Annotated in this window: 54 protein-coding genes, 1 tRNA gene and 2 pseudogenes (1 of these 57 only partly in view); 11 read left to right on the top strand and 46 right to left on the bottom strand. The window is 57.9% G+C overall.

The genetic code is table 11. The annotated features are described in order from the left end of the window. Positions 1-65: 65 nt before the first annotated feature. The 17 genes from BBKW_RS05250 to BBKW_RS11115 all read right to left on the bottom strand — a co-directional run bounded on the left by BBKW_RS05250 (position 66) and on the right by BBKW_RS11115 (position 21613). Complete coding sequence (locus BBKW_RS05250) at positions 66-1601, bottom strand: aminotransferase class I/II-fold pyridoxal phosphate-dependent enzyme (protein ID WP_081962301.1); 1536 nt, start codon at positions 1599-1601, stop codon at positions 66-68. 168 nt (positions 1602-1769) lie between these two features. Beyond that, positions 1770-2582: an HAD family hydrolase gene (locus BBKW_RS05245; RefSeq protein ID WP_048349513.1), complete on the bottom strand. Its 813-nt coding sequence runs from the start codon at positions 2580-2582 to the stop codon at positions 1770-1772. A gap of 133 nt (positions 2583-2715) precedes the next feature. Continuing rightward, on the bottom strand, positions 2716-2964 hold the full coding sequence (secG, locus tag BBKW_RS05240; protein WP_033501852.1) for a preprotein translocase subunit SecG: 249 nt from the start codon (positions 2962-2964) through the stop codon (positions 2716-2718). Between the two features lie 113 nt (positions 2965-3077). Continuing rightward, positions 3078-3872 carry a triose-phosphate isomerase gene (gene tpiA / locus BBKW_RS05235; protein ID WP_033501851.1) on the bottom strand — a complete coding sequence of 265 codons (795 nt, stop codon included), beginning with the start codon at positions 3870-3872 and terminating at the stop codon, positions 3078-3080. A gap of 125 nt (positions 3873-3997) precedes the next feature. After that, positions 3998-5203: a phosphoglycerate kinase gene (locus tag BBKW_RS05230; RefSeq protein ID WP_033501850.1), complete on the bottom strand. Its 1206-nt coding sequence runs from the start codon at positions 5201-5203 to the stop codon at positions 3998-4000. 130 nt (positions 5204-5333) lie between these two features. Then, positions 5334-6284: a DNA-binding protein WhiA gene (gene whiA / locus BBKW_RS05225; protein WP_033501849.1), complete on the bottom strand. Its 951-nt coding sequence runs from the start codon at positions 6282-6284 to the stop codon at positions 5334-5336. A 161-nt stretch (positions 6285-6445) separates the two neighbouring features. Further along, entirely contained in the window at positions 6446-7366 is a 921-nt protein-coding gene (gene rapZ, locus BBKW_RS05220; RefSeq protein WP_033501847.1) for an RNase adapter RapZ, read from the bottom strand. Further along, the gene (locus tag BBKW_RS05215) at positions 7366-8310 is read right to left on the bottom strand and encodes a shikimate dehydrogenase family protein (protein WP_033501846.1); all 945 of its coding nucleotides are present in this window, start codon (positions 8308-8310) and stop codon (positions 7366-7368) included. Before BBKW_RS05215 ends, rapZ begins: the two co-directional genes overlap by 1 nt. Positions 8311-8376: 66 nt before the next feature. Next, complete coding sequence (uvrC, locus tag BBKW_RS05210) at positions 8377-10704, bottom strand: excinuclease ABC subunit UvrC (RefSeq protein ID WP_033501845.1); 2328 nt, start codon at positions 10702-10704, stop codon at positions 8377-8379. Next, positions 10701-13688, bottom strand: coding sequence for an excinuclease ABC subunit UvrA (gene uvrA / locus BBKW_RS05205; protein WP_033501844.1), 2988 nt, complete (start codon positions 13686-13688; stop codon positions 10701-10703). The genes uvrC and uvrA overlap by 4 nt, the downstream gene beginning before the upstream one ends. Before the next feature lie 75 nt (positions 13689-13763). Beyond that, on the bottom strand, positions 13764-14342 hold the full coding sequence (locus BBKW_RS10935) for a DUF2220 domain-containing protein (RefSeq protein WP_231858447.1): 579 nt from the start codon (positions 14340-14342) through the stop codon (positions 13764-13766). A 30-nt stretch (positions 14343-14372) separates the two neighbouring features. Then, positions 14373-14999, bottom strand: a complete 627-nt coding sequence (locus BBKW_RS10930; RefSeq protein WP_231858446.1) for a DUF3322 domain-containing protein — start codon at positions 14997-14999, stop codon at positions 14373-14375. A 1-nt stretch (position 15000) separates the two neighbouring features. Further along, complete coding sequence (locus BBKW_RS05195) at positions 15001-18459, bottom strand: ATP-binding protein (protein WP_033501843.1); 3459 nt, start codon at positions 18457-18459, stop codon at positions 15001-15003. After that, positions 18459-19304 (bottom strand): DUF4194 domain-containing protein, encoded by an 846-nt coding sequence (locus BBKW_RS05190; protein ID WP_033501842.1) that lies wholly within the window; start codon positions 19302-19304, stop codon positions 18459-18461. Before BBKW_RS05190 ends, BBKW_RS05195 begins: the two co-directional genes overlap by 1 nt. Further along, the gene (locus BBKW_RS05185; protein WP_033501841.1) at positions 19301-20797 is read right to left on the bottom strand and encodes a DUF3375 domain-containing protein; all 1497 of its coding nucleotides are present in this window, start codon (positions 20795-20797) and stop codon (positions 19301-19303) included. Before BBKW_RS05185 ends, BBKW_RS05190 begins: the two co-directional genes overlap by 4 nt. 128 nt (positions 20798-20925) lie before the next feature. Then, positions 20926-21321, bottom strand: a complete 396-nt coding sequence (locus BBKW_RS05180; RefSeq protein WP_003834828.1) for a GtrA family protein — start codon at positions 21319-21321, stop codon at positions 20926-20928. Positions 21322-21487: 166 nt separating this feature from the next. Continuing rightward, positions 21488-21613, bottom strand: a complete 126-nt coding sequence (locus BBKW_RS11115) for a hypothetical protein (RefSeq protein WP_256134382.1) — start codon at positions 21611-21613, stop codon at positions 21488-21490. 205 nt (positions 21614-21818) lie between these two features. On the opposite strand from BBKW_RS11115, the gene BBKW_RS05175 reads away from it, so the two are divergent. Then, positions 21819-22187, top strand: a complete 369-nt coding sequence (locus BBKW_RS05175) for a cupin domain-containing protein (RefSeq protein WP_003834833.1) — start codon at positions 21819-21821, stop codon at positions 22185-22187. A 97-nt stretch (positions 22188-22284) separates the two neighbouring features. On the opposite strand, the gene BBKW_RS05170 is transcribed toward BBKW_RS05175, so the two are convergent. Both BBKW_RS05170 and BBKW_RS05165 read right to left on the bottom strand, forming a co-directional pair. Beyond that, positions 22285-22360 (bottom strand) — tRNA-Gly (locus tag BBKW_RS05170). Between the two features lie 115 nt (positions 22361-22475). Next, the gene (locus BBKW_RS05165; RefSeq protein ID WP_033501840.1) at positions 22476-23486 is read right to left on the bottom strand and encodes a VanZ family protein; all 1011 of its coding nucleotides are present in this window, start codon (positions 23484-23486) and stop codon (positions 22476-22478) included. A 181-nt stretch (positions 23487-23667) separates the two neighbouring features. Here BBKW_RS05165 and BBKW_RS11110 point away from each other — a divergent pair, with 181 nt between their 5' ends. After that, positions 23668-23802, top strand: a complete 135-nt coding sequence (locus BBKW_RS11110; protein ID WP_269446972.1) for a hypothetical protein — start codon at positions 23668-23670, stop codon at positions 23800-23802. 69 nt (positions 23803-23871) lie between these two features. Here BBKW_RS11110 and BBKW_RS05160 read toward each other — a convergent pair whose 3' ends face one another. Further along, a complete protein-coding gene (locus BBKW_RS05160; protein ID WP_033501839.1) occupies positions 23872-24126 on the bottom strand; it encodes a hypothetical protein in 255 nt (84 codons plus the stop codon). Between the two features lie 259 nt (positions 24127-24385). Here BBKW_RS05160 and BBKW_RS05155 point away from each other — a divergent pair, with 259 nt between their 5' ends. Further along, positions 24386-24874, top strand: coding sequence for a hypothetical protein (locus tag BBKW_RS05155; RefSeq protein WP_033501837.1), 489 nt, complete (start codon positions 24386-24388; stop codon positions 24872-24874). 149 nt (positions 24875-25023) lie between these two features. Here the strand turns inward: BBKW_RS05155 and BBKW_RS05150 are convergent, their stop codons facing one another. Together BBKW_RS05150 and BBKW_RS05145 are read right to left on the bottom strand one after the other, a co-directional pair. Continuing rightward, positions 25024-26574 (bottom strand): ATP-binding cassette domain-containing protein, encoded by a 1551-nt coding sequence (locus tag BBKW_RS05150; RefSeq protein WP_081962302.1) that lies wholly within the window; start codon positions 26572-26574, stop codon positions 25024-25026. A gap of 383 nt (positions 26575-26957) precedes the next feature. Next, positions 26958-27563, bottom strand: a complete 606-nt coding sequence (locus tag BBKW_RS05145; RefSeq protein WP_003834847.1) for an isochorismatase family protein — start codon at positions 27561-27563, stop codon at positions 26958-26960. A 233-nt stretch (positions 27564-27796) separates the two neighbouring features. Here BBKW_RS05145 and BBKW_RS05140 point away from each other — a divergent pair, with 233 nt between their 5' ends. Together BBKW_RS05140 and BBKW_RS05135 are read left to right on the top strand one after the other, a co-directional pair. Next, positions 27797-28513, top strand: coding sequence for an AAA family ATPase (locus tag BBKW_RS05140; protein WP_003834849.1), 717 nt, complete (start codon positions 27797-27799; stop codon positions 28511-28513). 82 nt (positions 28514-28595) lie between these two features. Further along, a complete protein-coding gene (locus tag BBKW_RS05135) occupies positions 28596-30197 on the top strand; it encodes an ABC-F family ATP-binding cassette domain-containing protein (RefSeq protein WP_033501835.1) in 1602 nt (533 codons plus the stop codon). Positions 30198-30437: 240 nt separating this feature from the next. On the opposite strand, the gene BBKW_RS11325 is transcribed toward BBKW_RS05135, so the two are convergent. From BBKW_RS11325 to BBKW_RS05120, 3 genes and pseudogenes are all read right to left on the bottom strand, one after another. Further along, positions 30438-30740 (bottom strand): C1 family peptidase, encoded by a 303-nt coding sequence (locus BBKW_RS11325; RefSeq protein ID WP_462675084.1) that lies wholly within the window; start codon positions 30738-30740, stop codon positions 30438-30440. 27 nt (positions 30741-30767) lie between these two features. Continuing rightward, positions 30768-30963: pseudogene (locus BBKW_RS11320) on the bottom strand (C1 family peptidase); the annotation flags it as partial. Positions 30964-31031: 68 nt separating this feature from the next. Beyond that, complete coding sequence (locus BBKW_RS05120) at positions 31032-31808, bottom strand: MazG nucleotide pyrophosphohydrolase domain-containing protein (RefSeq protein WP_128832343.1); 777 nt, start codon at positions 31806-31808, stop codon at positions 31032-31034. Positions 31809-32091: 283 nt separating this feature from the next. On the opposite strand from BBKW_RS05120, the gene BBKW_RS05115 reads away from it, so the two are divergent. Further along, complete coding sequence (locus BBKW_RS05115; protein ID WP_033501832.1) at positions 32092-33135, top strand: cation diffusion facilitator family transporter; 1044 nt, start codon at positions 32092-32094, stop codon at positions 33133-33135. A gap of 252 nt (positions 33136-33387) precedes the next feature. Here BBKW_RS05115 and BBKW_RS05110 read toward each other — a convergent pair whose 3' ends face one another. From BBKW_RS05110 to BBKW_RS05100, 3 genes are read right to left on the bottom strand one after another with little or no spacing between them, the layout of a single operon-like run. Beyond that, positions 33388-34155 carry a carboxymuconolactone decarboxylase family protein gene (locus BBKW_RS05110; RefSeq protein WP_033501831.1) on the bottom strand — a complete coding sequence of 256 codons (768 nt, stop codon included), beginning with the start codon at positions 34153-34155 and terminating at the stop codon, positions 33388-33390. A gap of 51 nt (positions 34156-34206) precedes the next feature. Further along, positions 34207-35253 (bottom strand): zinc-dependent alcohol dehydrogenase family protein, encoded by a 1047-nt coding sequence (locus tag BBKW_RS05105; protein ID WP_003834865.1) that lies wholly within the window; start codon positions 35251-35253, stop codon positions 34207-34209. 58 nt (positions 35254-35311) lie between these two features. After that, positions 35312-35776, bottom strand: coding sequence for a MerR family transcriptional regulator (locus BBKW_RS05100; RefSeq protein ID WP_081962299.1), 465 nt, complete (start codon positions 35774-35776; stop codon positions 35312-35314). 442 nt (positions 35777-36218) lie between these two features. Between BBKW_RS05100 and BBKW_RS05095 the strand changes: the two genes are divergently transcribed. Beyond that, positions 36219-36908 carry an ECF transporter S component gene (locus tag BBKW_RS05095; RefSeq protein ID WP_033501829.1) on the top strand — a complete coding sequence of 230 codons (690 nt, stop codon included), beginning with the start codon at positions 36219-36221 and terminating at the stop codon, positions 36906-36908. A gap of 175 nt (positions 36909-37083) precedes the next feature. Here BBKW_RS05095 and bsh read toward each other — a convergent pair whose 3' ends face one another. Together bsh and BBKW_RS10925 are read right to left on the bottom strand one after the other, a co-directional pair. After that, positions 37084-38034 carry a choloylglycine hydrolase gene (gene bsh / locus BBKW_RS05090; RefSeq protein WP_033501828.1) on the bottom strand — a complete coding sequence of 317 codons (951 nt, stop codon included), beginning with the start codon at positions 38032-38034 and terminating at the stop codon, positions 37084-37086. 318 nt (positions 38035-38352) lie between these two features. After that, positions 38353-39300: a YoaP domain-containing protein gene (locus BBKW_RS10925; protein WP_231858445.1), complete on the bottom strand. Its 948-nt coding sequence runs from the start codon at positions 39298-39300 to the stop codon at positions 38353-38355. A 130-nt stretch (positions 39301-39430) separates the two neighbouring features. On the opposite strand from BBKW_RS10925, the gene BBKW_RS05080 reads away from it, so the two are divergent. Further along, entirely contained in the window at positions 39431-40366 is a 936-nt protein-coding gene (locus BBKW_RS05080; protein ID WP_033501826.1) for a tyrosine-type recombinase/integrase, read from the top strand. A gap of 56 nt (positions 40367-40422) precedes the next feature. Here BBKW_RS05080 and BBKW_RS05075 read toward each other — a convergent pair whose 3' ends face one another. The 16 genes and pseudogenes from BBKW_RS05075 to BBKW_RS05010 form a co-directional block, all read right to left on the bottom strand. Continuing rightward, positions 40423-40749, bottom strand: a complete 327-nt coding sequence (locus BBKW_RS05075; RefSeq protein WP_033501825.1) for a hypothetical protein — start codon at positions 40747-40749, stop codon at positions 40423-40425. Between the two features lie 18 nt (positions 40750-40767). After that, positions 40768-41715 carry a nucleotidyl transferase AbiEii/AbiGii toxin family protein gene (locus BBKW_RS05070; RefSeq protein WP_007056046.1) on the bottom strand — a complete coding sequence of 316 codons (948 nt, stop codon included), beginning with the start codon at positions 41713-41715 and terminating at the stop codon, positions 40768-40770. Then, positions 41702-42253 carry a type IV toxin-antitoxin system AbiEi family antitoxin gene (abiEi, locus tag BBKW_RS05065; protein ID WP_007056124.1) on the bottom strand — a complete coding sequence of 184 codons (552 nt, stop codon included), beginning with the start codon at positions 42251-42253 and terminating at the stop codon, positions 41702-41704. Before abiEi ends, BBKW_RS05070 begins: the two co-directional genes overlap by 14 nt. A 73-nt stretch (positions 42254-42326) precedes the next feature. Beyond that, positions 42327-43232: a Fic family protein gene (locus tag BBKW_RS05060; RefSeq protein WP_007057623.1), complete on the bottom strand. Its 906-nt coding sequence runs from the start codon at positions 43230-43232 to the stop codon at positions 42327-42329. A 47-nt stretch (positions 43233-43279) separates the two neighbouring features. Further along, on the bottom strand, positions 43280-43954 hold the full coding sequence (locus BBKW_RS05055; RefSeq protein ID WP_033501823.1) for a hypothetical protein: 675 nt from the start codon (positions 43952-43954) through the stop codon (positions 43280-43282). Positions 43955-44020: 66 nt separating this feature from the next. Further along, positions 44021-45199, bottom strand: a complete 1179-nt coding sequence (locus BBKW_RS05050; RefSeq protein WP_005323424.1) for an IS256-like element IS1249 family transposase — start codon at positions 45197-45199, stop codon at positions 44021-44023. 309 nt (positions 45200-45508) lie between these two features. Then, a pseudogene (locus tag BBKW_RS10735) lies at positions 45509-45926 on the bottom strand (transposase family protein); the annotation flags it as partial. A 164-nt stretch (positions 45927-46090) separates the two neighbouring features. Next, positions 46091-46945, bottom strand: a complete 855-nt coding sequence (gene erm, locus BBKW_RS05045) for a 23S ribosomal RNA methyltransferase Erm (RefSeq protein ID WP_033502017.1) — start codon at positions 46943-46945, stop codon at positions 46091-46093. Positions 46946-47044: 99 nt separating this feature from the next. Then, the gene (locus BBKW_RS11260) at positions 47045-47092 is read right to left on the bottom strand and encodes an erythromycin resistance leader peptide (RefSeq protein ID WP_224743788.1); all 48 of its coding nucleotides are present in this window, start codon (positions 47090-47092) and stop codon (positions 47045-47047) included. Between the two features lie 68 nt (positions 47093-47160). Further along, complete coding sequence (locus BBKW_RS05040; protein ID WP_005323424.1) at positions 47161-48339, bottom strand: IS256-like element IS1249 family transposase; 1179 nt, start codon at positions 48337-48339, stop codon at positions 47161-47163. Between the two features lie 250 nt (positions 48340-48589). Beyond that, complete coding sequence (locus tag BBKW_RS05035) at positions 48590-50407, bottom strand: hypothetical protein (RefSeq protein ID WP_033502003.1); 1818 nt, start codon at positions 50405-50407, stop codon at positions 48590-48592. 15 nt (positions 50408-50422) lie between these two features. Further along, entirely contained in the window at positions 50423-51508 is a 1086-nt protein-coding gene (locus BBKW_RS05030; RefSeq protein ID WP_014485589.1) for an antirestriction protein ArdA, read from the bottom strand. A 25-nt stretch (positions 51509-51533) separates the two neighbouring features. Beyond that, positions 51534-52244, bottom strand: a complete 711-nt coding sequence (locus tag BBKW_RS05025) for a hypothetical protein (protein ID WP_033502002.1) — start codon at positions 52242-52244, stop codon at positions 51534-51536. Between the two features lie 157 nt (positions 52245-52401). After that, a complete protein-coding gene (locus BBKW_RS05020) occupies positions 52402-53487 on the bottom strand; it encodes an aggregation-promoting factor C-terminal-like domain-containing protein (protein WP_007054356.1) in 1086 nt (361 codons plus the stop codon). Next, positions 53484-54443 (bottom strand): hypothetical protein, encoded by a 960-nt coding sequence (locus tag BBKW_RS10730; protein ID WP_033502001.1) that lies wholly within the window; start codon positions 54441-54443, stop codon positions 53484-53486. The genes BBKW_RS05020 and BBKW_RS10730 overlap by 4 nt, the downstream gene beginning before the upstream one ends. Continuing rightward, complete coding sequence (locus BBKW_RS05010) at positions 54440-54838, bottom strand: hypothetical protein (RefSeq protein WP_007057146.1); 399 nt, start codon at positions 54836-54838, stop codon at positions 54440-54442. The genes BBKW_RS10730 and BBKW_RS05010 overlap by 4 nt, the downstream gene beginning before the upstream one ends. A gap of 184 nt (positions 54839-55022) precedes the next feature. On the opposite strand from BBKW_RS05010, the gene BBKW_RS10725 reads away from it, so the two are divergent. From BBKW_RS10725 to BBKW_RS04995, 3 genes are all read left to right on the top strand, one after another. After that, positions 55023-55316, top strand: coding sequence for a hypothetical protein (locus tag BBKW_RS10725; protein ID WP_007054354.1), 294 nt, complete (start codon positions 55023-55025; stop codon positions 55314-55316). A gap of 113 nt (positions 55317-55429) precedes the next feature. Continuing rightward, positions 55430-57589 (top strand): type IA DNA topoisomerase, encoded by a 2160-nt coding sequence (locus BBKW_RS05000; RefSeq protein WP_034255044.1) that lies wholly within the window; start codon positions 55430-55432, stop codon positions 57587-57589. A 75-nt stretch (positions 57590-57664) separates the two neighbouring features. Further along, positions 57665-57671, top strand: the beginning of a protein-coding gene (locus tag BBKW_RS04995; protein WP_034255043.1) for a ribbon-helix-helix domain-containing protein. Its footprint extends 425 nt past the window's final position; the window shows 7 of its 432 coding nt (coding positions 1-7); the start codon lies at positions 57665-57667; its stop codon lies beyond the right edge, outside the window.

Genomic DNA, 57671 nt, shown 5'->3' with positions numbered 1-57671 from the left:
GGGGTGGAGCGTCGCGATACTGCGCGCGCTTCACCCCATGAATGTCCTTCAAACAACCAAGGTCATCATGCCTGATGATATGTACTCAAGAAATCAGCGATCTCACCTATGGTTTCCTTCAACATCGTGATACGCGGCAGATATACCACCCTGAAATGATCTGGATTCTGCCAGTTGAACGCACCGCCATGACTGATTAGAATATGCTTGTCATGCAGCAGATCCAATGCGAACTGCTCGTCAGAGTGAATATTGAACTTTTTGATGTCTAGCTTCGGGAAGATATAGAACGCCGCCTTCGGCTTAACTGCGGTAACGCCGGGAATTTCATTGAGCATCCGATAGACCAGTTCGCGCTGCTCGTACACGCGGCCACCTGGCTTGATGTAGTCTTTGACACTCTGATGCCCACCCAAAGCGGTCTGCACCACCGACTGAGCAGGAACATTCGAACACATACGCATGTTCGCCAGCATGTTCAGGCCCTCGATGTAATCCTTTGCAATACGCTTGTTGCCGGAAAGTATCATCCATCCAATGCGGTATCCGGCAATCATATGCGACTTCGACAGACCGGAGAACGTCACGCAGAACAGGTCCGGGGCCAGCGATGCGATGGAAATATGCTCCAACCCATCCATGACTAGGCGATCATAAATCTCATCGGAGAAAATAATGAGCTGATGTTCTCGGGCAATATCGACAATCTGCTGCAACAGTTCTTTCGGATAAAGCGCTCCGGTCGGATTATTTGGATTGATGATGACAATTGCTTTGGTCTTATCCGTGATTTTAGAGCGAATATCGTCGATATCGGGATACCATTCGGATTCCTCATCACAGATATAATGTACGGCGGTGCCGCCAGCCAAATTCACACAGGCTGTCCACAGAGGATAGTCCGGCGAAGGCACCAGCACCTCGTCGCCGTTGTCCAGCAATGCGGACAGCGACAGATTGATGAGCTCGCTGACGCCATTGCCAGTAAAGATATCGTCGATGGAGACGTTCGGAATATTCTTGAGCTGTGCATACTGCATGATGGCCTTGCGCGCCGAGAACAGACCCTTGGACGGTGAATATCCTTCGGTCTCAGGAAGCTGCTGCGCCATATCATACACAACTTCATCCGGAGTCCGGAATCCGAATGGCGCAGGATTGCCGATATTAAGTTTCAGAATATGCGTTCCCGCTGCTTCCATGCGTGCCGCCTCGTCCGCCACCGGACCACGAACGTCGTAGAGCACATTGTCGAGCTTATGGGATTTCGTAAAGGTGCGCATGGTCTTTCCTTCTGTTGATTGCGCTGATGCAGAATTGCTATCAGGTTGGGTTTCATCAGACTCGATTGCAGGCAAGATGACGGCGTTCTGCTCCATGGGAACGTCCTTTCCCATCAGCCAGTCCTCATTGACCTGCAGAAAAGCCGCAAGGAAATGGGCGATATCGGCACGTGGCACGGTTTTACCGCTCACGTACTGACTCATATGACTTTTGCCAAGTTTGATATTGAACTTCTCAGCCGCATGCACAAAGTCAATTTGTTTGACATTGCGGAACGCCATCGCAACGTTCAACCGGCTGGAAAATGATTCCGTCATACCAGTCCTTTCAGTTCAATTTTCATCAAACACTAGTTCAAATCCTAGCACAAACTACCTATTGAAATCGCGGAAGTTCAATATCAAATGTAACCATTTCGCGTCCGTTTGCAACAAAAGTTCAATTCATGAAGTTCAACTCATGTCATTCTTGAACATCATGAGACATCACAGCAGATTATCTTCAATCCACTGTGCCACACCGTCATCATTGTTGGATGGGCAGATTTCATCTGCGATGTTCAACACATCCGGGTTAGCGTTCGCCACCGCCACTCCCCTTCCGGATTTACATAGCATGGCAATGTCGACCAAATCATCACCGAATGAGACGGTTTTGCTCATTGGTGTTCCAAAATGTTCTGCCAGCAGATCCAATGCATGTTCTTTGTTGGCTTGAGGATTCATCAACATCCACAGCGATCCTTCAGAGATGTGAACGTCAAAGTCGCTGGGCACAAGAGAACCGACCTGATTCCACTGCTCATCGTTAGGGAAGATAATGAGCTTATCGGCGATACCTTCAGGAACATCGTCGAAGTCAGTGTATCGCCAAGTCTGCGTCTTCCAGTATTTGGAGACATCGAAATTGGTGTACCGCACGTCATCCATGACGATGCCGACTTCCATGCCGGGTAGCTCAGCTAATAGATTTTTGCAGACCTCGCAGGCACGTTTCGATGAAAAACCGATTTTCTTGAGATGGCCGTCTTCCGGCAACGTCGGCGAAGTAAGCATTTCATAATTCGATGATGCCGGATTGAAATCTATCAACGCACCGTTGAGATAAGCGACGGCGTCGACAGGCAGTTTTTCCACGAACGAAAAGCCTGTGCTGACCGGACGCGCCGTTTCCACAGCGAAAACGATGCCATTGTCGTGCATGCGATTGATCACATCGATGGAATATCGCGTCAGGAAACGTTCCTCGAACGTTTCGCCGTCGTGCAGCAGCGTGCCATCCAAATCTGCGACGACCATCGTGGTTTCTTGGGTTTTCTCGATTTTTAAAGATGTCAAATCAATCCTTCGCTCATATGTTGCAGCCAATACTACGATAAAAACACTTCGGCCCATGACCGTATCCAGTCATGGGCCGAAGTGACAAAGTCAATTAGATGAGGCTGAACTTCGTCATCAAACCGAGGGCGATGATGATGGCCACCCATAGCAGTGCGATGATGACGGTCCAACGGTTCAGATTCTTTTCGGCGACGCCAGAGGAACCCGCATTCTGGGTGAGGCCGCCTCCGAACATATCGGACAGGCCGCCGCCCTTGCCCTTGTGCATCAGAATCAGCAGGGTGAGCAAGAGGCTGAAAATAACGAGAACAATCTGCAGCACAAGCTTAACGATGGCCATAGCGGACACGAGTGAACCTCCAGTTCGTAAACACTGTTGTTAACGATAGCGCAAGGTATTGAGAAAATTGAGTATTGACCACACCTTGAAATATCTGCTTTAAAAACATGACGTCACAAAGTCGCTTTTATGGTGAGCTGGCAGATTCTGGTGAGCTCATCTACATTCAGCGCGGCACCGCCGATAAGGAATCCGTCTACATCAGGCTCGCCGATCAGTTCCACGGCATTTTTCGAAGAAACGGAGCCTCCATACAGAATACGCACGGTCTCGCCTACATGCGAGCCAAAAGTTGCAAACAAATCGTCTCGAATTGCTTTGGCAGCATCCTGCGCGGATTGCGGAGTCGCTACCATTCCGGTGCCGATGGCCCAGACCGGCTCATATGCCACAATCAGACGTGACGCTTCCTCGTCAGAAAGATCGCGTGTGACGTCGTGCACCTGTCCCACGGCGAAATCGAGTTCGATGCCCTTGCGTCGTTCCTCATAGCTTTCACCGACGCAAAGAATCGGTTGCATGCCTGCAGCCAAAACCGCACGTACCTGGTCCACGATGTTTGCATCGTCTTCCGGATGGTACTTGCGGCGTTCAGAATGGCCGACAATCACATATGAGCAGCCGAGATGGGCGATCATGTCTGCGGATACATCGCCAGTGAACGCACCCTGCGACGTTACGGAAACAGCCTGTGCGCCATAGCGAATCTTCAAATTGTCGGATTCGACCAACACCTGAACGCTACGTAATGAGGTGAAGGAGGGCATCAACGCGATTTCGCAATGACGGTAGTCGAAATGAATGTCACGGAGCTTCCATGCAAGCTGCTGAACGAAATAGGTGGCTTCAAGATGGTCGAAGTTCATCTTCCAATTGCCGGCGACTAGTGGGATTCGTTGTGATACCATATGTTTGCTTGCCTCCGTTCTTGTTTCCGTTCAGTGTGTATGTGTCGCGTTTCGCGCTGTTGACAACAAGAGGTGCTCCCCACCTTTGTCGATAAGGGAGCACCTCCAGATTATGCGTCAAATAATCAGTCGAGCACCTTCAGGCCTGGCAGTTCCTTGCCCTCGAGGAACTCGAGGGAAGCGCCGCCACCGGTGGAGATGTGCGAGAAGCCATTCTCCGGGAAGCCGAGGTTGCGCACTGCGGAGGCGGAGTCACCGCCACCGACGATGGTGAACGCGCCAGCCGCGGTGGCGTCGACCAAGCCCTGGGCCACGGCTTCGGTGCCGGCTGCGAATGCCGGAACCTCGAACACGCCCATCGGGCCGTTCCACACGACGGTCTTGGAATCCACAATCTTGTCGTGGAAGAGCTTCTGGGAATCCGGACCGATGTCCAGACCCATCTTGTCAGCCGGAATGGCATCAGCTGCCACGACTTCCGGAGCGATGTCCTCGTCGGACTTCGGGAAGACCGGGTTCACCACGATGTCGGTCGGCAGCACGAGCTCAACGCCGTTCTGTTCAGCGCGCTCGATGTAGCCCTTGACGGTTTCGACCTGATCCTCTTCCAGCAGGGAGGTGCCGACCTCGAGGCCCTTGGCCTTGAGGAAGGTGTAGACCATGCCGCCGCCGATGACCAGACGGTTGGCCTTGTCAAGCAGATTCTCGATCACGCCGAGTTTGTCGGAAACCTTGGAACCGCCAAGCACGACGGTCAGCGGGCGCTCCGGCTCAACGGTGGCGCGGGACAGAGCCTTGACTTCCTTCTCGACTAGCAGGCCGGCGGCTGCCGGCAGATCAGCTGCAACGTCGTAGTTGGAGCCCTGCGCACGGTGCACGACGCCGAAACCGTCGGACACGAACGCTTCACCGAGAGCTGCGATCTTCTTGGCGTAAGCGGAACGCTCCTCCGGATCCTTGCTGGTTTCTTCCGGGTTGTAGCGCACGTTCTGCAGAAGCACGACATCGCCATCGTTCATTGCGGCGACCTTGGCCTGAGCATCTTCGCCGTAGGTGTCTTCAGCTAGCGGAACCTCGATGCCGAGCAGTTCGCCAAGACGAGCGGCGACCGGAGCGAGAGACAGTTCCGGAACGACCTTGCCCTTCGGGCGGCCGAGGTGGGCCATCAGAATGACCTTTGCGCCTTCTTCGCGCAGGGCTTTGATGGTCGGCAGGGCGGCCTTGATACGACCGTCATCGGTAATAGTGGTGCCGTCCAGCGGAACGTTGAAATCAGCGCGAACGAGAACGCGCTTGCCCTTGAGATCTCCAAGATCCTTGAGTGTCTTCATGTATATCCTTTCCTAGCCGCTTGTAAGCGTGGAATGGCCATATTGCCATTTACGAATAATACAAGCTCAAACGAACAAAAACACCATGCTGTTCGAAAACAGGCATGGTGTTTCGTGTAAAAAAACTCAATCAGACCGACTGTCGGCGAGCCTTCTCGGTTTTTTCGGCGAGCTGCAACAGTCGACGAATACGACCGGCGATGGCATCCTTGGTAATCGGAGGATCGGCCAAACGTCCCAGCTGTTCCAGCGACGCATCCGCATGATCGAGACGGAGCTGGCCCGCGGACTTGAGGTTATCGGGAACATCGTCGCCGAGGATTTCAAATGCCTGACGTACCTTATCGCATGCTTCCGCGGCCGCCTTGGCGCTGCGGCGCATGTTGGCGTCGTCGAAGTTGGCCAAACGGTTCGCTTTGCCTCGTGCTTCGCCGTCGGAACGCTTTCCAGTCCATTCGCGCGCTGAACGCGGGGCGCCCATAAGGATGAGCATGCGTTCGATGGCATCAGGGTCACGCAGAGTCACGCGCTCGGAGCTGCGCAGCTTACGTGGCTTGGCGGTGATGCCCAAGCGGCGTGCGGTGGAAACCAGTGCCAGAGCGGCCTCATGGTTCGGGCATACGATCTCGAGATAGCTGGCCTTGCCCGGGTCTGACAGACGGCCGTTCGCAAGGAACGCACCACGCCATGCGGCTTTGATCTGCGCGATCTTGCCGTTGATGATATCGCTCGGCAGACCAAGCACCATGTTCTTCGTGTAGCGGCTGTATAGACCGGTCTGCAACACGAGTGCCGCGCTGCCTTTCGGCACACGAATCACATAACGCTGCACCGTACCGGTCGGCGTCTGCCTAGAGACAGGAGTGAGCGTGGCTTCGTGACCATACAGGTTCTTGATGGTGTCTTGCAGCCAAGTGGCCGCATCTTGGGAGTCGAGCTGCACCTGCACAAGAATGTGGTGATCCACCGAGTGCAAACCATTGCCGAACCGAATCATTGCCGTAGCCTGCGCCTTTTTGGCGATTGGCAATTCATTGTCGATTGCGGACAGCTCGCTTTTGACGTCATCCAGAAGAGCCAAGAGCCAACCTCCTACCTTGCTGTTCTTCCCTAAATTTCAGGCGAGTCGCGGAATCATTCCGCACTGCCACGGCTTACTGTGATACCGAATATCTTGGACAATCACAGCCTGATTTCTTTATATATGGACACTATATTTTCACAATACGGTCATTTTTCCGCTTACCGCTTATCAAGCTCACGTGCGGAAACAGAAACCGATAGCCCTCTCGCGCGCAAGCGTTTGGCCAAGGCCTCGCTCATCGCAACGGAACGATGCTGTCCTCCGGTGCAGCCGATTGCAATCGTCACATAATGTTTATCTTCCTGCGCGTACCCTTCGATCGCAATCGCAATCGCTTTTTCGTATGCGTCAAGGAAATCGGCGGCACCTTCGCTGGAAAGCACATAATCGCTGACTGCCTTGTCTCGTCCAGTGAGCGAACGCAACTCCGGCACCCAGAATGGGTTCGGCAGAAATCTCACGTCGGCGACAAAATCGGCGTCGATGGGAATACCATATTTGAAACCGAAACTGAAGATGTGCACAGAAACCGTGGTCGGCCCAGATCCAAGCATTGCCTCATATAGTTTCGTAGACAGCTGGTGGATGCTCAATGACGACGTGTCAATGACGATGTCTGCACGCTCCTTGAGATTCTCAAGAAGGTCACGTTCCTCGAGGATGCCGTCGATCAGCCGGTTGCCCTGTTGCAGCGGATGCGGCCTGCGCACTGATTCGTATCGTTTGATCAGCACTTCGTTGCTGGCATCAAGGAACAGGATGCGTGTTTTCACACCAAGATCATCCAAATGGCTGAGCACTGCGGACAGATCGTCGAAATAATCACGGGAACGAACATCCACGACTGCCGCAAGCTTATGGATGTTGGATCCGGTGGTCATCATGTCGACCAGCGGCACCAACAGTTTGGGAGGCATGTTATCGACCACATACCAGCCCATATCCTCAATACTGTTGGCCGCATGCGATCGCCCCGCACCGCTCATGCCGGTGATCAGCAATACTTCAAAACCTTCGGCAGGTGAAGGAGCGCTGGCATGCGTGCCATTCGCTTGTGCATTGATATCTTCCTGTGCCATTACAGAGCCTCCTCAAGTGCGATGCGCATGGCTTGTTCCAACCGCGCGGTGCAGTCCTGATCAATCATGCCACTCGGCGGATCATTATTCCAGATTCCCGTCATCAGCCAAACCTGCACCATGGCCTGGTACAACAGCATTTCTTCGCCGCCGATGGCGGTTCCTTCCCTTTGGCGCCAAGCCTGCATCAGTTTGGTAGGACGTGGATCGTACACGACGTCAAGCAATGTTCCGCCCATGTTCGCGTTTGACGTTTCCAAAGCTTCGGCGATACTGTCCGCAGCCAAGCCAGGGATGGTGTTTACCGCCATATCTGCATGGCGTAACGCCTCAATAGCATGATCCATTCCGACAATGGTTATCGGTCGCTCCGACGGCAAATATCGTTCGGCAAGAGGCTTGAGAGCGGTGTTCTTTTCGGGATGGCGAGCTACGACGATGACGTGTCCGATTGCGGGGGATTCCACGCACGCGGCCAACGCTGACGTCGCCGTGTTGCCGTTGCCGATGATCACAGCCGTTCCCGAACGGTCCGTCTTCGGCTCCATCTCGCGCGTCTGATACGAGTGTTCGAAAGCGAGCTCGATGCCTTGCACATCCGTGTTGTACAGCTTGATGGCGGGAAGATCCGGATTACCGTTGACGCAGGTCTCGTTCCAATCGAACACCGCGGTGTTGGCTATCATAAGCTCCTTCGCCCACATATTGCAGGGCGTACCGTACGGTTGGATTGTTTTCTTCAATGGCATGGTCAGACTGAGGCCAGACCAAGTCGGGTCAAGCGATTCGAGAAAACCTTCAAGATCGGGTTCTCCTACCTCATGCTTGTCGTACGACCAATCATCAAGGCCTAACGCCTGATAAGCGGCATTGTGCAGCACCGGAGACAACGAATGCGCGATAGGCTTGCCCAAAACCGCGCACCGATGATTGACTTCAGCCATATTCCCTCCCTTAATACCCACCGTCATCATGCTAGCAATCCGATTGTCTTTTTTCGCTACTCAATCCTAATCCATTCCATCCTTCGGACTATTCGGCGAAACTGCATCTTCCGTCGGTCGCTGCCCGTCGCGGGCGTGCAACGCCTGATAAATGGCTTCGGCTTTGGCTTTTCCGACGCCTTTGACCTGCTCGAAATCCTCGGCATTCGCCTCCCGCATGGCACGAACCGAACCAAAATGGTTCAGCAGACGCTTCTGATACGCCTCTCCAACGCCGGGAATATCGTCCAATGCGGAACGCAACGCACCTTTCCTTCGTGTCTGGCGATGGTAGGTGATGGCGAAACGATGCGACTCGTCACGAACACGTTGCAGCAAATACATGCCTTCGGACTGACGTTTGAGAATGATCGGATAATCGTCGTCCGGAACCCATACCTCTTCCAAGCGTTTCGCCAATCCGCAGACGGCCACATCGTCCACGCCGCAATCCTCCAGTGCTTTCGCTGCCGCCATGACCTGCGGTTTGCCGCCGTCAACCACCACGAGATTCGGCTTATAGGCGAAATGGTGGCGGTCGACGTTCTGCTGCACCGACGGCTTCTCGACCTGTTCGCCCTGTTCAGATGCCCGCCGCTCGTTGTCCATGCTTTCGCCGGAATCGCCTGCGATATTGCCATGCCGGAATCGACGCGTCAGCGTCTCATACAATGCGCTCAAATCATCAAGCGCGCCTTGCCCGTCCGCTCCGCGAATGGCGAAACGACGATATTCCGACTTCTTGGCGATCGCATCCTCGAACACCACCATGGAAGCGACCTGGAACGCACCACCAACGGTATTGGAAATGTCATAGCATTCGATGCGTAACGGCGCCTGTTCAAGCCCAAGCGCCTTGGCGACATCATTCATGGCCGTAGTGCGGGCGCCCATATCACTGATACGGCTCATTTTGCTGCGCTGCATCGCCTGCCTGGCATTGTCGTTGGCACGGTCCAGGAGTTGCTTTTTGCCTCCCCTGCTGGCCGTGCGAATGTTCACAGCACCGCCACGCAGTCCGCTGAGCCACGATTCCAACTCCTCACGCCGGGCTGGCTCGATGGGAACGATCACCTCACGCGGCACCGGAGAGATGGGAGCGAGCAAATCCGCACGACCAGTCTGCCCCTGACGTTCATTGCGTTCTCGCGTTGCCTGCGCACGCGCCAAAGCATCGGTCGCAGTCACGGTTTGCGTTGATCCGATGGCATTACGTTGTTCGGTGACGACGGTTGACTGGGAGACATTGGACGTATCCCCCGCGGTTTCCGAATACACTTGTACGATGAGGTCGGCGATCAGCTCCTCGTCTGTCACATCTTCAACCCGTTCCACGCTCCAATTGCGTTCCCCGCGAATGGAACCGGCACGTACGTAAAATGCATGCACGGATGCTTCCAGCTCATCCGATTCGACGCCGAAAAAGTCGGCATCGACATCGGAATCGAACACTACGGCATTCTGCTCGACCACCGTGGACAGCATTTGGATTTGATCACGCAATCGTGCTGCCTTTTCAAACTCAAGTTCAGCACTTGCTTCTTTCATTTCGCGAGTGAGCTGCGCGATATACGATTTGCCGATGCGACCGGTCAGCACGCCGACGAGCTGTTCGCACATTTTCCGGTGTTCCGCTGCACTGATGCGCCCGACGCAAGGTGCCGAACATTTGCCGATCGAAGCCAACAGGCATGGGCGCCGGGTAACTTCCGCCTTGTGATAGATGTTTTGCGAACATGTGCGCACAGGGAAGGTTTTCAGCAGCCGATCAAGACTATGCCGCAAATCCCACACCTTGGCGTAGGGGCCGAAATATCTGGTATCTCGACGTTTGCGACTTCTGGTCACCCACACCCGTGGCACGCGCTCTGCGGATGAGATCGCCAAATACGGGTAGGTTTTGTCGTCTCGGAACACGACGTTGAATCGTGGATCAAACTCTTTGATCCACGTGTATTCCAACGTCAATGACTCAAGTTCGGTACCTACGACCGTCCATTCCAAGCTGCGTGCCGTAAGCACCATGGTCTGGGTGCGTGGATGCAGCTGATACAAAGGCTGGAAGTAGTTGGTCAAACGGTTACGCAGGTTTTTAGCCTTGCCCACATAAATGACTCTGCCTTCACCGTCTCGCCACTTATAGACGCCCGGCTGTGCCGGAATATCAGATGTTTTCGGACGAAACAGGTCACGTGAATCCCCCAGCAGAGGTGCGCCATTCTTGTTCACTCCTCCGCAGGAAGGAGTATTTCCGTCAGAAAGGGCACTCCTTACGGTATCGCTGCCGTCAACGCTTATCTGCTCGGCGGTTTTGCGCCAAACTTCCGGACTGTGACGTTCAATGGGTGTGCTCACAGCATGCCCCTAAGGAATTTGCCGGTCCAGGATCGTTCGCACTGCGCCACCTGTTCCGGCGTGCCTTCAGTAACGATGGTGCCGCCTCCATCTCCGCCCTCTGGGCCAAGATCAATAAGCCAGTCAGCCGATTTGACTACATCGAGGTTGTGTTCGATAACGATGACGGTATTGCCTTTGTCTACCAATCCCTGCAGAACAAGCAGTAGTTTGCGCACATCCTCAAAATGTAAGCCTGTGGTCGGTTCGTCAAGAATATATACGGTTTTACCTGTGGACCTTCGCTGCAATTCCGTGGCAAGTTTCACTCGCTGCGATTCGCCGCCGGAAAGCGTTGGAGCTGGCTGTCCAAGTCGGATATATCCAAGTCCCACCTGAACGAGTGTGTCGAGATAGCGAGAAATGGAAGGATAGGCTTTGAAGAACTGGGCAGCCTCTTCGATTGGCATGTCAAGCACATCGGCAACGGATTTGCCGTTATATTTCACTTCCAGCGTTTCGCGGTTGTAACGTTTGCCATGGCATTCCTCGCAGTCCACGTACACGTCCGGCAGGAAGTTCATTTCGATTTTCAGCGTGCCGTCGCCGTGGCAGGCTTCGCACCGTCCGCCCTTGACATTGAACGAAAAACGTCCTGGACCATATCCGCGTACCTGAGCTTCGGGAGTCTTAGCAAACAACGTGCGGATTTTGTCCCATACTCCGGTATAGGTGGCCGGATTGGAACGAGGGGTACGCCCAATCGGGTTCTGATCGACGTGGATCACTTTGTCACATTGGTCCACACCTTCCACCCGGGTATGTTTGCCGGGAACAATGCGTGCGCCGTTAAGGTTGTCGGCAAGTACTGGATACAGAATCTGATTGATCAAAGTGGATTTGCCGGAACCGGAAACACCCGTCACGCAGGTGAAGACTCCCAGTGGGAAATTAACCGTCAGACCCTTCAGATTGTTTTCACGGGCTCCGACCACGCGCAGTTGTTTGGTTTTGCGTACTTTGCGTCGGGACTGTGGCGCTTCGATCTTTCTGCGACCAGCGATATAGTCTCCTGTAACCGAGCGTGGAGCGTCGATGAGCTTTTTTGCAGGGCCAGAATAGATGACCTCGCCACCATGCTCGCCAGCTCCCGGTCCGATGTCGATGACCCAGTCGGCGTTCTTGATGGTATCCTCATCATGCTCCACAACAATCAGCGTATTGCCGAGATCGCGTAGGTGATGCAACGTGGTGATCAGGCGTTCGTTGTCTCGCTGATGCAGGCCAATGGACGGTTCGTCAAGCACATACATCACGCCCACCAGTCCGGAACCGATCTGAGTCGCTAAACGGATACGCTGTGCCTCGCCGCCAGACAAGGTCTTGGCCGCACGGGACAACGTCAGGTAGTTGAGTCCGACGTCGTTGAGGAATCCAAGACGGGCACGAATCTCCTTCAGCACTTCACCTGCAATCTGGGCGGCAGACCCTTCAAGCTGCAAGCCATTCACCCATGCGAGGCTTTTCTCGGCGGACATGTCACACACGTCGGCGATGGACTCGCCGCCAACGGTCACCGCCAATACCTCGGGGCGAAGTCTACGCCCTTGGCATGCCTGGCATGGCACTTCGCGCATGTACGATTCGTAGTACTGTTTCATCTGGTCGGAATCGGTCTCGTCATGCCTGCGCATCAGTGTGCGCACTACACCTTCAAAACCGGTGGAGTATTCGCGCATACGACCCCAACGATTACGATATGAGACTTGAACCTTGAAATCACGCCCATACATGATGGCCTGACGAGCCTCCTCCGGAAGATCCTTCCAAGGAGTGTCAAGATCGAATCCCATCTCATCGCCGAGCCCCTCAAGCACATGACGGTAATATTCGCCAGTGCCTTTGGTCATGCCCCACGGTTCGATGGCATTCTCATTCAGGGTTTTGCTGGGATCGGGAATCACCAGTTCCGGATCAATCTCCAGCTTGTATCCGATGCCGGTGCATACGGGGCAGGCGCCGTACGGCGCATTGAATGAGAATGTACGAGGCTCGATCTCGTCAAGCTCAAGCTGATGACCGTTCGGACATGCTCGTTTCTCAGAAAATGGTTTGCGGCGGTCGGGATCCTTCTCATCCAAATCCACAAAATCGGCTACAACGATACCTTTAGCGAGCTTCAACGCGGTTTCAATGGAATCGGTTAGACGCTGACGAACACCGTCCTTGACCACCAGTCGGTCCACCACCACTTCGATGGTGTGCTTCTTCTGCTTGGTGAGTTTGATGTCGTCAGACAGCTGCTTCATTTCGCCATCAATCAACGCTCGCGCATAGCCATCACCGCGTAATAGTTCGAGTAAGTCCTCGAACTCTCCTTTACGCCCACGAACGACCGGCGCAAGAATCTGGAATCGTGTACGTTCCGGATACTGCAGCAACGCATCCACCATTTGCTGTGGCGTCTGCGCACTTACCAATGCGCCGCATTCCGGGCAATGCGGAACACCCGTACGTGCGAACAACAGTCGCAGGTAATCGTAAATCTCCGTAATCGTGCCGACCGTCGAACGCGGATTGCGATTCGTGGTCTTCTGATCAATCGACACGGCCGGGCTCAAGCCTTCGATGAAATCGACGTCCGGCTTGTCCATCTGCCCCAGGAACTGCCTCGCGTACGCCGATAGCGATTCCACATACCTGCGTTGGCCTTCGGCGAACAGCGTGTCGAACGCAAGTGAGGATTTGCCGGAGCCCGACAACCCTGTGAATACCACCATGCGATTGCGTGGAAACTCAAGATCCACGTTCTTCAGATTATGCTCGCGGGCGCCTTGGATGACGATTTTGAGGTCGTTGGGTAGGTGTTTGAGGTCTGCTATGAGTGAGTCGCCTGTTGTTTTCATGGGGGCTTTTTTGATTTCGCGTGTGCGGAATGCGTCGCTGGTGAGTACGCGTTCGACCACGACTTCGTTGTGTGTCGTATTGTTGCGTTTGGTTGTCATAGTGTTCTTCCGCTTGGTGTTGCCTGTTCTGTTGTATAGGATAGCGTATTTTTGTTGTGGTTTCGAACAGGTGTTCTATTTGGTGTTGTTGTTTGGTATGTCGTTGCCGGGTATGTCGATTGGCCAGTGGTGTTGGTCGTGCAGGATGGTTGTGGCGTCGCGTATGGGGATGCGTTCCTGTTCGATGCGTAGGTATTGGATGTCTGTTCCTGTGCAGAGTGTTTCGTAGAGTTTGCGTTCTTCGGTGGTGAGTCCGGGTGTGGGTTGTGGGGTTTGTGTGGTGAGGGGTTTGTTTTTGGCGTCGAATTGGGTGCCGTATTGTTCGTATGTCCGGTATGCGGTGGTGTCCATCAGTATGGATGTGCATGGGATGCCGGTGGCGCGTAGTTTGGAGAGGATGTCGAGTCCGTTGGCGTCCATGTCGCCCCAGTAGATGATGTTGGGGATGGTGGTGAGCCATGGCAGGAGTGTTGTGATGTGTGATGTTGCGGCGTATCCGTTGCCGAGGATGCAGATGGCGTGTTCGACGGTGGGCATGGCCTGGTAGGTGTCTTTGTTTTCGATGATGATGGCGTGTTCGATGTCGGTTGGCTGGCTGCGGACCCATGGTTGGGTGACGATGAGGTCGGGTTGGTCGTGGTGTTCGGCGTCCATGAGGCGTAGTCGGAGTTCGTTCGGGCGTTCCTAGAAGGTGAGGTTGTCTTGTCCGGTGAGCTGGCATATCGCTTTGCGGCGTTGAGAGTTGGGTGCGCCGAGCCATTTGGCGCTGAATCCTGGGATGGGCGCCATGCGTGGGGTCATGGTGTGGCAGTCGTGGTTTGCGAAGTAGTGAGCGGCTTGGATGACGAGGTGGAAGTCGGTGTCGTCATGGTCTTTGAGGGTTTTGGCGACGTTCATGGCGTTCTCCGGTTCGAGGCCGAATTCTTTGGCGAGCGCGCTCATGCGGTCGTGTTCGCGTAGGTAGCGTTCGCGGGTTTGTTTGGTGGCGATGCGGAGGGCGGTGTCGAGGTCGGGTATGGTCACGGAGTCGATGAGCGGGCTTTTTTGTTGGATGAGTCCGCTGGAGACGATTTTGGTTTTTTCGCTGGTTTCGCAGTGGTGTTGCCGCGCCCAGTCGCGGATGGTTTCGTTTTGGGCGCGGATTTGGTTGTAGTGCTGCTCTAGTTCGGCTTGTTTGGGCAGTCGGATGGTTTTGCGCAGCGGCCAGGATTCGTCGGTGTCGTACATGTGCCTGGTGAGGTGGGCGTCGACGTATTCGTCGAGTTTCCGGCGGATGTCCGTTTCGCCTGTGGTGTTTCTGGCCGCTGCCATATTATGCCTCCGTCGCGGGTTGCGTCTGCTCGACGGTGGCGTCTTGTGTTTCGGCTTGCGTTGCCGGCTCGCGGTCGAGCTCCTGCAGGTACGAGTTGCCGGTTGCGGGATCCTTGTATGCCACGTACGCCTTGTCTGCGATGCTGAGGATTTCGGCGGTTTTGCTTTCCGGCGCGGATACGATGATCTGGAAGCCGAGGCGCGGCAGCACGGTCAGCGCGCGTTTCGTGTAGCGTCCGTCGGCTTTGATGAGGGCTTCGTCCAGGAACAGCGTGGTGTAGGTGGGCTTGCCGGTCAGGTCGCCGCCGAGCAGGTAGATCAGGGCCGCGCCGTAGACGAACGAGGTGAGTTCCTGCAACGCGCCGCCGGACTTGCCGCCGGTGGAGCTGATGCGCTCGTCGGGCAGATCGTTATGGTGCACGATCGCGTAGAACGAGCTGCGCACGCGCGGATCGAGGTTGCGCGCACCGTATTCCTTGATGCCGTTCGTGTCGCGGATCTGGCCGAGTTCCGCCTGGAGCCTGCCGATGAACGTTTCGCAGCCTGCGAACGCCTTGCGCGTCTCCATGGGATTGCTGCGCGCGTTGCGTGTCCAATCGTCGAGCTTCGACATGATGCGGCCCAACGAGGATTTGAACTGCCGGTCGATCGGGTGGAAGTCCACGTGGAGCGAGAGCCTGCCGCCGCGGGGGCCGAACTGTTGGCCTTTGAGCATGCCGTTGATGCGGTCGAGCTGCTCCCTGACGTTCTCCTCGTCGGTGTTGAACGCGCGGTTGAGCTGTTGGAAGCTCATATACAGCTTTTCGACGCTGTTCGCATACTCCTCGTCGGTCGCGGCGCGGGTGACGAGCATGTTGAGGTTCTTGAGCTCGTCAAGGAAATACGGATAGTCCTCCACGCTCGCCATGACGGTGTCGCCCTCCGTGGAATGGTGCTTCAGATAGTCGCCCATGGCGCGTTCCGTGTCGGCGCGCAATTGGACGGCACGCTCGTCGATCTGCTGGAGTCTCGCACGCACGGTGTTGCCGATTCTGCGCAGCACGCGCACGTCGAACGGCGCCGTCCCCTCACGGTCGAAACCGCCGGCGATGCGCTGCGGCCGTTCCTGCGGACGCGACGTGTCGAAACAGGTCTCATACGTGTCGGCCAGCAGATTCGACACCATGTCGGACAATGCGGCATCGTCGAAATCGGAGTCGCCATGCATGTCGAGCCATGCCTGTTCGGCCTGGACGGCATGCTGCGCGTTTTCCAATTCCGCTTCGGCACGGTACCTGGTCTTGCCCTCGTCGTCCTTCTGCCGTAGCAGCTGTTTCAACTCGTCCTGCAATTGTGCCAGTTCCGGATCGCTTTCGATCCGTTCGATCTGCAGACGGATCCGTTCCGCCTTCGTCTCGAGCCCGTCCACGTCGATCTTGCCCCATGGCAGATCCGCGACGGTCAATGCGAGCTCATGCTCGTCCTGCAGCAGAGTCATGGCGTTGGCCATCTGCCTGCCGCGGCGGTCGGCGTCCTCCAACGCCCGTTCCGCCCCGTCAAGCTGGCGTTCCAATTCGGCCAGATACCGTTCGTTCACGAAGCCGATGACCTGACGCAGGCCTTTGACGCCATAGAATCCACGGTCGCCGGATTTGATCTGCCCGTCGACCTGCACCTGCCGTTCGGCCCGGTCCATGTCGTCGATCGCCTCCACGCAACGCGCGTCGAACCGTTGCGACGCGGTCTGCTCCTTCAACCATCCGACGAACGGCGAATCCTCCTTGTACCGCAGCTTCGACGATATCCACCCCTCGTTGCAGGCCGAATCGTATTGCGCGTCGGTATCGACGAAACGCCAGGCACGCCGCGTCATACGAGTCGGATCGATCGCGCTGACCTTCGCGGCGAACCCCTGCTCATGCCGCTTGTCCACGAGAATGGTCTGCGCGATGGGCGCGTACGTGACGTCCATCGCCAGACGCCATTGCTCGTCCCCCTCGTCCACGTCCATCAGTTCGGCCACGTACGGCAGTTCCGTCTCGTCCAAGCCCGTCGCCCGTGCGATGAGCGTGCGCGCATGGTCCATGTCGTCGCTGATGCGCGTCCTGTGTTCGATCTTGCGCCGGTAATCCTGCCTCAACAGGTCGCGTTCGCCCTGCCGGGCGTGACGTTCCACCACCATCCGCTGGTATTCGGATCGCGCGTCTTCCAAACGCTTGTCGTACGTGTCGAGCGACAAGGCGAGCGCGGCGCGTTTGGCGTTCCATGTCTGCTCGTCGGCGGGGAGTCTGCCTTCGACGCGTTCGAACCGTTCGGCGATGGCGTGCCGTTGTCTGCGCGCCTCGTCGGCGTCCTGGCGTGCGCGTTCGAAGTCCTTGCCGAGTTGCTGCAGGCTGCCGCCGTCGATGCCGTTCATGCGTTCTTTGACGGCTTCGATTTGCGTGTCGAGTTCGTCGATGCGCTGCTGAGACCGGTCGATGGCGTCCTGGGATTCCTTGGCTTTGCGTTGCGCCGATGGCAGTCCGGCGCGTACTTCGCTGGCCATGCGCGACCATGTCCATGCGGCGAGCGTCGTCTCGCCTTGCTCGCGGTCGGGGTCGATGGGCGTGTATTCTCGGCGTTCGCTGGCTTGTTTGGCGTATTCGCCGTAGCGGGCTTGTATGTCCTGCAGGATGGCGACGCGTTCCATTTTGTCTTCCATGCTGTGGAAGTTCTCGCTGAACCGGTTGTAGTCGTCGACGGTTTCGCGGGCGAGCCGGATGGATTCGGGCACGTCGAGCACGCCCTGTTTGAAGATGTCGTCGAGTTTGGAGGGCGCGTCGGCGGATTGGATCTTGTGCAGGAGCCTGCATGCTTCGGCGCTTAGGCCCATGTCCTGCCAGATGGAGGCGTGGAACGCCTGCGCGTTGACGTGCGTCGTGCATCCTGGGTAGGTCTGTTCCATCAGTCCTCGCGTGAATGACGTGTCGCGGTGCCGGTCCATGAGGCGCGGGTCGATGGTCTGGTTCCAGGTGACGTATTGGCGGCGCAGTCCGTCCGGCCCGTCGCCTGCGGTCAGGTAGAGGAATTTTGCGCAGGACAACAGTCCGCCGTCGCTGCGGTTCGTGTATGTGTCGACGATCGCGCCCCAGATGTTCTGCGGGGTGCCGTCCGCGTCCCTGCCGCGCAGGAAGATCGGGGTCTCACCGTTTTCGCCGTCGCTGATGCCGATCATGCCGCGCAGGTACGTGTAGTCGTTGCGTTCCGAACGTCCCGAATTCGACGCCTTATTGTAGGGGGTGCCGGATGGGTAGAACAGCGAGATCTGCGCGTCGACGAGCGTGGATTTGCCCGATTCGCTCGCGCCGGCGAGCAGGGTCACCGGCATCGCATCGTCCATGGACGGGCGGAACACGTGGTAGCCGCCGTAGGAGCCCCAGTTGACGATCTGCCGGCTTTGCAGCGTCCAACGGTCGGAAACGATTTTCATGCCGTCTTCCATCAGTGTTCCCCTCCATCAAAAGCGTCATCGGCCGAATCGAAATCGAACGCGTCCTGCTCGACGCCGGACGAAACCGTCCCGGTCGAATCGGAAGTATCGCCACCATCCGCGCCGATGGACGAATCGTCATAACCATCGCCATCCGCGTCTTTCATACCATCGCCATCCGTATCATCGGAGCCGAGCCACCGGTCGGCGAGCTTCTGGTCGAGCACCATCGGCACCAATGGCGTGAGCACGTACATGTTCTCGTCCCCCGTTTCCGCGAGATACCCGTAGGTGCGCATGCGCGAGATGACGGACGTGATCTTCTTCGCCGTGCCCTCCTCGTCGTTGCTGGCCGTGAGGAAGCCCGCTCCCGTGGCGAGCAGCGCGCGGATGTCGTCGAAGCTGATGAGCCAGTCGCCCGGCTTCGTCTTCTGGTTCTCGTACTCCAGCACCTTGATGCGCAGGGCCGCGAGCGTGGCGGCCTCCTCGCGGGTGAGGCTCACACGCGTCTTCAACGAGCGGATGTTCGTCTCCGCGTCCGTGACCGGCGACGCGTACATGATCCGGTATTTCGTGTTGTCGACCAGTCTGAGCATGTCGTTGTTCAACGACCGTTCCACGGCCTCACGGTACTGGCACGCCCTGTCGTACAGGCTACCGTCGATGTAGCGTTCGCGTTTCAGCGCGATCGCGGCCATACGCGCCTCAAGAGGCATGTCTCCCGTATCCCCGTCGAACAATGCCGGCCTGTCCCTCGTCATAGCCGGCCCTTCGGACGGCATGCCGGATTCCGGGCCTGTCTCCTCTTCGATGCCGATGCCAGTGTCGAATCCGTCGGTGTTGTCCGTCACGCTCATCCCTCCTCGATGATCTCGTCAAGCGCCGCCTCGGTGGTGAAGATCGGCCTGGTGCGCCACACGCGCTCGCCTCCGTCGATGGATACACAATGCCATGCCACGGTTGCCGGTCCGTCCTGCGTGCGTAGGGCGCTTAGGAAGCCGATCAGCTCGCTTTCGCGCCGTTCCTCCCGGGGCAGCCGGTTGAAGCTCGCCGCGAAATCCACGAACCTGCCGTCCGCCGTTTTGACCGGATCGCGCCTGATGAGTCCGATCATGTGCGTCAGCCGCGGGCCGCACATCTCGACCATGGCCTTCAGGTCCGGCGCGTCGACGTTCGTCGAAGGCGCGTCGTCCAATCCGGCCGTGGCCGCGCGCGCCATCGATTTCGCGGGCCTGGACGGCAATGCCTGGAATTGCGCCGTGCCGGTGTCCGTACGGTATGGGCGTTCGTCCGAGCCGGGGTACGTCTTCGCGTCGTCGCTGGCCCGCACGAACAGTCTGTGGAGCTTGTCGAGCATGGTGCGGTAATGCGTGTCGGTCTGCTGGCGCACCAGACGGCTCACCGCCTCGTCGGATATGCGGATCTGCCGGCGCACGTCCTCGATGCCCTCGTAAATGCGTTTGAGTTCGGCGCGTACCTGGGCGAGCAGGATGCCGGGCTCGCCCTCGAGATACGGGTTCTGGGCGATGTCTCGCACCGCCTCGTCGATTTCGCGGCGTCCCTCGTCGGTGACGATCACCTGGAACGCGTCCTCGAAACGCCGGCCGCTGTCGGATTCGTGGAACGACCTGTGGTATTCGTCATGGTAGGTGCCGAGCGCCTGCTCCACGCTGATGGAGCCCGACTGCATGCTTCGGCGCAGATTGTCGCCGTTGTCGCGTTCCTCGAGCGCCAGTTCGCGCAGGTCGATCGGCACGCCGCGCAGCGTGTTGTGGATGACGCCGATGATGTCGCCCACCTGTTGGGAGGTGAGCTTGTCCAACGTGTCGCTGTGCTTCAATTCGTCGATCTGCTTTTGCCGCTCCTCGATGTCGCGTTCGAGCAGGCGGATGCGTTCGCGGGGGTCGGCGGTCAGCTGCATGCGCGCATGCTCGATCTCCATGATGATGCTGTTGGCCTGCGCGCCGGACAGCGCTTTCGTGGTGTCCTCGAGCCGGTCGAGCGCCTCGATCGCACGGTGGGCGCGCGCCGTGAGACGGTACAGGTAGCGGTGGGCTGCGACGTCGAGCGAATTGGCGAGCCAAGCGTAGTCGCCTTCGCCTTCCTTCGTCAGCTGCTGCAGGATCGTGTGCGCGGCTTCCGCGGACGTCTGCCCTTCCTTGGGCGTGTAATCGCCCGTTTCCGCAAGTCGGGTCAGACTGCGGGAGAACCGTTCCTCGACGATCTCGCGTGGCAGCTCGCCGGTGAGCGGGTCGAACGTGGAGCGCAGCAGCGCGACGTACAGCATGGAATTGCCGCGCAGCAGCAATCGCAGCACCCCGGTCTCATACACGGGCCGGAGCCGTTCCATTTCCCGTCTTACATCCGCCAACGGCGTCCCGTCCTTCCCTTAGCCACAAGTTTCCCGATGCGCATCCATTGTAAGATAGCATGTCCGTTTTCCCGTGATCGCGGCGGGAAAACCGTCCGGCGCGAACGTCATTTGAAGATGACGTAGCGGCACAACAGGAAGCCCCAGACCGCCTGCATGCCCATGGTGACGATCTTGACCGCCATGGTGGGCCAGCCGAGCAGTCCGGGGATCCAGGCCATCATCAGGTTGGAGAACAGCAGGTTCCAGCAGTACATGGCCACGAACATGGCTATCGAACGCGCGTAGTTCGACGAGGATTTGAATGTGACGTTGCGGTTCATGACGTAGTTGAATGAGCCGGAGCAGAAGACGGCCACGGCATTCGCCAGACGGAACGGCAGGCCGGCCAGCTGAAGCACGGCGAACACGCCGAATTCCACGAAGGTTTGCATGGCCGAAACGCCGCCATAGCTGAACAATTGTCTGACGATGCCGTTTTTCGGTTTTCCGTCCGTCGGCATGCGGTCTCCTCCCGGTCGTCTCAAACGCTACGGCTGGAAAGCATAGTCACACATGTGGCTACGGACGCGCCGGAGGCGTTTCGACCCGGCGTAATGAAAAAACGGAAGGACGCCCCTTCCGGAGTTTCCGGAAGGGGCGTCCCCCACGTTTTCGGATCGTGTCCGCTCAGATGCTCATCGCCATGAGCTGGGCCGCATACTCCTCCACAAGCTCGCTGTCGCGCTCCGTCCAGGAATGGCTGGCGGAATCGTCCGGCACGAAAGTGGTGTCGATGTCGATGTTCTCGTTCATTTCCTTAATACCTCCGTTCGTCCCATTTGCCCCCGGCGACATTGCCGACTTTCATGGAACAGGCAAAAGTCTGGACCATAAACGCGTTCGATGCAAGAGCGTGTTCACATCGTGGTCAAACGTTTTTCCTCCACGCGTACATGCCGTGTCTCCGGCGTGAAGACGATACGATGAAGGCATCCCTGCCGCCAACCAAAGGAGGACGATGATGAGCGACGAACGCAATGAGGCCGAACCGATCGAACTGGGATACATCGAGGACCTCGGGGACATGATTTCCTTTCAGGAGGGGTCCACCGTGTCCCGCACCGTCATGCAGAAGGCCGGAGGCAACGTGGTGCTGTTCTCCTTCGACACGGGCGAGGAGCTCAGCGAGCATACGGCCGCGATGCCGGTGTTCGTGCAGACGCTGAAGGGACGGCTTAAGGTGACGGGCAACGGCAGGACCGTGGAGCTTGTTCCGGGAGGCCTGGCCTACTTTCCCACCCGTATCCCGCACGCGATATACGCCGAGGAGCCGTCCGTCATGATGCTGACGATGGTCACGCCGGCACGCGACAACATCGGCGACTGAAAAAACAAGACCGCCGGCATCGGATTCTATTGGATTCGCCGGTGCCGGCGACTGCTGGAAATACAAGAAAAGCTCCCTCCCGGGAGCTCTCATTTTGTGGAGCGGACAACGGGACTCGGACCCGCGGTCTCAACCTTGGCAAGGTTGCGCTTTACCAACTAAGCTATGTCCGCATGTTTTCCACCTTGGTGGTCAACGAGTTGAAAATATACAGGAGCGTCCGCCATCGCGCAAGTCCGGCGTGTCGCGTTTTTGCGGCGCCGGACTCGCGGCAGCTCCGCACGACGGTCAGACATAGTCGTACGGCATGCGCTTTTTAACGCGCCAGAACACGATAAGCGCGATGCCGAGCAGCAGCGCGTAGAAGCCACGGTCCGTCCACAATCCGTAGACCGCGCAATACAACACCAACGCGCGTAACGTATAGAACACGATCCTGCGCATGCCGGAACGCTCCCTGGCCTCCACCGTCATGCGCGTGAAACCGCCGCCCAACGTGCGGCCGGCGCGCCTCCACGGAATGATTCCTTCGAACAGGACGAACATGACGATGGTGGCCACGGCGGAGACGGCCGCATTGACGTTGTTCGCGCGGTTCACATCGAACAGCACGCCAACCAGATAGATAAGCGCCGTGACGGACAGCGACGCCGTTTCGACAAGGAACAGGTCGATCGCGAGCGCCACGCAGCGGCGCACGAAGCCTGGCTCGGTGGTGATGGCGTCTTCGTCGATGCGCTGTTGGGGCAGGAAGTGGGTGACAATGCTTCCCATGGCGTAGCCGAGTATGCCGCCGAGGGTGTTGGTGATGAGGTCGTCGACGTCGAATAGGCGGTAGGCGCATGGATAGATGCCCCAGATGCCGGTCAGCTGGGTGGTTTCGATGAGCAGCGAGGTGAGGAACATGGCCGGCAACGCCGTGGCGAATTTCCAGCGGAAGACGCGTTTCATGAAGTAGCCGAGCGGTAGGAAGAACACGACGTTCATGGCCAGTTGCATGACGCCTGTGATGCCGTCGGTTCGGATGTCGTGGATGAATTCGAATGGGTTGAGTTGTGGCCTGAAATGGTGGGCGGCGCAGTAGGTGGCCGGGTTTTCTGGCATTGGGTACATGGTGAAGCATGCGAGCGCGATGAGGTAGAGCACCACGAGATATGCGGTCAGTGCGGAGGTGAAGCGTAGCCGGTTGTCGCGGTGGTAGAGCAGTGCGAGCACGGGCAGGGTGAGTAGGAGTGAGAGGAATGGCCAGATTGCGATGGCGAGCGCGAATGGCTTGCTGAAGTAGAGGACGTATGACATGGCCGGTTTCCTTTGCTGGGCGTGTGGGATGCGCGTGGTGTGTGCGTGGGTTTCGTTTCCGTTGTTGGTTCAACGGTAGTACGGCTGGTCGTGTCCGTGGCATCGTCCGTCGTATTCATTCCTTGGCGTAAATGTTGGGGTGACTCATCCTCTGGTATGAGATGGCCCGGCGTGTTTCTTCGTGTCTTTTTCCTCTTGCTTTTTCCGTTGGATTGCTTGGCGTCTGATCCGCGCGGAACCGATTTCGGACATCGTCTTCGCCGTCATCGCGGGAATCCTGTTCATGGCGTTCACGCCGAAACTGCTCAGCGAATAACGGAAGCTCCCGCCTTCCACGCGGAAGGCGTGAAAGGCGGGAGCTCTTATGGGAAGACTAAGGCGGATTTTAAATCCGAGGAATAGTCACCTTTTTGGCACCGGTCATGTAATGCCAGAGATCTTCCGTCCCCGGAATAAGGTCATGCAGAACGCCTGATGTTTTTTCGACCGCTGCGCTCGGTGTGCCCGGCACCGGATGGTCATCTGTTGAAGACGTGAAATCGAGTCCGATGATCCACGCATCGGCACTCTCCGCGGCACCAATCGCCTTCATTCCAGGATATTCGGCGAGAACGAGATTGATGGCATCGGCCAATATCATCTGACCCTCCTTGCAGCATTCCAGTACTGATTCGTCGGATTCGGCTTTATACGCTTTATACGCGTCAAAACGTCACCGTCCATATTCAAATACCATGAGTCGTTTGCCGATCTCGTTTGCGGAGCGGGGGAATCATTCCGCCTGTTTGACGCGTTCCATCGTAGTATCCGTTGAAGGGCGTTCTTGTTGGTCTTGGTATCCATTCCTCTTATCACGTTTCCGCTGTATGCTTTAGGGAAAGCTGTTATGTGGGAGGATCATGCGAACCACGAAAAGCAAGAAACCCATCACCGTCGTATCGGTATGCGTCGCCGCCGTGGCATGCGCTGTCGGCGCGTATCGGTTCGTCTACCTGCCACTCCGGCCTGCCGATGTCAGTCATGCTTGGATCAGCATCAACGCGACGGGCAAGTTCGACGAATCCCAGATCGACGGCGCGGTGAAGGCGGACCTTGCCAGGCTGAAATCCTGGAACGGTTGCCGCGTGGATGCCGTCCGATATGACGCAAAGCGTTCGGCCGCGCTGCTTGCAGCCGAACACGACGTCACGGCTTCCGGTGGCAGTTCTTCGATTTCCACGGCCATTGACGAATACGGGATGGACAATGTGATTTACCTCTCCAATTACATCTCTTGCCATGCCGGCTCGCAGAACTCGTCCCAAGATGGCTGGGGAAGCTGGTACGCGTGGAATCCCGGTTCCGCGCGGGCGGAACACGGATGGATCTTCATCGACGAGGGATATTAAAAAGTTCAACGGAATACCGTGCACCATGCCATAATGTCGAAACCATATGATGACGATTGGCTTTAGTACAGCATTGATAAAAAGCGGGCCTACGCGTCCTGATCACGCGGAACGCAAACCAGCTTTCGATGGCATAGGCATCGCTTGGCTTATCTGACTACTTGGTCAAGGAACCACTCATCATGACTGGCCACCACCAATGCTCCCGGATAGTCGGCAAGACATCTTGCCAGAGCCACCTTGGACTCTAAGTCAAGATAGTTCGTCGGCTCGTCCATGACAATCAACTGAGGCCGGTCAAGAATGCCCAAGCACAACATGAGCTTGCGCAGTTCGCCCGGAGACGGCGCTTCGTTAGAAAGCAGCTTATCCGGATCGGCGTTGAGCTGGGCGAAGGCGGCCAGCACCTGCGAGCGTTCCTTACCCTGCAATGCGGCGAGTCGTCTCATGGTTTGAGAAAGCGCGGCTTCTCCCGTTTGCTGCTGGACGATCAGATGCGGCAAGTCTTCCGGCATGCTGTCCAGCAATGCGTTCATCACGGTTGTTTTGCCGAGTCCGTTGGCACCGGTCAGTCCGATATGGTCTTGCTGTCCGATGCTGAGTTTTGGTATGGCGACACCTGGCATCCGTGGTTTTTCACCACTCATCCCTGGATTATGCGCGACTTTCCATTGATGTCCGTCGGCATGCAGTATGGATTGTGTTGGCGTTCTCGCGGCATCGTTCGAGCTGGTCATCCTGCCGCTGCCGAATATGATAATACCTTCCGTGAGATGCAGGAGCTCCTTTCTGTTGCTTGGCCGTATGTCGATCCAGATGTCGCCGTCGTAGCGTTTGGCCGCTACGGTTAGTGAATCTAGTGTGCGCTGTGCTCGTTCAAGACGCTTGTTCATTTGTCGGTATGCGGCGCCCGAAGCGGTATCGGTCTGTTTTTCGATCCATTTGTGGTGATCGAGGGCGCTGTGATCTTTGCGGTCGATTTTCCACCCGTTGCGTTTGCGAGCATATGCGCTTTGCATGGCTTGATGTCGCTGTGCTTGTGCGGACCGCAGTCGTGTGACTTCCTGCCGTGCCGCACGGATTGACTCCTCGTCTCCACGCAGTCTGGACGTCATCAGCTCATGCGCTTGCGTATATCCGCCATCATATGTGCTGATGGCGGTGATGTTACGCCCACTGATGTGCCGTCGTTCGAATATGACGCATCGTGCGCATGTAGCGTCAACCAGTGCGACATCGTGGGATATTACGATGCCTATGCCCTGGTATTGGCGCATGACTTCGACTATGGCTTTCCGTGTTTCACCATCAACGTGGTTGGTGGGTTCGTCAAGCACGAGCACATCGGGACGCGCTGTGATTGCGCAAGCGACCTGCAATCGTTTCGTTTCGCCTCCGGAAAGCGTTTCATAACGGTAGGGCCAGTCATCGCCGATGTGTAACGCGTTGCGTACACGCATGGTTCCGGGCGACCAATCCGTGGCGAAGTCGTCGAGGTTCTTAGGCCTCACCATGTTGTCTTGCGGGCAGGTAGCGATAGTGAGTCCATGCGGGTCCGGGTTGATGCTGCCGGTATCGGCGGGCAACATTCCGATGGCGATGTTCAGTAGAGTCGTTTTGCCGAGTCCGTTGTCGCCGAGCACGGCGGTCCATCCTTGTTGGAAAGATGCGGACACGTGTTCGAACAGTGGTTCAGACATGGATGGGTATGTGTAAGAGATGCCAGTAAGCGTGAGCATTGTTGTCCGGGCCATGTATGGGGCTTCTTTCTCATACAGGCGCACTGCGAGGTCTTGATTGTGAAAAAAACGAACGGATACGGAACCGTGAAATGTGCATACGAGCAAGCTACGCGGCAGTGCGCTTCAACGCGCACGGTTCTGCCGACGGTATCCGCCGCCCGTTAGATACGCAATGTCCGTTTCTCTTTCCCGAAAACCCTCTTGGCATATGGGAGGATTTAAATACACTCAACATATTCCATCATAGCATATGATCATTCGACCCCAAGCATTATGAACAATGCCATGGCCGTCGGCGCCATTCGGATTGATATCTGCTGATTGGGGCCGATCAGTCGAGATCAGTCAAGGATGATGCCGGCTTCGCTCATCTGCCGACGGGCTGCGATACCGAGTTCCTCACTGACCGGTTCGGTCAGGTTCTCGATGACGTGCACTTCGAATCCCAGCTTTTTTGCGTCGAGAGCGGTCTCCTTGACGCAGTGCGATTCGGCCAGTCCGACCACATCGACCCGTGTGATGCCTGCGGTCTTCAACCCGTTGGCGAGTGTCCTGCCCGCGGCCATGGCGGTGGAGACTTCTTCGCGGGTGGGAATGCGGTCGGTGTTGTCCTCAAAGCCTTCGAAGCCGGAATATGAGGGCGAATACTGACCCTTTTCGAAATGATGCTCGATGTTCAATGCGGCGATGGCGGGATGCAGCTCGGCATTGGCGGTTCCGGCCTTGCCATGCACCGGCCAGGTGTCCACGAAATCAGGATGCTCGGACCAGTGGGTCCCCGGCTCGATATGCCAATCCTGCGTGGTTGCGATATATGCGTATTCGCTCCGGTGCTCGTTCACATAATCCGCGATACGTTCGGCGACCGCATTGCCTCCCTGCACGCCAAGTTCGCCTCCTTCACAGAACGTCGGCTGTACATCCACCACAATCAAAGCCCTTGCCATGCTTCTTCCCTCCTGAATGGTTCTGACACCACTGTAGCGAATCAATCACGAGAGTGGATAATTCGTTTCATCCGATGCGTCGGCGTAGCATATATGCATCCTTCCCACCGCCCGTCCTATAATCTGAAGTGGCATATGGCACGCAGGACAATGTGAGACTGGTGGAGCCGTTGCGTACATCGAGCCATGCCACTGGTCTGTGGGTTGGCTCTGGCCGGATATGGAAGTGAAGTATGGATGATCTGATCGTGTCGGGACTGCGCATCGACTGGAATATGCTGACCGATTCGTACGTCAGTCGAATTCCCTCATTGCGTTCGATTGACGAACTTAGATTCCACAAGAATGTCACCTTTCTGGTAGGCGAGAACGGTAGCGGCAAATCAACCTTGCTGGAAGGCGTCGCCGTCGCCTGCGGCTTCAACGCGGAAGGCGGCACGCGCAACTACCGTTTCAGCACATACGATGACACGTCGGATCTCGCCAAGGCGATGACGATATACCGGCAGTATGCGATCGGCCCATCGAGCTTCTTCCTGCGTGCGGAAAGTTTTTTCACGCTGGCGACACAGGCTCGTGAATACAGTCGCGGATATGGCGACATGTCCCGTTTGCACGAGATGTCGCATGGCGAAGGTTTTCTGGAGATTCTCCTGTCCCACACGGGAAAGGGTCTCTATCTTATGGACGAACCCGAATCCGCGCTCTCGACACAGCGGCAATTGACTCTGCTGGAGCACATGTACCGAATGGCAAACGACGGATCACAATTCATCATCGCAACCCATTCGCCGATTCTGCTCGGTCTGCCGGATGCGGAAATCCTGTCATTCGACGAAAACGGCGTCCATCCCTGCGATTATGAGGATACGGACAGCTATCAAATCACCAGGGTCTTCATCAACCACCGCGAATCACTGCTCCGGCATCTGCTTGGAAATGAAACGTGAGATGAGGTGAAACGGTTGTGGGTGTTCGCTATGATGTTCGATTGGCGTTTGAAGGAACACGAAAGACTAGAGGTATCACGGCATGGCGATTGAGGCGCAGGGACTTGAGATTCAGATCGGCGCGCGCACGTTGCTGCATCCCACGAATTTCCATGTCGCTAAGGGAGACAAGATCGGCCTGGTCGGCCGTAACGGTGCCGGTAAGACCACGCTTACCCGCGTGATCACCGGCGACATGCTGCCCACCGCCGGCAAAGTGCGTGTATCGGGCAAGCTCGGCTATCTGCCGCAGGACACGCATGCCGCCGATCCGGAACAGACCGCGCTCGACCGCATGATGAGCGCGCGAGACATCGCATCGATCATCATGCGTATCCGCAAGGCTGAAAAGGAGATGACCGATCCGGATCCGGACGTCATGACCCGCGCGATGAACCGTTACGACAAGGCCATGCAGGATTTTGAAAAGGCCGGCGGCTATGCGGCTCAGTCCGAAGCGACCGCCATGTCGGCAAGTCTCGGTCTGCCGCAGGAGGTCATGGGCCAGCAATTGGGCACGCTTTCCGGCGGCCAGCGTCGTCGTATCGAATTGGCCCGCATCCTGTTCTCCGATGCGGACACACTGATCCTCGACGAACCGACCAACCATTTGGACGCCGACTCCATCGAATGGTTGCGCGGATACCTGAAGAAATACGAGGGTGGATTCCTGGTCATCTCCCACTCCACCGAACTGTTGGACGAAGTGGTGAACAAGGTGTGGCATCTGGATGCGCAGCTTGGCCAGATTGACATGTATTCCCTCGGCTGGAAGGCCTACCTGCACCAGCGCGTGGTTGACGAGGAACGTCGCCGCCGCGAACGCGAGGTCGCCGAAAAGAAGGCGGAACGCCTCATGCAGCAAGGTATTCGCCTGCACGCGAAGGCCACCAAGGCCGTGGCCGCACAGAACATGATGCGCCGCGCGGAGAAACTCCTCGAGAACACGTCCGAGGCGCAAAAGCAGGAGAAAGTGGCGGATATTCGTTTCCCGGAACCAGCTCCGTGCGGTCGTACGCCAATCATGGCAAAGGATGTTTCGAAAGCCTACGGTTCGAACATTGTGTTCGCCGGCGTGAACTTGGCTATTGACAAAGGTTCGCGTGTGGTGATTCTGGGATACAACGGTGCCGGTAAGACCACTACTCTGCGGCTGCTTGCGCATTTGGAGGAGCCGGACACCGGTTCCGTAGATTACGGTCATGGTTGCAAAATCGGCTATTTCGCACAGGAACACGACACGTTGGATCTGGACGCCACCGTATTGCAGAACCTGATTCATGTCGCTCCGGAACTGGACGACACGCAGGCGCGTTCGATTCTTGGTTCGTTCCTGTTTTCAGGTGACGACGCGTTGAAGCCGGCCCGTGTGCTTTCCGGCGGTGAGAAGACGCGACTGGCGTTGGCGACATTGGTGACGAGCCGTGCGAACGTGCTGCTGCTCGACGAACCGACCAACAACCTTGACCCCGCGTCCCGCGACGAGATTCTGAAGGCCATAGCCAAATACGAGGGAGCGATCGTGCTGGTCACCCACGACGAGGGCGCAGTACAGGCTCTGAATCCTGAGCGTGTACTGCTTATGCCTGACGGCGACGAAGACCTGTGGAATGATTCCTATCTGGAGCTGGTGGCCGAAGAGTAAGCCGAGTAATTCCAGTTTATTGGGGGATTGTACTTATGCCGGACGTGAGAAATGTCCGGCTCTTTCTTTTCGCATGTGCTTCACAAGTATTTTGGATTTCGATATGCACCCTCTAGTCCTCCTCCGCACTCCTCTTGCGAAGGCAACGCGCGAAACAGGCCAGAGGGGCCGATGCGTTAACACATCGAATGCAAGCAAAAGAAAATTCCATGTCACGTAACGGCAAGGAAGGCATTCTCTTTAGTTTTCATCATGTCCGCAATCATGATTTATGTGATGGCGGCACTCAATTACGGCGTACGCACCGGTGACGTCGGTACGGCATGGAACTACGTGTTGGTCGACTGGCCGTTGTTCTATGTGATCGGCATGATCTGCGACCTGTGCACAAGCCTTCACCACCTTCCAACGATTCGGGCGACCATCCTCATCCAAATTCACGCCAGTCAACGTCATGGCATGATTGTTTGGGCAATCGCCATGCTCCAACCCCTTGGCCTTGTCGAACGTGAATTCCGTACCGAAAAGCTGGTCAACGCGCACAGTATCGCAATCAAAAAAGCCATCGCCACGCAACTCATCCAACGACGTTCCAGCCGTATGACGGTCGCGCAAATCGGACGCGAATTCACGTAGCTTCGTATTCAAATACTGCTTGAACGCATCCCGAATTCCTCGAATTAGCCGACTCCGGATAAGCACTCTTCGGCACCAAACCATACTTGTTCACCAAATTGGCAAACATCTGCCACCAACCACCATCATCATTGGCACGGTCGGCGTTGAAGTCCGCGGAATGCTGTTTTGAGCAGTGCTGGGTCGAGTGCTTTAACGTCACTCATGGTTCATGGTCTTTTCGATGTGTTCGATTTCGGATTCTATGTCGCGCAGGCGGCAACGCAGGTCGGATTCCACGTCTACGCCGTCACGTTGCGCTTTGCGGATGATGGTGATGATTTCGTCTGCATAAGGATGACTGACATCATGCTGTTTGTCTGTCTGTTCTGCACTTGAATTGAATGCGGTTTCGAGCTGGTCACGATACTGCGATTTGTGTACTCTCGATACGATTTTTGTAGCACGCGGCAATGCGCCTTGCGCATGGGAGATGCCTTCGAGCACGGACTTGCGATGCTTCTCTTTCTGCTTCATCGCTTCCCACAGTTTCAGCGTATCTTGCGCGTTTTCCGGTGCGGGCGCGGACTCGTCAGTGGCCTCATTTGTCTGGAAGACGTGCGGATGGCGGGTGATGAGCTTATCTACGAGACGGTTGCACACTTCGTCGATGTTGAACGGATCCTGCGTATCAACGGCGCACACTTGCGCTTGGAAAACGGATTGCAGCAGCATGTCGCCGAGTTCTTCACGCATGTTGTCGCGATCGTTCGTTTCCACAGCGTCGATGTATTCGTAGGTTTCTTCCAACAGTGGTTTAAGCAGGCTTGTATTGGTCTGCTCGCCGTCCCAAGGGCATCCGCCTGGTTCGTGCAGAATGCGTACGACTTGCTTGACGCGGTCCAACGCGCTAGGAGCATCTCGTACAGGGTCAAGTTTCGAACAGTGCTCGAATTCTTCGGGCAACTGATAATCGTCATGCGCAGCTTCAGTCATACTGCCGATTCTTCTCGCATGTGCCGACCATGCAGCTGCGGCCTTGGCATCCGTAAGCGTCTCGTCTCTCGAGATAAACAAACCAACCGCATCCGAACCATAACCGCCCAATCATCCCTCCTCGTTGCAGAAAAGCAGATTTTTACAAATCTACCGGTATTGGGGAGCCACCCATGTCTTACACGCATTTTTGGCATTTCACCTCCGGAATACGACGGGAATACCACACCCTTATATATGATTAAACGTGTCTGTATTAACTCCAGAAAGAAACGGAAAGGCAATGAACGAATCGCAAGATTCCAACGACAGTAGTACGAACGACAGTAACGCGAATACGGCAAACAATATTCGCCAACAGGAAACGGAACACCAGGGTGCGGCCGTCAAAGCGGCGCTCGGAGCCAATATCGGTGTGGCCATCGCCAAGCTCGCGGCAGCGTTCTTCACCGGATCGTCCGCAATGCTTTCCGAATCGGTGCACTCCATCGCCGACTGTTCCAATGAGATCGTGCTCATGGTAGGCGGCCGCTTCTCCAAACATAAGACGGACGGCGATCATCCGTTCGGGTTGTATCGGGCCAAGTATCTCGCCTCGTTCGTGGTGGCGACGCTGCTGTTCTTCGTCGGAGGTTTCTTCTCCACTTCGGAAGCGGTAAAGAAGCTGTTCTCCATTGTCGAAAATCCCGCGTTGCGTGATGCCAACCAGATGGAACTGCTGGTGGCGTTCATTGTGGTGGTCATCAGCGCCTGTCTGGAAGGTTACGGGCTGCATCAAAGCATCAAGGAAGCGAATGAGCGCATGGAACGTACGGGCGTACCCCACATGGGTGTGTTCCGTTTCTGGAAGCGCACCAAGTCGGCGGAGCTTGCGTCCGTCATCATGGAAGACACGCTTGCCTTGATTGGTCTGGCATTTGCAGGAGCTGGCATCGGTCTGGCGATTCTGTTCGACAATGAGATATTCGACGCACTTGGCGGCCTGATGGTTGGTCTTGTGCTGATCTCGGGATCGTTGCTGCTGATGTTCAAGTCGGGTTCACTACTGATCGGTGAGGCAGTTGACGCTGATACCCGAAAGAAGATTGAGCAGGCCGTTATTTCGACGCCAGGCGTGGAACGACTGCTGAACATGCAGACCGTGCACATGTCTGAGGATGACATTCTGCTGTGCGTCAAAGTGCAGACCAGCAAACTCGACCGCGATTACGATGTCGAAACCGTGAACAAGATCGAACGAAGCGTGCGCGTCGCACTGCCATGGTTCCGCTTCGAAATCTACGTAGAACCTGACCTTTACCGCACCGACCACAAAATAGTGTCGTAGTCACACGCAATGAGCTTATTGAATTGCTGAAGAGTGCTCTAGAGTCCAGATTCATCCAGTGGATGGAAGAATCCTCCCTGTAGTAGGATGCGTGGGGCGAGTGATGCTCGCACATAAGTAGCAACATACGTAAAGGGGTCGTTTGCCAAACCAATCATGACTGGCAAACGACCCCTTATATATCAGGGCGAGAATCAGGCAAGGATCAAAGCAAGCTGTCGAGGCATCGATCGATGTAAAACCTTACTGCAATCAGCCCTGCATCTGCTCGGCGGCATCATTGATGCAACGAATCGCATTCAATGTGCGCGGATATCCGATATACGGCATGCACTGCGAAATAATGGCAATCAGAAACGCCTTCTCATTGCCCACGCCCATATTGGCCTTCGCATGAGATGTCAACTGAGGTTCGCAACCGCCCTGCGCGGCGAGGAAGCACAACGTGATCATTTCACGCTCACGCGTGTTCAAGCCACCGCGCGTGTAGTAGTCGCCGAAGCAGTTGCCGGCAAGCCACTTATTGATGTGTCGCGTCTCTTCGGGGCCGGATTGCGCGAATCCACGCATTCCTTCACCGAAGATTTCGATCTGCTTGTCTTCGCCCGCCTTGGCACGCGTTTCCGGCGTGATGGTGCCTTGCGGTTCAAGCGGAAGATGCACGTTGGCCGCGCCGAGGAAGTTGTTGAGTTTCTTCAGGAATGGCAGAGTTTTGCCAAAACCGCAGTATGCGGTTGCCTGATACACCATTTCCTTGATGGCGATGGACGACAGTCCGGTTTCGTAGGCCACCGGCAGCATCATTTCGAAGGCATCCAAGCCTTGGCATCCGACCAACACGGCAAGAATGGCCAACGAACGGGTCTTGTCATCCAAATCAGGATGATTTGCTCCCGGCTCGTTCACCACTTCGTCATAAGCGAAATTCGAGAAGAATTCAATGAATTCCGGATCGGTTTGTGACAATGTCCTGTCATTATTCCAAAACGAATTCATCCGTTTATGTAGCTCTTCAAACAAGACTTGCTTCCTTTCGTTTGATTTCCGCTTATTCTATCGCCGGCATATTGCTCAGACCTCGCTGATGCGCAACAGCGACTTTACGGTGCGACGCTCGTCCATGGCCGCGTACGCTTCCTGAATATCGTCGAGCGTGTATTCGGAGGTGTAGACGATGCCCGGATTGATGTTGCCATCGAGCACTTCCTTGAGCAGTCGCTGCAGATCATACGTGCGCACCGGTGCCGGACCGCCACGCAGACCAACATTGCGGTAGAAGAGTCCTGGAATATCGGCTTCCACACCGTGAGGCAGGCCAACACGTCCGACCACAGCGCCCGCACGTGCAACCTTCATGGCGGTGTCGTTCGACAATGCGGAGCCCACGCATTCAAGCACGGCGTCGGCGCCGTAACCATCAGTCATTTCCAGTACCTTGGCCACGGCCTCGTCGCCACGTTCCTCCACGAAATCGGTGGCGCCGAATTCGCGTGCGATACGCTGGCGGTCGGCATGGCGGCTCATGGAAATGATGCGGGTGGCGCCCATCAGCTTGGCGGACAGCACTCCGCACAGACCGACCGCACCGTCGCCGAACACGACCGCGGTATCCCCCGGCTTGATTTCGGCGGAAGCGGCCGCATGGTAACCAGTCGACATCACGTCAGAGAGGGTGAGCAGCGATGCGAGCATTTCGTCAGAGAAGCTCTTCGCGTCGCCCGGAACGACCACCAGCGTGCCATTGGCTTCTGGCACGCGCAGATACTCCGCCTGGCAGCCCAATCCTTCGTCTCCGAAATATCCGCCATGAGGGCAGCTGGATTCGAAACCGGCCTTGCATACTGGACACTTGCCGCAGCTGAATGGGAACGGCACGATCACGAAATCTCCTGGCTTGGCCACGGTCACGTCGTCGCCGATCTGCTCAACCACGCCGATGGCTTCATGACCGGCCTGGGTGTTGGGCTCCTTGCTACCGTCACGGTAGAACCACAGGTCGGAGCCGCACACGCATGCGCGTACCACGCGAATGATGGCGTCTCCCCCATCGATGATGGTCGGTTCGGCATGTTCTTCGCATGCCATCTGCTTGACTCCCTTAAAGATCGCTGCCTTCATGAGTTGCTCCTTTGTTGTATGAATTGAATTGAGGTAACGTCTGCGAGGATGCCTCGGCTTATGCGTCAGCCTTGCTGCGGATCTGTTTTTTCACTGTTTCGATGACATCGTAGTTTTCTTCCAGAAGTCGTTGCGCTTCGTCGTCATGGCCTTCCGCCACGGCACGCCAATACAGTGTTTTGAGGGAAACATAGGCTTGCTGCATGCGGATGCTTTCGGCTTTTGCGGCCAAACGCAATGCTTGCGCGTCCAGTAGCGCCATTTGCCTGTGCGCGCCTTCGGCGCCGTCGAAACGATTTTTCAGATACTCGCGCATGGCGTCAAGCGGCATGCCGGTCGCAGACAAGCAGGAAATGGTGACCAGCGATTGAATGTCTTCGTTAGTGTAGGCACGATGACCAGAACTTGGGTCACGTGCGATCGGGGCAATGATGCCGATCTGCTCGTAGTAGCGCAAAGTGGATTCGGGAAGTCCGGAAATCATGGATGCTTCACGAATCGTATGCCATGTTGTAGTGCTCATACCCTGCACTGTAAAAACTTAAAGTGCTTGAAGTCTAATTGGCGTGTTGCATGCTATCGCATAACAAAAGAACATGTAATCCTGACAATTAGCTAAGTTGCGTCTGCAAAGTGTAACTTACGTGTTCATCATAAGGAACATAGGACCACGCTGTTTTGGACGAATGCCGCCTCACAGCAAAAAGCTCTTATGCTGCTGATTTAAAATGAAATCGTGCGGATTAGGTGTACTGGACTGGACCGTACGCCCGGATTTGGAGTATTTGTAACGATATTTTGGATACAGGGAGATCCATGATGCGTGTTCGGCAAAACAACACGTCGTATAATACCTCTCGTCGTTCCTGCCCGAGCCGCGCAGGTCGAGGAACGGCCCACGGCGACTGCCGCGATCTCCGACTCACGGTGCGCGGCATCGACCAACGCAAGGATTCATTATCATTATGGCGAAGCCATTCTCTAAAACCGTTATTCATAATACAGACGCGAAGCTGTCGAAGCAGGTAAAGCAGCCTTTGAAAACAACCCAAGGAACACGCAAGGCCCTCACATGGCGTGTGGTCGATATCGCAGTCGGCGCGGCGGTAGGCGTGATGTCGGGAGTGATGTTTTGGGTGTTCGACGGCCTCTCGTACGGTCTTTTTCCGTTGATGACTTTGATTCTTCCTGGTTCAGCGGCGCTACTTCATGCTTTGTTCTACTTCCCCGCCACGCTGGGTTCTCTGATCGTGCGCAAGCCGGGAGCTTCGGCCTACGTGCTTTTAGTCGCATCGTTCGTCGAGGTGGTGCTCGGCACGAAATACAGTGTAAGCCTGGTGGTAATTGCGTTGTTGCAGGCGGCAGCCGCAGAAGCGGTATTCGCGTTGTTCCGCTACCGTCGTTGGACGCTCGGCGTCACCATTCTGTCTGCTTTGGCGATTGGAATCGTCTACAACTTCTACCTGCTGTTCTTCTACTATCAGGCATTCACGTTCTTCAGCCCGCGAGGCATCATCGGCACTATTTGCGAGCTGCTTAGCGCTGTGGCATTCGCCGGTTTCGGTTCCTGGGGAATGTATTGCGCTTTACGTAAGTCAGGTGTTCTGTCGCGATTCGCTTCCTCGCATAAGGAACATAACGAGGGAAACGCCTGAAAGTACGTTTGAAAGCATGCCTCGACCATTTTAATTTTTTAATCAAATCTCATCAGTTTTACTGATTAAAAGGGCACAACGACGGTTGCGACGTTGTGCCCTTTTATACTGTTCACATAGTGCGATTGCTGCGGAATCTTCGGAACTGGAATCTTCGAACTCGAAATTCCCTGAATCAATCGGCTGTGATCAGCTCGCTCGAATCCATGTCGAAGTCGGACATGGCAAACGAACGGATCGCCGGATCCTCATACGTGTTCATGTAATACGTGTTGGTCTTTCCGGAATAGCCACTGGTGAACAGCGTACGTTCGAACTGGCCGTTGCCCATCTTGGACATGCCTTCAACCATTTGCACGGAGACCAGCGTGTGGAACAGACGAGACACATTGGCGGACTCGTTGTTCTGCTGCGGATAGTGCGTGTTGGTGTAGGCGACGCGTACGAAACGCGACGGCGAACTCACGTCACCGGGAATGCCATGCATGCTCACGCCGGCACCCCATGCGCTCAGTTTCGCTTTGCCCCAAGTGGTCGGCTCCGCCATTTCGTTGCTCACGCACATGTAGTTGCGCAGGTTTTCCATATGGAAGTCGAAGGTCGGCTGGTTGGTGAGCACGTCCACATCGTCATGATGAACGTGCATGCCGTCAGACATCTGCTCGACGACGATGCTTCGGGTGCCGTCACCAATGAACCAGTGCAGCAGGGATTCCTGCTGGCCGGGCACGACCTGCGAAACGAGCGTCACGTTCTTCAACGCTTCTTCGACTTCGTCGACACTGTCGAAATTGCGCGCCACCCACAGCGGGAATTCGAAGGTAGCGACGTTTTCGGTTCCTTCGACCGGCTCGTGTGCAAAGGAGGCGTATCCGGGGAAGTTCAGTCCGGCAATGGCCAGACCATGCTCGTTGGCGCAGTCGAAATACATGGGGCGGTCGGTCATGACCACGCCCACGCCGATCACCGCATTCGGTTCGTTCTTGCCTTCGGCCCCATAGACATAGTCGTACTGGTAGCCTCGCGGAGTGACCAGAATGGTCTCGCCGTAGGAGAAGCTCCAGTCGAGATTACGGCCGAAATACATGTTTCCCTCATCGTCGGAGAAACGAACACCAGTGCACATATGGACTCCCTTCCATGATTTGCCGTGGTTTTCTTGCTTGCGTGTTCATGGTAAACGCCGCTTGCTGGGAAAATCTTAAGTTTTGCCCGTGGAGGAACCTGGTCTGGATATCTATGCATTCTACGACGACCGTTATCCGCTGGATTCTCGCAACCGGTAGCAGAGTCTCCGTCAAACGCGCAAATTCGAGGTCTCCTGCATTCGTGTTAGAGAATAGCCCGCCTCCCGAGTCCCAAAACACCCACCCGCTGGAACAATCCGTATGCCAACTGCCTTCTTGCCGGGAAGATTCCCCCAGTGGGTGGAAGATTCAGGACGTTACAAGCCGGCCAATGCCAGGAACTTTTTGTCGGATTGAATGCCTTGAGTGAGGAATTGTCCGTCTCGAAACAACGCATACGTGGTGACCGGCGCGGGCGTACGTTGGGCAGTCTCTTTGTCGGTGATATGAATCGTCTTGAATGGAATATTGTGTTCTTCCGCCGTTTGCCGCACCCGCGGAACCCAATAGTATGTAAACGGGCATTGATCGGTGTAGTAGAGCACGAACCCGTCTTCGTCCACCGCGGGATGCTTGGCGCATTCCTTGAATTTTGGCAACTCCGCATTCTCTTTAAAAGACAGGGCCATGAGATTGATGCCGCAATCGGATACGTCGGCTACCTCGAAACCTTTGTAGGACAGGAACTTCGGGTCGGCAAGGAACTCTCGTTTGCGCCCCTCGGCCGAGAGAATGCAAATGCCTTTGCACCCCTGCTCTTTGGCGTCTCGGATGCATTCGCTCAGCAGATTACCGGAATGCCCATGACCTTTCAAAGAACCAGCCACCCACAGACAGTTGATATAAATCCATCCGTCAGCATCGATCGGCACCCATGCGTTTTCCGCAGGAATATATTCGATGAAGCATTTGCCTCGTTCCTCGCTACGATAAAAGACGAGACCTTCGTTGAAACGCTGCTTGAGCCACTCTTTTTTCGCAAGACTTTGCTTGCCGGACATGGCACAGCAGATATGTTCCTTGTCAATGTTCTCTTCAGTGATGTGGATGTAACTCATTTTTCCTGCACCTCTTAGTCGGGGATGCCGCATGGGCCTCTTCGTTGATTCCTCAAATATGACAAAAGCCCTTGATTTCCAAGGGCTTTCAAATGGCTCCTGCGACTGGGCTTGAACCAGTGACCGTCCGATATACGGTTCTGGCTCGCAGCCGTAGGGCTTTTTGCAACAGGAGTAGACAATACACCAGCCTTGCTGTTCCTTCAAATCGGCGTGTCATCGCGCATGTTCACCTTGCAGCTGGTTTTCCGAAGAGCATCGGCCAGAAACGCGCAATAGTATTCCTTGGGAAGTGATGAAGAAGTCACTTCCCTTTTCTATGCGCTTAAGGAGCCCCATGAGGTATTGGAACGACAACAGGAAGAGCTGCGAACACGTCGAGCCACGGGAGGATTGGAAAGAATCCATCGAGAAATGGATCGACTGGATGGACGCCATCGGACGCACGAACGACACCCTGCGCACCCGCTGGTACCAGATCGTTCGATTCTCCAAAGCCGTCGATAAAAGCATCACCGACGTGACCGAAGACGACCTCATATTCTACCTAGCCGGCATGGGAACCGAAGGCAGACGCGGAGTACGCAGCTGCGTCAAGGTCTTCTACCAATGGAGCATGAAGCGAGGGCTCGCCCGCCGCAATCCGGCGGACGAAGTGCCCACCGTGCCCATGACCCTTCCGTCCGGCTGCATCTGTCCCGAGGAGAACATCGAACAAGGACTCGCATCACCCGACGAGAACGCGCGGCTGGCCGTCATGCTGGGCGCGTTCTGCGGCCTGCGCCGCATCGAAATGACCAGAATCAACCTGAAGACCGATCTGGAGGAGAACGCCGAGGGCATGGTGCTCCACGTCCACGGCAAGGGCAACAAAGAGCGAATCCTTCCCGTGCCGGCAAGACTTGCGGCGACATTGAGGAAACGCACCGGCGTATGGCTGTTCCCCGGAGACGTGCAGGGACACTGCGGCGTCGATTACGTGGCGAAGAGGATCAAGACGGCAACCGGATACCCGTCGCACAGCCTGCGCCGCAGGTTCGCCACATGCGTCTACTACAGGAACGGCTGCAACATCGTGCTTGTCAGCCGTATGCTGGGGCACGCCAACATCGCCACCACCATGCGCTACATCGGCCTCGTGCAGGACGAAATGCGCAACGCCGTGGAATCCACCACCCGCACCGACATGAGACTGACCATGCCCATGAACCAGGTCGTCGGAACAGCCGGCAGCGTCGCCACCTATTCCCTTAGCACCGCGAGGATCGGATGAACAAACGGTATACGCCAACATGCTTCTTTGCGCATATTGGCGCATACCAACACCGCTCACCGAGTGTTCCCGAGACTGGAAAGCGGCAACGCGGCTATGTCTATCCCCAGCGCATCGGCTGCGGAGAACACCGCTTCAATCGGGGCTTCGCCCCGCTGGAGCAGAGCATCGGCAAGCCGGGGACCGATACCGGCCTGGGAGGCAAGGTCGTCGGCGTTCCAGGAATGGTTCGCGGTCTCTTCACGGAAGGCGGCTGCGATATCCGATTCGGTGCGGGCGAAAAGAGTCCGGCGTTCACGCGGCGCTTGGAAACGACTAAGGTAACGCGCGTACTCCAATTGCGCCTTTGTCGGCTCAGGCAACTTATAGTCCAGATTCGACATCGCAGACCTCCTTAGCGTTCAGCGGGTTGGACTGGAGTCGTTCGACGCACCGAAAATAGGGAATCCGGGAACCGCATCGGCCGACGATGGAGTGCCTGGAGTGCCGTACAACGTCCCGATCTGTTCGATCGCCCATGCGCTCCAACGTGGGGATTCGACCGTGGATGTCATCAGGCCGGCGGGGAGGAACCGGCGCATCTCGTCGGCGAAGGCATCCGAGCCGATCACATCGGCGACCCCCGCCACGCGATCAGCACGGTCTGCCCAAAGTCCTTCTTCGCCGTAATCAGATGATTTCAATTCCGCAAGCTCCATCGCCCGTCGGGAATCGACGTCGCCTCTCGACGCCAACCAGCACATGTCCCACAGGTCGCGTCGCCGCAGGTGCGATGCGCAGGCATAGGAGAGCAGCTTGTCGGCAAGAATCTCGGTGGGGCTTTCCACATCGAGGATGATCTGACCCGACAAGGCCGGGAACATCGGATAGTTGACCAAGGCGGGACGATGCTGCGGCTCGTACGCGGGAATCGATGCCACCTCCAGCTTGATTGTCTGGCTCGGCAGATCCTTGCGCTGACCGGCCGTGCGAATCGCTATACGCCATCTGCGCGTCAGCCCATCGGCGTCGGGTCTCGGCTCCTTGACCCGGACCGTCACATCATCGCCCATCCCCGAGAGCGAATCGGAGATGCAGGAGCCAAGCCCTTTAAGGGTGTCCATGTCGAACGAGGTGCCGCCGGCAAAATCAAGGTCCTCGCTGTACCTCGGGGACCCGTGGCACAGGCGCAGACTCGTGCCGCCCTGGAACACCAGCGAGGAGAAGAAACCCTCGCGCATCATGGCGTCCAGGATTCGATAATGCAGAAGTTCCTTCTCGACCACGGGAAGCAGATTGCCCATGCCCTCGGCGGAAACGATCTGTGCTGCCATGGCTTTGTACTTGAACGGTTCGTCAGTTCCAGTCATCGTCGTCCTCCAATTCATCCATATCCACCAGATCGAGATTACGCCCGACGGCCTTCAGGTCACGATACGCCCACTGTTTCGACGCGAGCGGCGTCAGTCCGTCATCGCGGGCGATCAGGTTCGGCAGGATGCGGTCCCAGCTGAGCTTGCAGTGCGTGAACTCGATCACCCCATACGGGGTATGGAACTCGCCTTCGCGACCCGTGGTCATGAACGTGACCCTATCCACCGGAATCTGGCTGATCACGTTCCAGCGCGACAGAGCGCTTTCGAGGCTTTCCCACACCAGCTCGCCGGAACGCAACCGCTTTGCGACCTGATGAAGTGTCCCCTCGCCGAGATGGGAGGAATACGCGAACACGTAGACGCCACGGGCGGCACGGACCAACGCCTTCGCCGATACCAGGCTGGACAGGGTTCGGTTCAGTTTCTGCCCCTGCTCACCCAGCACGACGGCCAGTTCGTTCTTGCAATACACGTAGCACGAGTACTTGGCGTCCATCTCGCGCAGCTGGTCAATCGCCTCGCTCCTTTTCATGTTTGTGAGTATACACGAACATACGCAAAAACGCATATTCATGTACACCTATCACAATCCTGAAGCGTTCCAATCAGAGGGAACGCCCTCGTGCCGGACCGTCTTCGAGACCAATCCCGTCGATGGCGTTTTCCGAGAAAGGGTTCTCTCTTAATCTGCCGACGATTTCCGCTACGGCGCGCTCTTCCTGATCAACGCATTGGACAAGCTGGGAAATGAACGGCTTGGGATCGCCGTCAACCTGCCATGCTTCCAGACTTTTCCCATAGCTGCGGCCGGCATCATGTTTGATTGCTACGGGCCGGTAGCCGGCAGCCATGAGCATGAGATTCAGAATCTGTCGCCCGGTTCGCCCGTTGCCGTCCGTGAATGGATGGATGTTCTCGAACATCGCGTGGAATCCGGCAGCCTTGAGGATCGGGTGGTCTTTGGAACCGTTCACCGCGTCCACGAGCGCTTCCATGTCCTCGTAGATTTCAAGTGGGTCGGCGGTCTTCACTCGGGTGGCGGTGATCCTTGCCTGGTAGCCGTAGGGGCGGAACCGACCCCTGAGCGCGGGCTGCATGTCCAATGCGGTGACTTCATGCAGCTTTTGGATCATCTCGACACTCAGCGTCCGCTCCTCTTCAGCGAATCGTTCCGCATAGGCCATGCCATCCGCAACGCCACGGGCGGCGAAGATGTATCTTGCCGGCGAGTCGGTCGGCACGAACTCGCCCTCCAACACCAGTTCGGTGTCCTCAAGCGTCAGCGTGGATCCCTCGATCGCGTTGGAGTTGTAGACATAGCGGGCCATCCATTCCTTACGGTAATCCTCAAGCGCTGACTGCTCCACCCCATCCAAAGGAAACATCTGCCTGAACCGTTCTCGGGCAGCATCGGAACGACGAAGCAAGTCGGACACCTCCGCGTCCCGCTCCAGAGAGTCCAAGAGAGGAGGAAGGTTTCGGATTTTCTCAGTCAGCGCTGGATTCGGCATATCGGCTCCTTAATCGATGCTTCCATAAGTCTACAAGCGCAGGCGCGTCACATGGACAGTCCGACGATTTTCTTGCCTTCGAGAAAGTCCTGGAAAAAGGCCGTGGAATCATCGTTGCCGTCCGATGATTCCACGGATGGCTCCTGGAGACGCATTTCCTCGACTTCTGCGGCGGTCTGCTTCGTCGCCTGTTCGAGCTGGTCGCACAGACTGACGGTCTTGCCCGTGAAAGCGGCCGCGAGGTAATGCGGGTCAATGTCCAAGGCGATGGCATCGGCGCTTCGCAGACATTCCCCGGCCTGCTCGATCAATCTCATGGCCTGTTCCACACGCGCCCTGGCACCATCGAGACCGGATGCTTCAAGCCCCTGTTCCATGGGTTCGTCCGACCAGGAGCGGATATCGAGCCGGGTATCAAGCGTGAAATCCACCCCCGCGTCACGCAACGCAAGCACGGCGCTGCGGTAATGCCCGCTCTGCCAGTCCGCTATGAACCGGTCCGCGAGCCCCTTGTCCTGAGTCCCGCATTCCTCGGCGAGGAATCCGCGCAGCGCCTCCTCGTCATCCTCCTCCATGAGCGCGGCGCTGACGGCCACATGGTTCCGGCCGTCATGCGACTCGAAATACAGCATCGTGTCGGGCAAACGATCACGGTCCGCGTGCTCCAGCAATTCGCCTATCGACCGGTCCATTCCCGCCGTGACCTCATGTTCATCACTCATATTCGTTTCTCCTTATTTTCCGGGTTAAGGGTCAAAATGTGTGTCTGGCTCGGCGTGTCGCGGGGGTTAGATTTGGCCTTTTTGAATGCCGATTGAGTGGGTGTAGTCGGTGTCGATAGCGTTGTCGTAGAGGGCTGGGCGTCCTGTTTCGTGGTCGGCTTGGTTCTCGGTTTGGGTCAGGGTGGATACTTTGGCGAGTTGGCCCTGGCCCCAGTCGGACTGCCTGGCGATTCGTACTGGATCGTCAGGCAGTTCCGTTTTTAAGTAGAGCCACCAATCCAGCATGCGGCGTTGTCGTTCGCCTGATCTGCCGCGGTGGGTTCTGGCGAGCAGTTTGAGCTGGGCGTTGATGCCGCCTTCTAAGCTGTTGGTGGTGGATTTGATCCGCTCGGGCGCAAGGACTCCTGCTGGCGGGTTGAGGTAGACAAACAGCATCTCGGACCGCCAAAGATGGTTGAGGCTGTTGTAGGCCTTGCGCACGTTGTGGTGGGTCCACACGCGGGTCCATGCACCTGTTTTGGGGTCTTTGATCATGGTTTTCTCGTTCATCCATTCCCGGTAGATCGTTGAAAACTCGTGCAGTTGCACACCCCACGCGGCGGCTTCATCCAGTGTGGTGATCCGGGTCAGTTTCAGCGCAAGTCGGTAGATGGTGCGCCCGGCATCGGTGCGTGGGTTGGTGGTGGTGTAGCGGCGGACCACGCGTTGGGCGTGGACGAGGCAGCGTTGAATTTTCGTAGTCGGCCAGCACTTTTTGATTGCGCTGTATGCGCCTTGGCCGCCGTCGATGACGGCGATGAGTGGGGCTTCGATGCGTTCAAGCAGCAGTTGGTAGTCGCGGGTGGTTTCGTGTTTGCACCAGTGCCAGGCGATCACGTGGTCGATGGTCGCCGCGACGATCAGGCAGCCACCGGCGGTGTAGGTGCCATCGAGAAATACCTGGTCGTAGATCCGCTTGTGGTGGCCGGCGGTGGGGTCAGGCACATCAACGAGCCAGCACCACTTGAAGCGCCGCTTCATGGTGGCGCGGCTAACACCGTTTCGTTTGGCTAGGTCGTCGAGTGATATTGCGGTGGTGCAATGCTCGATGAACTGGGTGAACACTGCCGCGTTGGTGATGTCGTTTCGACGTTTGACGCTGGAGGCGCCGCATTGTTTGCAGCGCCATCTGGTGGTGCCTTTGCTGGTGGTGCCGTTGCGTTTCATTTCACCGCCGCAGTGGCAGCGTGGTTGGTTCTTCGACATTGCGACACCACACCACGCCGCGCATAGCACATCACGGCTGCCACACCGAGGATTTCCCGTCGGGGGCTAGATATATGCTTCCGGAGCATATACTTTCCGGAAACCTACAGGTCAATCCGTGAAAATCCGCGATTCCGGACACACTTTTTGACCCTTAACCCAGATTGCACGCGTGGGGATTGAGGGTGTGAATCCCACTGTCGTGGGTTTGATGAGGTAGTCGATGTTGCGGAAGCTTTGGCATCGGCGTGCGTTGTGCTCCGTACGTTGTTTCAAAAACGGGTTTCATCAAACGGAACAAAACCTGGGACACTTCATATCCCACCCCAGGCCTAATGACTTGGGTGCAGCGGCAACGCTCATCCGATTTAGGCAGAGTCGTTGCAGGATCCAGTGGGTCACCTGGTCCGTGGTCTTTGAATTGTCGGGCGCGCAGGCAAGGCCAGCACGGAAGATCTTCTGCAAGCAACGCTTGTTGGTGCACCGGTAGCGTGGAAGGCGCACATGAAGTTGTTGGGTGGCCGACGATGGGCAGATCGACCAGGCTGCGGATGACGTGGTCGCGGAATACTCCAGGCTGCCCGCAGGTAGGGCATTCATTGATCGGCTCGACGGGTTCGGCTTCAATAACAGTGACGTCACCGTTTTCTGTGGCACCGGTGATAGTAGTTCCTAGTTTTGCGGTGCGGCAGATGGTATCGACGATGACATTTCCGTTAGGCTGCACAGTAGGTCCTTAGTTTTGTACGGATGGATTAGATACCTTTTTCCTACAAAGCCAAGGACCCCAATATCTTGTGCCACGCCCGAACCCCCGGCGAACTAATCAATGCACTCTAAAACCGGAAGAGCCCTTTTAGTACTACTGGTGGATTTCGGTTTTGGTGGGGATTAACGCCGCCGGCTTCGGTTTTTCCGTTGAGGAGGTCGTTGACTACTTCCCGATGGTGAAATGGGTCGATGGTGAGGTAGAGAGGAACCAGTCACCTGGAAGAGATCGATCCAGTCGTTGGTGTGCAATCTGGGAGGTAGGGTCGCGGGGTCGATTCCTCGCGAGCGCAACCATGATTGTGTTTCTGAACGTGATGAAAACAACCCTGCCCTTCGGAGAATTTCCCCTATCCCGCGTCCCCGGGCAGTGAAAACGGTGTGCACCATCGCCTGAAAGGCTTTGCGCTGCTCTATCGGAATCTTCGGGTCACCCACCCGGCGGATCACTAAGATCCCCCCGTCAACGTTTGGCTGTGGCCGGAAAGCAGTCCTTGGTACCCGAGAACCCAGGTGAAATGTGAACCATGGGGACCACTGAGCCGTCATCATCGTGCTTGCGCCTACCCCGGCCCGGCGGCGAGCGACTTCCCACTGCATGAGGAGTACAGCGTCAGTCCATGCTGGCGCATGCAGCAACTTTCGAAGAATGGCAGTGGTGAGGTGAAAGGGAATGTTTCCCACAATGACGCAGGGAGTGGCGGGTAACCGGAAGTTAAGGAAATCATCATGGACCACTTCGACCGCCGCCGAGGAGGTTTCTTGTGTGATTTTGGCAGCTAGTTTTGCGTCCACTTCAACTGCCGTTATCGCCCTCCCCAAGTGGGCCATCGGGTGAGTGAGGGCACCGCTTCCTGGTCCGATCTCAATGATGGGGCCGGAGGTTTGTTTCACAAGGTCGATGATGGAGTTGATGATCTTGTGGTTGGTGAGAAAATTTTGGCCATTCTCGTGACGGCCGTGTCCGTATGCAGACATCAGGTGTGCTCCTTGGATTTGAAAGGGAGCCGGGCATGACAAATAGCCGCCCGGCTAAAGGACCGGAGCGGTTTTTAACCTACGGGGTAGGAAACCGCCTTAGCGGTTGGTGCGCAACCGCAAGGAAGCGGTACCTGAAATCAACATGGGTCTAATTATATCCATTTAAAGGGTTAAGGGTCAAAATGTGTGTCTGGCTCGGCGTGTCGCGGGGGTTAGATTTGGCCTTTTTGAATGCCGATTGAGTGGGTGTAGTCGGTGTCGATAGCGTTGTCGTAGAGGGCTGGGCGTCCTGTTTCGTGGTCGGCTTGGTTCTCGGTTTGGGTCAGGGTGGATACTTTGGCGAGTTGGCCCTGGCCCCAGTCGGACTGCCTGGCGATTCGTACTGGATCGTCAGGCAGTTCCGTTTTTAAGTAGAGCCACCAATCCAGCATGCGGCGTTGTCGTTCGCCTGATCTGCCGCGGTGGGTTCTGGCGAGCAGTTTGAGCTGGGCGTTGATGCCGCCTTCTAAGCTGTTGGTGGTGGATTTGATCCGCTCGGGCGCAAGGACTCCTGCTGGCGGGTTGAGGTAGACAAACAGCATCTCGGACCGCCAAAGATGGTTGAGGCTGTTGTAGGCCTTGCGCACGTTGTGGTGGGTCCACACGCGGGTCCATGCACCTGTTTTGGGGTCTTTGATCATGGTTTTCTCGTTCATCCATTCCCGGTAGATCGTTGAAAACTCGTGCAGTTGCACACCCCACGCGGCGGCTTCATCCAGTGTGGTGATCCGGGTCAGTTTCAGCGCAAGTCGGTAGATGGTGCGCCCGGCATCGGTGCGTGGGTTGGTGGTGGTGTAGCGGCGGACCACGCGTTGGGCGTGGACGAGGCAGCGTTGAATTTTCGTAGTCGGCCAGCACTTTTTGATTGCGCTGTATGCGCCTTGGCCGCCGTCGATGACGGCGATGAGTGGGGCTTCGATGCGTTCAAGCAGCAGTTGGTAGTCGCGGGTGGTTTCGTGTTTGCACCAGTGCCAGGCGATCACGTGGTCGATGGTCGCCGCGACGATCAGGCAGCCACCGGCGGTGTAGGTGCCATCGAGAAATACCTGGTCGTAGATCCGCTTGTGGTGGCCGGCGGTGGGGTCAGGCACATCAACGAGCCAGCACCACTTGAAGCGCCGCTTCATGGTGGCGCGGCTAACACCGTTTCGTTTGGCTAGGTCGTCGAGTGATATTGCGGTGGTGCAATGCTCGATGAACTGGGTGAACACTGCCGCGTTGGTGATGTCGTTTCGACGTTTGACGCTGGAGGCGCCGCATTGTTTGCAGCGCCATCTGGTGGTGCCTTTGCTGGTGGTGCCGTTGCGTTTCATTTCACCGCCGCAGTGGCAGCGTGGTTGGTTCTTCGACATTGCGACACCACACCACGCCGCGCATAGCACATCACGGCTGCCACACCGAGGATTTCCCGTCGGGGGCTAGATATATGCTTCCGGAGCATATACTTTCCGGAAACCTACAGGTCAATCCGTGAAAATCCGCGATTCCGGACACACTTTTTGACCCTTAACCCCGTTTTCCTATTCACCGGGTCATGCCGTACGGCGATGCCTGGTCAAGGTTCAACGTGCCGGCCGGATCGCATACGCCGGCAGAATCGCTTTATCGTCCGTGTGCCGTTTCCATGCCGTCATCCAACGCGAGGTCGAGCCCTGCGGTCTCAGGAGACGTTTCCTGTGGGTCGGCCCAGCCGACGGCGAGGTCCAGCGCGCCGCGCAACGCCTGGCCGGAAAGCCGGTACGTCCAGAAATCGTTTGCCTCGTAAGGGAAGGATTCGCCGGACACGATGCCGCGCTCGTCATGCAGGCTCACGTCGAACGCTTCGGGTTTGGCCGTGATCAGCGCATGACGGGCGGAACCGGGAACCGAGACTTCCAGCGCCTTTCTGCCGTCGGGAGACCCGGTGGCGGTGAATTTGATATCGGGGTGGTGCGCGAGGCTGTAGGAAGCGTTGGACTCACACGCCAGCGGGACCGTATCTCCCAGCCCGCTGTCTGCGGCCAGCTGCTGTGGGCTGTAATCCATGCCCTGCGTGTAGTCGATGGGCTGCGCGTCGGTGTAGAAGCATCCGCCGCCATCGTCCGCGTCGATCGCGTCTCCCACGAGCCGGTCCAGGCGCGCGGGGTCGTCCCATGCGCTCACGAGTCTGGCGGGTTCGGCCTGGTTCTTCCATGCCATGTAGCGGTCGCGTTGGTCGCCGCAGATGCCGTCGAATGATTCCTGGGAGATGAACGTGCCGCCGTCCAATTGGTAGCATTCCCCGTCCGGGTCCAACGAGCGCTCCTTGAACTCCTTTTCGGCGGCGGCGTACAGGCGCTTGTCGATCTGCCCCATGGCCGCGTCGATGCCCGACATCATCTCGTCCACGTGTTGCCGCATGTCGGGCTGGCTCGTTTTCCACCATGCCTGCAAGTCGGCGAGCACGTCGGCGGCGTTCTCCCGTTCGCACACGTCGAGCAGGTCATCGTCGTAATTTTCCACCGTCCAGGAGTAGAAATCCCAGTCACTCGAACCGGTCAGGCGTTCGATGCCCTTCATGCGGTGGAAGTCCATCAACCCGCCGCCGTGCTCGCGCACGATGCCCGCCAACGGCAGATCGGCCTCGTCCATCAGGCCTTTCCAGTATTCGGGGACATTCCCGTTCTCCATGTCGTTCTCCTTTCCGAACGCCTTTTCGATCACGAGCGGGTCTCGTGGGTCAACAGTGCGGTCGATCCGCAGTATCTCGGGCATGACCGCCTCGCTTTCACGGCCGATGACGAACGTGCCGATGCCGGCCTTGACGCGATGCTCGGGAAGCCTTCCCGAACCGTCGCACATCACCGCCGGCCGGAACAGCGAATCCCCGTAGGCGAGCGTCACCGTGTCGCCCGGCCTGGCGAGAACCCGTTCGACGGCCATGCGTGAGAGGCCATGCGCGTCGAGACGGCCGGAACGCCAATCGTTGGCCTCGGCTGCTGTCAGGGTGAAGGAAACGGAACGCCCTCCCTGGGCCGAGGTCACGTCGAGCCTGACCGGCTGCATGGCCTCGAAACCGATCCAGATGCCTTCCGGCGTCCTGTCCGGGGCTTTCACGTCAATGTCCGTGAACCCGTATTCGGTCAGCACGTCCGTGACCCTGATCCTGAGCGCGTTGTCGGGAGGCAGATCAGGGCGTTCATTGGGAATCGGGAGCGAGGACGCCTCGAACCACACGTCCTCGCTCGGATCGGTGTCGAAGCCGCCGTCCGCGTCGGAATACGCCATGTGGACGCCGAACTCCAATTCCTTGGCATCGACGGAAGAGACCAGAATCGCGTTCCCCAGCACGAGATCGCGCGCGTTCCTGCGCAGGATGGATTGCATGTCGGGCTTGGCGGGATTCCCGGCCGCGAGCAGGTCGCGGTTCACACCCTCCATGTCAAAAGGCGTCAAGGCCATCTCGCTCGCCCTTTCTCACTTGGAAAGGCCGGAACCGGCCGTATCGGTCATATTCAGCGGGTCCGAGGGGTCGCACGCCTGCGCGCGTTCCGCGAACGAGGTGACGGCACCGGGCAGCACATATCCCAGATCAAGGTCGATCGGGCTCACGCCGTCGTCTTCGCCGACGGACGCTGCGGGCATTGCGCCCATGGTCTCGCGCAGCACGTCCACGGCGTCGCCAGTAGCGGCGCGCGCGTCGATGATCCGGTGCATCGTGTCCTCAAGCGCGGCATGGATATCGGTGGAACCCTCCTCCACGATGCACTGGTATGAGGGGGCTCCCCAGTTCGTGCCGGTGCCGGAAATCGTGTAGTCCGCGATGCGTTCGCCCGGCTGGACGAGCGAGGCGAGGTCGAACGCGGCCGGCGAACCGGTCTTCGCGTCGAAATCATCCAGCCATTCGACCTCCTCGGCGATCTCCTCGCGCGAGTACCGGCCGTCGATATCGCTCGGCCAGTCCGCGTCCTCCAGATAGCCGTTGTCGCCAAGCGACACATCGCCGTCGAGCTTGAGGTCCCGGCCGTACATCTCCATATCGATCAGATAGCCGAGCCCCGTATCGAACATGGACCACACGGCATCCGATGCCCACCCATGGTTCACGGCGGTCCAGGCATACTTCGCCTCCTTCGATTCGGCCGAGGACGGCGCATCATAAGAGTGATAGGGGATCTCGTCCGAGTTCAGCGCGAGGTTCGCGTACTGCAACGGGGTGCGCGGGGCCGCGTCAAGATCGTCGCGGACCGTCTGCACCTTCTCGTACACGTCCGGGTCGTCGTCCTCGCGCGCCTCGAACGCGCGGCACATGAGGTTCAGGTCCGTCAGCGACTCGTATTCGCCGGGATTCGCCACGGTGGCGAGCAGTCCTTCCCCGCCCTCGTAGTCGTGGATCGCGTACTCCTCGTACCGGCCGCCCAATCCCACCTCGGTCTTCAGGGTGTCCTGCAAGCGTTCGGCGGGCATGGGCAGCGTGATCCACGCGCCCTGCAACACGCCCTCCACGTATTTGCCCAGGTTGGCGACGTACACGCTGATCTGGTAGTCCTTCAATCCGGCCATGATGATGCTCCTTCGCTCGGGTCTTTTATCGTGTGGCTGCGGCCGAGGCAGACGTATCGGCAATGCTCAACGGGTCGGCCGGGTTCGCGGGATCGTAGGTTTCGGACGTTTCGGCCTTCTCGCCTTCGTCTTTGCGGGCGAGCCGGCCGTCGTCCACCATCGCGTCGATGATCTCCCATCCCTCCTCGATGCTGCGGTCCCGCAATTCCCTGGCCGAGATCATGTCGCGCATCGCGTCCATGTTCTCGTTGTTGTCGGGCCAGTCATGGTCTTTCAGCCAGTGCCGAAGGTCCTCCTCCGTCCAGCGGATCTCCGCAATCGTTTCGTTGCCTTGCCCGGCGTTGCTTTGACCGGGATGAAGCAACGCCTCAGATCGGAGACCGAAATACGCTTTGTCTTCCTGGAGGCCGGACAGGAAGCCGGAGGGCGTGAACCCGTTGCGTGCCGCGAACTCGCGGGACCAGCATTCGTCGAACTCCTCGTCGGGGTCGAAGTCGAGGAGCCCGTCCGCCATGGCGCGCCTCAGCCCCTTCTCGTCCGCCTCGGCCGGCACCGTGACCGTGACCGTGGCGTGGTTGTGGGCCTCCAGCGTCATGTACAGTTCGCTGTGGCCGGCGTCGCGTTGGATGAAGCATTCCCCGTTGCCCCAGTCGAGCTCGTGCTGCTCGATCAGCTCCTTCGCCTTGTCGGTCAGGGCCCGTTCCTGGGACGTGTATTCATCGGGTTCCATCAGCATGATGCGTCCTTCCTTCCCTTGGATGATCGGTGCCGCGCCGTCCGGCGGGCATGGCTCCGATCATCAGCCCATACGGGCGGTCGCGCGGGGCATGGCGTCTACGGGGCAGATGATTCCGCCGAGATTTGATGCTCGGTCCCTTTACGTGTCCCGCTCCTTAGTACCAGTTGTGGGCGAGCCAGAACGTCTTGGCGGCGCTGGGGCTGCCGTACCGGCCGGCGATGTAGTTCAATCCCCATTTGATCTGGGTGGCGGCGTTGTCCTTCCAGTCGTCTCCTGCGGAGGCGAGTTTCGACGCGGGCAACGCCTGGGGTATGCCGTACGCGCCGCTGCTCGGGTTGGTGGCATTCCACTGCCATCCCGATTCCTTGTTCCACAGCCATACGAGCGCGTCATAGTCGCCGTCTCCCCAGTCCTTGTACGAGGCGATCATCTTCCGGGCGATGGCCCGGGCCTGTTCCGGCGTGGCGTGGGTGCCGTCGCCGTCGTAGTCCACCACCACGTCCGTGGAGCCCGAGTCGGAACTGGAGCACGTCCATGCCGCCTCCACCGGATCCGAAGAGGAGGACGAGTCGGACGATGACGACGAATCGGACGATTCGGAACCGGATGACGTGGAATCCGTGCCGGCGGAACCATTGGTGGACACACTGCCGTTGGGCAGGATGTAGACCGCGCCGACGTTGATCCTGTGCGTGCGGTGGTTGACGATGCCCAGGCCGCCGCGCCCGTTCATCTCGCTGATGGTCACGGTGCCGGCCGTCCGGTCGACCGCCTCGACGACGGCGACGTGGCCGTACAGGGTGTCCGCGTCGGCCACGCCGGGCGGGTAGCTGACGATGCTGCCGGCCACGGGATCGGTGCGGGTGGTCTTCCATCCGGCGGCGGTGGCGCTGGCGGCCCAGTCGCCGCCGTTGCCCCAGTAGGAGCCCACGTCCAATCCGATTTTATGGCCTCTCATGCACGCCCACCATGTGCATTGCCCGTCCGGATAGGCCTGGCACACGTTGTCGGGCCCGTCGGATCCGTTGAACCACGCCTTGGTCTGCGCGATGGTCATGCCGTCACGCACCTCGCCGGTCGTGACGCTTCCCGTGACGCCTCCCGACGATCCGTTGGAGCCGCCGTCCTTGCAGCCGCCGAGGACCGCGAGCACGGTCAACGGCGTGCATCCGCCGAGCAGGGACAGCAGGCACGCCGAGAGCATGGCCGCGAGGATCCGATGGCGGCTGGCCCGGCTCATTGCGTGTTCCTCAGCGACCAGAAGGGCTTCTGCCCGCCGACCACGACCTCCACGGTCCGGCAGGGATGCTGGACCGTGCCGTATCCGGTGGCGGAGATCACCGTGTACGCCCCGTCGCCGGCCTTCACCTGATCGGGGTCGAGCTCGTTGGCATCCTTGTCCAGCAATGACGCGTCGAGCGCGGCCGGGCAGTAGACGGTGACGTGCCAGTTGCCGTCGTCCATCGGCAAGAGCACGGTGTTGTACGCCTGGCTGACGGTCTGCTGCGGATCCGTCGTGGATGACGGTCCGCCGCCTTCCGGGATCGGGAAGCTGGTTTCCTTCGTCGTCCAGAACGGCTGGGACTGGATGGCATCCGTATCCGAGCCCTCCCATTTGCCGTCGGAGGTGCAGGTGTAGGCGTAGTTGACGTACTTGTCATCGTATTGGCCCGAGCATACGGATCCGGCGTGGAAGCGGCGCTGGGTCCACCACCAGCGCGGCGCGTCGGAGACCGGATGGCTCTCCCCGGCACCGTCGTCGCCGAGCAGCGCGAACACGTTCTTGCGCCATTCGTCGTCGCTGCCGTTTGGATCGAGCAGCGCGTCCACCGTTTCCAATGCGGTGTCGATCGGGCCGGAACCATTGTGCAGCGTGATGCCGTCCGCGTTTTCGGAGAGCGTGCGGGTGCCGTCCTTGTGGGTGTCAACGGGGAACGCGGTGGTGCGCTGAGACCAGTCGCCGGGAACCGGGATTCCCGCCGCCTCCAGGCCGGCGTACCGTCGCGGGCCCGAATCCGTTTTCCTTTTGCCCGTGGACTCCTGTTTCGCGTCCGTCGCGGAACCGTGGTCGTCGCCGGCCGTTGACGGCTGGTGGTTGGCGACGATGACGCCCAGCGAGCACACGAGGAGCGCGGCGACGAACAGGCACAGGACGCGCAGCGGTTTCGGCAGCGGACGCGGTTCCGGCCGGTTCACGATTCACCGCCTTCCCAACGGTTCGGCTCACCCGGCATGCCGCCTTGCGTGTTTTCTTCCATGGCCGGATGCTCCCGCTCGGGGTTCACGGTTCCCGGATCCGCGTTTTCGGGCGACCCGTCTTCCGCCGACCCGTCTTCCGTCCCCGTCCACCGCGCGTCTATGAGGTCGTCCGCCGTTTTCAGTTCGGCGCTGGTGTTTCCCGCGTCCTTCGCCTTCCTGCGCAGCAGGGTGGCCTTCTCGCGGGCCTCTTCCAGACGTTCCTCCAATGATTTGATGTTGACGCGCGCCGCCACGTACTCGTCCATCGCATCCTGTTTCGTCTTCTGGCTGTCGCGCACCGCCTTGAGGATGCTGCGTTTCATGTCGCGCATGGTGTTCTGGTTGTTCGCCACGACGATCTTCCTTTCGCTCGTTTTTCCGTCAAGGCGAGTCTGCCTTCCCGTCGCGCGTTCCACGGGGCATGGCGTCTACATTCCCCATGGCGGAAGGCGGGGCGTGTAGACGCCGTGCCCCGTGGCCGGCCGTTTTGCGGCCGAGAATCGGAAGCGTCGTTCCAATCAGGTGAAAGGAAAATCAATGGAATCGTTTCTCTCTATGCTCGCCGGCTGGTTCATGGGCCTGTGGACGTGGCTGGTCGAGCTCAACGGGATGCTCCAGGTGGTGCTCGTGCTGTTGTGCGTGGTCGCCTCGGGCGTGTGCGCGATCATCGGCAAACGCATGGGCAGCCCGATGATCGTGGAATCCGGCGGACAGACCTGGAGCCGCACGCTGGTGACGGCCATCGCGTGGATCGCCGGCGTCATCCTCATGCTGATCGCGGTGCTGGCCATCGCCGCCGTGTTCGCGCCGCTGCTCGGCTTCGCCGCCTGACCTTGGCGACGCCTTTCCATCCAGGGCCGGCCGGGAAGGGATTCCCGCGCCGGTCCTCGCATGTCGGACAAGAATCAAGGAATCCCAAAAAACGGAAGGAACGCGAACGAAGAATGAAGCTCGTCATCGCGGAAAAGAAATCGGTCGCCACGGCCATCGCGCAGGCGTTGTGCGCCGCGCCCGTCCAAAGGGACGGATGCTATGAGTGCGGCCAGCTGCTCGTGACATGGGCGCAGGGCCACCTGATCGACCTTGCCATGCCCGAGGACTACAAGGACAGGGATTGGAGGAAATGGAGTCTGGACACGCTGCCTGTGGACCCGTCCGGCCATTGGCGGTGGAAGATCAGCGAGGAGCGCGGTGCCGGCTCCCGCTACCGGCAGATCGTGCGGCTGATCCGCCGAACGGATGTGGATTGCCTCGTCAACGCCTGCGACCCCGACCGCGAGGGTGAGGCCATCTTCCGCCGCATCGCGGACATGGAAGGCTCTCACAAGCCGGAACTGCGCCTGTGGGTGGCGAGCCTGGAGGCGGAGGCCATCCAGGCCGCGTGGCGGGCGATGAAACCCGAATCCGAATACCAAGGGCTCGCATGGTCGGCGGAGATCAGGTCGAAGGCGGACTGGCTGATCGGCATGAACGCGAGCCGCGCGTACTCGCTGCTCTGCAACGCACGGTTCAGCGTGGGCCGCGTGCAGACGCCGACGCTCGCCATGATCGCGGAACGCGACCGGCAGATCAGGAACCACAAACCGGTGCCGTTCTGGACCGTGATCGCGGACATGGGCGGATGGCGGCTCTCCAGCGAACGGATCGACAGCAAGGATGCGGCGATGCTGCTGTGCGGCCAGGCCGAACACGGCCGCTTCCGCATCATGTCCGTGAACCGGAGGCGGGTGAACGACCGGCCGCCCCGCCTGTATGACCTGACCGGATTGCAGAAGGACATGAGCCGGTTGCACGGCATGACCGCCGCACGCACGCTCCAGGCGTTGCAGCACCTCTACGAACTCAAACTCGCCACCTATCCGCGCACCGACAGCCGGTACATCACGCACGACGACCTCGAAACGCTCACGGCGCTCCTCGAATCCGGCCGTCTCGCCCACGGGTTCGTCACCCGCGAGGGCATACCCGGACACCCGCGCCCGGAACTCACCGTCAACGACAAGAAGGTGGCCGGCCACACCGCGATCCTGCCGACCATGCAATTGGACGCCGGGAAGCTGGAAGGCCTGGACGATGACGAACGCAAGGTGATGACGCGCATCGTGCGCCGCATGTGGGAGGCCGTGGGCGACGACCATGTGCACATCGTCACCGAGGTGAAGGCACGGCTTTCCGACGACACCGATAGGGAGTTCTCCAGCCGTTCCGACGAGACCGTATCCGCAGGATGGAAGGCCGTCGAAACCGGCCGCGGGCCCGAACCGGAAGACGAGGAAACAGCAGACCCGGCGGGAGGAAGGAACGTGATCCCGTCGAACCTCATGGAAGGCGGCGTCATTCGCCCGGTCGGGAAGGTCACGGTCGAGGAAGGCGAGACCCGCCCGCCCAAACCGTTCACCGAGGCCACGCTGCTGGCCGCGATGGAGCACGCGAGCCGGTACGTGGAGGACAAAAGCCTCAAGGCGGCGCTCGATGACGACGAATCACATTCCGGCGGCATCGGCACGCCAGCCACCCGCGCGGACACCATCGAAAAGCTCGTGCGCTCCAAACTCGTGGAACGCAAGGGCCGTCAGCTCCACGCCACCACGGAAGGCGAACGCCTCACCGACGTGGTGGAGCCACGCCTGAAGGACGTGCTGCTCACCGCGCGGATGGAACAGGCGCTCTCCGACGTGGAACACGGCAAACGGGACCCGGCCGACGTGATGGACATGTTCCACCGGGAGGCATTGCGAATCCCCGCCGACGCGACCGCGAACCTCAAGGCCGATGCTGTCACACGAACCACGAACACCGACGCGCAGGATTGGGGCGACTGCCCGCGCTGCGGCCAGCCGGTCAGGAAAACCGGCCGGATGTGGCAATGCTCCACGAACAAAAGCGAGAAGACCAAGGACGGCAAGTGGATCGCCGTCGAGGGATGCGGCTGGAAGATGTACGCGAGGCTCGCGGGCAAGACCATCACCGACCAGACCGCACGCAGGCTCCTCGCGGGACAGACCGTCACGCTGAAGGGCTTCACATCCAAATCCGGGAAGAAGTTCGACGCGGCCATCCGCATCGACAAGTTACGCGGCACGGCGTTCGACTTCGACCGCTGACCAACCGGCCAACCATCCGTGCCCGACGCGCCATGCCGCGCCGGGCACGGCAACGACCAAGGAGACGATGAAACCATGCGAC

Origin of the sequence: Bifidobacterium catenulatum subsp. kashiwanohense JCM 15439 = DSM 21854 (assembly GCF_001042615.1) — a bacterium.
Lineage (GTDB): Bacteria > Actinomycetota > Actinomycetes > Actinomycetales > Bifidobacteriaceae > Bifidobacterium > Bifidobacterium catenulatum.
The sequence above is the reverse complement of the archived record's forward strand: the minus strand, read 5'-3'. Positions and strand labels throughout refer to the sequence as shown.

Bases quoted from the DNA above. Each gene is read 5' to 3' on its own strand.
- BBKW_RS05250 (WP_081962301.1), bottom strand. From the start codon at position 1,601: ATGACGGAATCATTTTCCAGCCGGTTGAACGTTGCGATGGCGTTCCGC.
- BBKW_RS05245 (WP_048349513.1), bottom strand. From the start codon at position 2,582: ATGGTCGTCGCAGATTTGGATGGCACGCTGCTGCACGACGGCGAAACG.
- secG (WP_033501852.1), bottom strand. From the start codon at position 2,964: ATGGCCATCGTTAAGCTTGTGCTGCAGATTGTTCTCGTTATTTTCAGC.
- tpiA (WP_033501851.1), bottom strand. From the start codon at position 3,872: ATGGTATCACAACGAATCCCACTAGTCGCCGGCAATTGGAAGATGAAC.
- BBKW_RS05230 (WP_033501850.1), bottom strand. From the start codon at position 5,203: ATGAAGACACTCAAGGATCTTGGAGATCTCAAGGGCAAGCGCGTTCTC.
- rapZ (WP_033501847.1), bottom strand. From the start codon at position 7,366: ATGGCACAGGAAGATATCAATGCACAAGCGAATGGCACGCATGCCAGC.
- BBKW_RS05215 (WP_033501846.1), bottom strand. From the start codon at position 8,310: ATGGCTGAAGTCAATCATCGGTGCGCGGTTTTGGGCAAGCCTATCGCG.
- uvrA (WP_033501844.1), bottom strand. From the start codon at position 13,688: ATGACAACCAAACGCAACAATACGACACACAACGAAGTCGTGGTCGAA.
- BBKW_RS10935 (WP_231858447.1), bottom strand. From the start codon at position 14,342: ATGGACGCCGAACACCACGACCAACCCGACCTCATCGTCACCCAACCA.
- BBKW_RS10930 (WP_231858446.1), bottom strand. From the start codon at position 14,999: ATGGCAGCGGCCAGAAACACCACAGGCGAAACGGACATCCGCCGGAAA.
- BBKW_RS05195 (WP_033501843.1), bottom strand. From the start codon at position 18,459: ATGGAAGACGGCATGAAAATCGTTTCCGACCGTTGGACGCTGCAAAGC.
- BBKW_RS05190 (WP_033501842.1), bottom strand. From the start codon at position 19,304: ATGAGCGTGACGGACAACACCGACGGATTCGACACTGGCATCGGCATC.
- BBKW_RS05185 (WP_033501841.1), bottom strand. From the start codon at position 20,797: ATGGAACGGCTCCGGCCCGTGTATGAGACCGGGGTGCTGCGATTGCTG.
- BBKW_RS05180 (WP_003834828.1), bottom strand. From the start codon at position 21,321: ATGCCGACGGACGGAAAACCGAAAAACGGCATCGTCAGACAATTGTTC.
- BBKW_RS11115 (WP_256134382.1), bottom strand. From the start codon at position 21,613: ATGAACGAGAACATCGACATCGACACCACTTTCGTGCCGGACGATTCC.
- BBKW_RS05175 (WP_003834833.1), top strand. From the start codon at position 21,819: ATGATGAGCGACGAACGCAATGAGGCCGAACCGATCGAACTGGGATAC.
- BBKW_RS05165 (WP_033501840.1), bottom strand. From the start codon at position 23,486: ATGTCATACGTCCTCTACTTCAGCAAGCCATTCGCGCTCGCCATCGCA.
- BBKW_RS05160 (WP_033501839.1), bottom strand. From the start codon at position 24,126: ATGATATTGGCCGATGCCATCAATCTCGTTCTCGCCGAATATCCTGGA.
- BBKW_RS05155 (WP_033501837.1), top strand. From the start codon at position 24,386: ATGCGAACCACGAAAAGCAAGAAACCCATCACCGTCGTATCGGTATGC.
- BBKW_RS05150 (WP_081962302.1), bottom strand. From the start codon at position 26,574: ATGTCTGAACCACTGTTCGAACACGTGTCCGCATCTTTCCAACAAGGA.
- BBKW_RS05145 (WP_003834847.1), bottom strand. From the start codon at position 27,563: ATGGCAAGGGCTTTGATTGTGGTGGATGTACAGCCGACGTTCTGTGAA.
- BBKW_RS05140 (WP_003834849.1), top strand. From the start codon at position 27,797: ATGGATGATCTGATCGTGTCGGGACTGCGCATCGACTGGAATATGCTG.
- BBKW_RS05135 (WP_033501835.1), top strand. From the start codon at position 28,596: ATGGCGATTGAGGCGCAGGGACTTGAGATTCAGATCGGCGCGCGCACG.
- BBKW_RS05120 (WP_128832343.1), bottom strand. From the start codon at position 31,808: ATGACTGAAGCTGCGCATGACGATTATCAGTTGCCCGAAGAATTCGAG.
- BBKW_RS05115 (WP_033501832.1), top strand. From the start codon at position 32,092: ATGAACGAATCGCAAGATTCCAACGACAGTAGTACGAACGACAGTAAC.
- BBKW_RS05105 (WP_003834865.1), bottom strand. From the start codon at position 35,253: ATGAAGGCAGCGATCTTTAAGGGAGTCAAGCAGATGGCATGCGAAGAA.
- BBKW_RS05100 (WP_081962299.1), bottom strand. From the start codon at position 35,776: ATGAGCACTACAACATGGCATACGATTCGTGAAGCATCCATGATTTCC.
- BBKW_RS05095 (WP_033501829.1), top strand. From the start codon at position 36,219: ATGGCGAAGCCATTCTCTAAAACCGTTATTCATAATACAGACGCGAAG.
- bsh (WP_033501828.1), bottom strand. From the start codon at position 38,034: ATGTGCACTGGTGTTCGTTTCTCCGACGATGAGGGAAACATGTATTTC.
- BBKW_RS05080 (WP_033501826.1), top strand. From the start codon at position 39,431: ATGAGGTATTGGAACGACAACAGGAAGAGCTGCGAACACGTCGAGCCA.
- BBKW_RS05075 (WP_033501825.1), bottom strand. From the start codon at position 40,749: ATGTCGAATCTGGACTATAAGTTGCCTGAGCCGACAAAGGCGCAATTG.
- BBKW_RS05070 (WP_007056046.1), bottom strand. From the start codon at position 41,715: ATGACTGGAACTGACGAACCGTTCAAGTACAAAGCCATGGCAGCACAG.
- abiEi (WP_007056124.1), bottom strand. From the start codon at position 42,253: ATGAAAAGGAGCGAGGCGATTGACCAGCTGCGCGAGATGGACGCCAAG.
- BBKW_RS05060 (WP_007057623.1), bottom strand. From the start codon at position 43,232: ATGCCGAATCCAGCGCTGACTGAGAAAATCCGAAACCTTCCTCCTCTC.
- BBKW_RS05055 (WP_033501823.1), bottom strand. From the start codon at position 43,954: ATGAGTGATGAACATGAGGTCACGGCGGGAATGGACCGGTCGATAGGC.
- BBKW_RS05050 (WP_005323424.1), bottom strand. From the start codon at position 45,199: ATGTCGAAGAACCAACCACGCTGCCACTGCGGCGGTGAAATGAAACGC.
- erm (WP_033502017.1), bottom strand. From the start codon at position 46,945: ATGTCTGCATACGGACACGGCCGTCACGAGAATGGCCAAAATTTTCTC.
- BBKW_RS05040 (WP_005323424.1), bottom strand. From the start codon at position 48,339: ATGTCGAAGAACCAACCACGCTGCCACTGCGGCGGTGAAATGAAACGC.
- BBKW_RS05035 (WP_033502003.1), bottom strand. From the start codon at position 50,407: ATGGCCTTGACGCCTTTTGACATGGAGGGTGTGAACCGCGACCTGCTC.
- BBKW_RS05030 (WP_014485589.1), bottom strand. From the start codon at position 51,508: ATGGCCGGATTGAAGGACTACCAGATCAGCGTGTACGTCGCCAACCTG.
- BBKW_RS05025 (WP_033502002.1), bottom strand. From the start codon at position 52,244: ATGCTGATGGAACCCGATGAATACACGTCCCAGGAACGGGCCCTGACC.
- BBKW_RS05020 (WP_007054356.1), bottom strand. From the start codon at position 53,487: ATGAGCCGGGCCAGCCGCCATCGGATCCTCGCGGCCATGCTCTCGGCG.
- BBKW_RS10725 (WP_007054354.1), top strand. From the start codon at position 55,023: ATGGAATCGTTTCTCTCTATGCTCGCCGGCTGGTTCATGGGCCTGTGG.
- BBKW_RS05000 (WP_034255044.1), top strand. From the start codon at position 55,430: ATGAAGCTCGTCATCGCGGAAAAGAAATCGGTCGCCACGGCCATCGCG.